The 57,671-nt window shown below is 44.8% G+C and carries 53 protein-coding genes and 2 pseudogenes (1 of these 55 running past the window's edge); 44 read left to right on the forward strand and 11 right to left on the reverse strand.

The window, feature by feature from the left end; all coding sequences use genetic code 11:
- Positions 1 to 571: 571 nt before the first annotated feature.
- From R7F67_RS19130 to R7F67_RS19140, 3 genes are all read left to right on the forward strand, one after another.
- The gene (locus R7F67_RS19130) at positions 572 to 904 is read left to right on the forward strand and encodes a DUF1904 domain-containing protein (RefSeq protein ID WP_005381768.1); all 333 of its coding nucleotides are present in this window, start codon (positions 572 to 574) and stop codon (positions 902 to 904) included.
- 12 nt (positions 905 to 916) lie between these two features.
- Positions 917 to 1,753 carry a penicillin-insensitive murein endopeptidase gene (gene mepA / locus R7F67_RS19135; RefSeq protein WP_017633932.1) on the forward strand — a complete coding sequence of 279 codons (837 nt, stop codon included), beginning with the start codon at positions 917 to 919 and terminating at the stop codon, positions 1,751 to 1,753.
- Between the two features lie 323 nt (positions 1,754 to 2,076).
- Complete coding sequence (locus R7F67_RS19140; RefSeq protein WP_005381765.1) at positions 2,077 to 2,385, forward strand: hypothetical protein; 309 nt, start codon at positions 2,077 to 2,079, stop codon at positions 2,383 to 2,385.
- Between the two features lie 42 nt (positions 2,386 to 2,427).
- Here the strand turns inward: R7F67_RS19140 and R7F67_RS19145 are convergent, their stop codons facing one another.
- The 3 genes from R7F67_RS19145 to rdgC all read right to left on the reverse strand — a co-directional run bounded on the left by R7F67_RS19145 (position 2,428) and on the right by rdgC (position 5,165).
- The gene (locus R7F67_RS19145; RefSeq protein ID WP_005381763.1) at positions 2,428 to 2,682 is read right to left on the reverse strand and encodes a YfhL family 4Fe-4S dicluster ferredoxin; all 255 of its coding nucleotides are present in this window, start codon (positions 2,680 to 2,682) and stop codon (positions 2,428 to 2,430) included.
- A 2-nt stretch (positions 2,683 to 2,684) separates the two neighbouring features.
- On the reverse strand, positions 2,685 to 4,085 hold the full coding sequence (gene yegQ / locus R7F67_RS19150; RefSeq protein WP_005381754.1) for a tRNA 5-hydroxyuridine modification protein YegQ: 1,401 nt from the start codon (positions 4,083 to 4,085) through the stop codon (positions 2,685 to 2,687).
- Positions 4,086 to 4,250: 165 nt separating this feature from the next.
- A complete protein-coding gene (rdgC, locus tag R7F67_RS19155; RefSeq protein ID WP_005381753.1) occupies positions 4,251 to 5,165 on the reverse strand; it encodes a recombination-associated protein RdgC in 915 nt (304 codons plus the stop codon).
- Between the two features lie 224 nt (positions 5,166 to 5,389).
- On the opposite strand from rdgC, the gene phoB reads away from it, so the two are divergent.
- From phoB to R7F67_RS19170, 3 genes are read left to right on the forward strand one after another with little or no spacing between them, the layout of a single operon-like run.
- Positions 5,390 to 6,079, forward strand: coding sequence for a phosphate regulon transcriptional regulator PhoB (gene phoB / locus R7F67_RS19160; RefSeq protein WP_005381752.1), 690 nt, complete (start codon positions 5,390 to 5,392; stop codon positions 6,077 to 6,079).
- Between the two features lie 40 nt (positions 6,080 to 6,119).
- Positions 6,120 to 7,418, forward strand: coding sequence for a phosphate regulon sensor histidine kinase PhoR (gene phoR / locus R7F67_RS19165; protein ID WP_005383667.1), 1,299 nt, complete (start codon positions 6,120 to 6,122; stop codon positions 7,416 to 7,418).
- Positions 7,418 to 8,377: a PstS family phosphate ABC transporter substrate-binding protein gene (locus R7F67_RS19170; RefSeq protein ID WP_017821959.1), complete on the forward strand. Its 960-nt coding sequence runs from the start codon at positions 7,418 to 7,420 to the stop codon at positions 8,375 to 8,377. Before phoR ends, R7F67_RS19170 begins: the two co-directional genes overlap by 1 nt.
- 34 nt (positions 8,378 to 8,411) lie before the next feature.
- Here the strand turns inward: R7F67_RS19170 and ppx are convergent, their stop codons facing one another.
- Both ppx and ppk1 read right to left on the reverse strand, forming a co-directional pair.
- Complete coding sequence (ppx, locus tag R7F67_RS19175) at positions 8,412 to 9,917, reverse strand: exopolyphosphatase (RefSeq protein ID WP_033905789.1); 1,506 nt, start codon at positions 9,915 to 9,917, stop codon at positions 8,412 to 8,414.
- Entirely contained in the window at positions 9,901 to 11,991 is a 2,091-nt protein-coding gene (ppk1, locus tag R7F67_RS19180; protein ID WP_005381748.1) for a polyphosphate kinase 1, read from the reverse strand. The genes ppx and ppk1 overlap by 17 nt, the downstream gene beginning before the upstream one ends.
- 207 nt (positions 11,992 to 12,198) lie before the next feature.
- Here ppk1 and R7F67_RS19185 point away from each other — a divergent pair, with 207 nt between their 5' ends.
- From R7F67_RS19185 to phoU, 5 genes and pseudogenes are all read left to right on the forward strand, one after another.
- Positions 12,199 to 14,403 (forward strand): ABC transporter permease subunit, encoded by a 2,205-nt coding sequence (locus R7F67_RS19185; protein ID WP_258476060.1) that lies wholly within the window; start codon positions 12,199 to 12,201, stop codon positions 14,401 to 14,403.
- A 30-nt stretch (positions 14,404 to 14,433) separates the two neighbouring features.
- A pseudogene (locus R7F67_RS25175) lies at positions 14,434 to 14,665 on the forward strand (phosphate ABC transporter, permease protein PstA); the annotation flags it as partial.
- Between the two features lie 65 nt (positions 14,666 to 14,730).
- Positions 14,731 to 16,107, forward strand: a pseudogene (gene pstA, locus R7F67_RS19190) (phosphate ABC transporter permease PstA); the annotation flags it as partial.
- Positions 16,108 to 16,109: 2 nt separating this feature from the next.
- Positions 16,110 to 16,928 carry a phosphate ABC transporter ATP-binding protein PstB gene (pstB, locus tag R7F67_RS19195; RefSeq protein WP_005381745.1) on the forward strand — a complete coding sequence of 273 codons (819 nt, stop codon included), beginning with the start codon at positions 16,110 to 16,112 and terminating at the stop codon, positions 16,926 to 16,928.
- A gap of 30 nt (positions 16,929 to 16,958) precedes the next feature.
- Positions 16,959 to 17,657 carry a phosphate signaling complex protein PhoU gene (phoU, locus tag R7F67_RS19200; protein ID WP_005381744.1) on the forward strand — a complete coding sequence of 233 codons (699 nt, stop codon included), beginning with the start codon at positions 16,959 to 16,961 and terminating at the stop codon, positions 17,655 to 17,657.
- A gap of 62 nt (positions 17,658 to 17,719) precedes the next feature.
- On the opposite strand, the gene ppk2 is transcribed toward phoU, so the two are convergent.
- The 3 genes from ppk2 to R7F67_RS19215 form a co-directional block, all read right to left on the reverse strand.
- A complete protein-coding gene (ppk2, locus tag R7F67_RS19205; protein WP_005381743.1) occupies positions 17,720 to 18,496 on the reverse strand; it encodes a polyphosphate kinase 2 in 777 nt (258 codons plus the stop codon).
- Positions 18,497 to 18,566: 70 nt separating this feature from the next.
- Positions 18,567 to 19,310: a copper homeostasis protein CutC gene (locus R7F67_RS19210; RefSeq protein WP_086026665.1), complete on the reverse strand. Its 744-nt coding sequence runs from the start codon at positions 19,308 to 19,310 to the stop codon at positions 18,567 to 18,569.
- Between the two features lie 283 nt (positions 19,311 to 19,593).
- A complete protein-coding gene (locus R7F67_RS19215) occupies positions 19,594 to 20,205 on the reverse strand; it encodes a peroxiredoxin C (protein WP_005381738.1) in 612 nt (203 codons plus the stop codon).
- 198 nt (positions 20,206 to 20,403) lie between these two features.
- On the opposite strand from R7F67_RS19215, the gene R7F67_RS19220 reads away from it, so the two are divergent.
- From R7F67_RS19220 to aceA, 3 genes are all read left to right on the forward strand, one after another.
- On the forward strand, positions 20,404 to 21,309 hold the full coding sequence (locus R7F67_RS19220; RefSeq protein WP_005383681.1) for a hydrogen peroxide-inducible genes activator: 906 nt from the start codon (positions 20,404 to 20,406) through the stop codon (positions 21,307 to 21,309).
- A 606-nt stretch (positions 21,310 to 21,915) separates the two neighbouring features.
- Positions 21,916 to 23,544, forward strand: coding sequence for a malate synthase A (aceB, locus tag R7F67_RS19225; protein WP_017820561.1), 1,629 nt, complete (start codon positions 21,916 to 21,918; stop codon positions 23,542 to 23,544).
- Between the two features lie 120 nt (positions 23,545 to 23,664).
- Positions 23,665 to 24,978: an isocitrate lyase gene (gene aceA, locus R7F67_RS19230; RefSeq protein ID WP_005381733.1), complete on the forward strand. Its 1,314-nt coding sequence runs from the start codon at positions 23,665 to 23,667 to the stop codon at positions 24,976 to 24,978.
- A 123-nt stretch (positions 24,979 to 25,101) separates the two neighbouring features.
- Here the strand turns inward: aceA and R7F67_RS19235 are convergent, their stop codons facing one another.
- On the reverse strand, positions 25,102 to 25,551 hold the full coding sequence (locus R7F67_RS19235; protein WP_017820562.1) for a CBS domain-containing protein: 450 nt from the start codon (positions 25,549 to 25,551) through the stop codon (positions 25,102 to 25,104).
- A 312-nt stretch (positions 25,552 to 25,863) separates the two neighbouring features.
- On the opposite strand from R7F67_RS19235, the gene R7F67_RS19240 reads away from it, so the two are divergent.
- The 8 genes from R7F67_RS19240 to R7F67_RS19275 all read left to right on the forward strand — a co-directional run bounded on the left by R7F67_RS19240 (position 25,864) and on the right by R7F67_RS19275 (position 34,016).
- Positions 25,864 to 27,030 (forward strand): trypsin-like serine protease, encoded by a 1,167-nt coding sequence (locus tag R7F67_RS19240; RefSeq protein WP_318057306.1) that lies wholly within the window; start codon positions 25,864 to 25,866, stop codon positions 27,028 to 27,030.
- A gap of 268 nt (positions 27,031 to 27,298) precedes the next feature.
- Complete coding sequence (gene queA, locus R7F67_RS19245) at positions 27,299 to 28,351, forward strand: tRNA preQ1(34) S-adenosylmethionine ribosyltransferase-isomerase QueA (RefSeq protein ID WP_025768859.1); 1,053 nt, start codon at positions 27,299 to 27,301, stop codon at positions 28,349 to 28,351.
- A 147-nt stretch (positions 28,352 to 28,498) separates the two neighbouring features.
- The gene (gene tgt, locus R7F67_RS19250; protein ID WP_005381727.1) at positions 28,499 to 29,635 is read left to right on the forward strand and encodes a tRNA guanosine(34) transglycosylase Tgt; all 1,137 of its coding nucleotides are present in this window, start codon (positions 28,499 to 28,501) and stop codon (positions 29,633 to 29,635) included.
- A 177-nt stretch (positions 29,636 to 29,812) separates the two neighbouring features.
- On the forward strand, positions 29,813 to 30,142 hold the full coding sequence (gene yajC / locus R7F67_RS19255; protein WP_005381725.1) for a preprotein translocase subunit YajC: 330 nt from the start codon (positions 29,813 to 29,815) through the stop codon (positions 30,140 to 30,142).
- A 21-nt stretch (positions 30,143 to 30,163) separates the two neighbouring features.
- Complete coding sequence (gene secD, locus R7F67_RS19260; RefSeq protein ID WP_005381724.1) at positions 30,164 to 32,020, forward strand: protein translocase subunit SecD; 1,857 nt, start codon at positions 30,164 to 30,166, stop codon at positions 32,018 to 32,020.
- A 14-nt stretch (positions 32,021 to 32,034) separates the two neighbouring features.
- Positions 32,035 to 32,982 (forward strand): protein translocase subunit SecF, encoded by a 948-nt coding sequence (gene secF / locus R7F67_RS19265; protein WP_005383689.1) that lies wholly within the window; start codon positions 32,035 to 32,037, stop codon positions 32,980 to 32,982.
- A gap of 164 nt (positions 32,983 to 33,146) precedes the next feature.
- A complete protein-coding gene (locus R7F67_RS19270; protein WP_017633921.1) occupies positions 33,147 to 33,563 on the forward strand; it encodes a hypothetical protein in 417 nt (138 codons plus the stop codon).
- A gap of 141 nt (positions 33,564 to 33,704) precedes the next feature.
- Positions 33,705 to 34,016: a hypothetical protein gene (locus R7F67_RS19275; RefSeq protein ID WP_017633920.1), complete on the forward strand. Its 312-nt coding sequence runs from the start codon at positions 33,705 to 33,707 to the stop codon at positions 34,014 to 34,016.
- A gap of 70 nt (positions 34,017 to 34,086) precedes the next feature.
- Here the strand turns inward: R7F67_RS19275 and suhB are convergent, their stop codons facing one another.
- The gene (gene suhB, locus R7F67_RS19280) at positions 34,087 to 34,890 is read right to left on the reverse strand and encodes an inositol-1-monophosphatase (RefSeq protein WP_005381722.1); all 804 of its coding nucleotides are present in this window, start codon (positions 34,888 to 34,890) and stop codon (positions 34,087 to 34,089) included.
- Positions 34,891 to 35,121: 231 nt separating this feature from the next.
- On the opposite strand from suhB, the gene trmJ reads away from it, so the two are divergent.
- The 20 genes from trmJ to R7F67_RS19380 all read left to right on the forward strand — a co-directional run bounded on the left by trmJ (position 35,122) and on the right by R7F67_RS19380 (position 53,904).
- Complete coding sequence (trmJ, locus tag R7F67_RS19285) at positions 35,122 to 35,841, forward strand: tRNA (cytosine(32)/uridine(32)-2'-O)-methyltransferase TrmJ (protein ID WP_017633919.1); 720 nt, start codon at positions 35,122 to 35,124, stop codon at positions 35,839 to 35,841.
- A gap of 125 nt (positions 35,842 to 35,966) precedes the next feature.
- A complete protein-coding gene (gene iscR, locus R7F67_RS19290; RefSeq protein WP_005381720.1) occupies positions 35,967 to 36,473 on the forward strand; it encodes a Fe-S cluster assembly transcriptional regulator IscR in 507 nt (168 codons plus the stop codon).
- A 28-nt stretch (positions 36,474 to 36,501) separates the two neighbouring features.
- Positions 36,502 to 37,716: an IscS subfamily cysteine desulfurase gene (locus R7F67_RS19295; protein ID WP_005381719.1), complete on the forward strand. Its 1,215-nt coding sequence runs from the start codon at positions 36,502 to 36,504 to the stop codon at positions 37,714 to 37,716.
- Positions 37,717 to 37,754: 38 nt separating this feature from the next.
- Positions 37,755 to 38,138: a Fe-S cluster assembly scaffold IscU gene (iscU, locus tag R7F67_RS19300; RefSeq protein WP_005381718.1), complete on the forward strand. Its 384-nt coding sequence runs from the start codon at positions 37,755 to 37,757 to the stop codon at positions 38,136 to 38,138.
- A 70-nt stretch (positions 38,139 to 38,208) separates the two neighbouring features.
- Complete coding sequence (gene iscA / locus R7F67_RS19305) at positions 38,209 to 38,532, forward strand: iron-sulfur cluster assembly protein IscA (RefSeq protein WP_005381717.1); 324 nt, start codon at positions 38,209 to 38,211, stop codon at positions 38,530 to 38,532.
- A gap of 55 nt (positions 38,533 to 38,587) precedes the next feature.
- On the forward strand, positions 38,588 to 39,103 hold the full coding sequence (hscB, locus tag R7F67_RS19310; protein WP_033905803.1) for a co-chaperone HscB: 516 nt from the start codon (positions 38,588 to 38,590) through the stop codon (positions 39,101 to 39,103).
- A 21-nt stretch (positions 39,104 to 39,124) separates the two neighbouring features.
- Positions 39,125 to 40,978 (forward strand): Fe-S protein assembly chaperone HscA, encoded by a 1,854-nt coding sequence (gene hscA, locus R7F67_RS19315; RefSeq protein WP_318057307.1) that lies wholly within the window; start codon positions 39,125 to 39,127, stop codon positions 40,976 to 40,978.
- Positions 40,979 to 40,991: 13 nt separating this feature from the next.
- Positions 40,992 to 41,330 (forward strand): ISC system 2Fe-2S type ferredoxin, encoded by a 339-nt coding sequence (fdx, locus tag R7F67_RS19320; protein WP_005381713.1) that lies wholly within the window; start codon positions 40,992 to 40,994, stop codon positions 41,328 to 41,330.
- A gap of 44 nt (positions 41,331 to 41,374) precedes the next feature.
- A complete protein-coding gene (gene iscX / locus R7F67_RS19325; RefSeq protein WP_005381711.1) occupies positions 41,375 to 41,569 on the forward strand; it encodes a Fe-S cluster assembly protein IscX in 195 nt (64 codons plus the stop codon).
- 161 nt (positions 41,570 to 41,730) lie between these two features.
- Complete coding sequence (pepB, locus tag R7F67_RS19330) at positions 41,731 to 43,029, forward strand: aminopeptidase PepB (RefSeq protein ID WP_054575091.1); 1,299 nt, start codon at positions 41,731 to 41,733, stop codon at positions 43,027 to 43,029.
- Between the two features lie 95 nt (positions 43,030 to 43,124).
- Complete coding sequence (gene ndk, locus R7F67_RS19335) at positions 43,125 to 43,550, forward strand: nucleoside-diphosphate kinase (RefSeq protein WP_017633914.1); 426 nt, start codon at positions 43,125 to 43,127, stop codon at positions 43,548 to 43,550.
- 373 nt (positions 43,551 to 43,923) lie between these two features.
- Complete coding sequence (locus R7F67_RS19340; protein WP_017633913.1) at positions 43,924 to 45,051, forward strand: bifunctional tRNA (adenosine(37)-C2)-methyltransferase TrmG/ribosomal RNA large subunit methyltransferase RlmN; 1,128 nt, start codon at positions 43,924 to 43,926, stop codon at positions 45,049 to 45,051.
- Positions 45,052 to 45,486: 435 nt separating this feature from the next.
- Entirely contained in the window at positions 45,487 to 46,437 is a 951-nt protein-coding gene (gene rodZ / locus R7F67_RS19345) for a cytoskeleton protein RodZ (protein WP_005383707.1), read from the forward strand.
- Positions 46,438 to 46,443: 6 nt separating this feature from the next.
- Entirely contained in the window at positions 46,444 to 47,562 is a 1,119-nt protein-coding gene (gene ispG / locus R7F67_RS19350) for a flavodoxin-dependent (E)-4-hydroxy-3-methylbut-2-enyl-diphosphate synthase (RefSeq protein ID WP_005381699.1), read from the forward strand.
- Positions 47,563 to 47,588: 26 nt separating this feature from the next.
- Entirely contained in the window at positions 47,589 to 48,857 is a 1,269-nt protein-coding gene (hisS, locus tag R7F67_RS19355; protein WP_005381698.1) for a histidine--tRNA ligase, read from the forward strand.
- A 126-nt stretch (positions 48,858 to 48,983) separates the two neighbouring features.
- Positions 48,984 to 49,598: a YfgM family protein gene (locus R7F67_RS19360; RefSeq protein ID WP_005381697.1), complete on the forward strand. Its 615-nt coding sequence runs from the start codon at positions 48,984 to 48,986 to the stop codon at positions 49,596 to 49,598.
- Between the two features lie 12 nt (positions 49,599 to 49,610).
- Positions 49,611 to 50,771 carry an outer membrane protein assembly factor BamB gene (bamB, locus tag R7F67_RS19365; RefSeq protein ID WP_005381696.1) on the forward strand — a complete coding sequence of 387 codons (1,161 nt, stop codon included), beginning with the start codon at positions 49,611 to 49,613 and terminating at the stop codon, positions 50,769 to 50,771.
- Between the two features lie 167 nt (positions 50,772 to 50,938).
- The gene (gene der, locus R7F67_RS19370) at positions 50,939 to 52,435 is read left to right on the forward strand and encodes a ribosome biogenesis GTPase Der (RefSeq protein ID WP_258476059.1); all 1,497 of its coding nucleotides are present in this window, start codon (positions 50,939 to 50,941) and stop codon (positions 52,433 to 52,435) included.
- Between the two features lie 59 nt (positions 52,436 to 52,494).
- Positions 52,495 to 53,370, forward strand: coding sequence for an alanyl-tRNA editing protein (locus R7F67_RS19375; RefSeq protein WP_258476058.1), 876 nt, complete (start codon positions 52,495 to 52,497; stop codon positions 53,368 to 53,370).
- A gap of 309 nt (positions 53,371 to 53,679) precedes the next feature.
- On the forward strand, positions 53,680 to 53,904 hold the full coding sequence (locus R7F67_RS19380; protein ID WP_005381691.1) for a zinc ribbon domain-containing protein: 225 nt from the start codon (positions 53,680 to 53,682) through the stop codon (positions 53,902 to 53,904).
- A gap of 13 nt (positions 53,905 to 53,917) precedes the next feature.
- On the opposite strand, the gene xseA is transcribed toward R7F67_RS19380, so the two are convergent.
- Complete coding sequence (xseA, locus tag R7F67_RS19385; RefSeq protein WP_318057308.1) at positions 53,918 to 55,249, reverse strand: exodeoxyribonuclease VII large subunit; 1,332 nt, start codon at positions 55,247 to 55,249, stop codon at positions 53,918 to 53,920.
- Between the two features lie 231 nt (positions 55,250 to 55,480).
- Here xseA and guaB point away from each other — a divergent pair, with 231 nt between their 5' ends.
- Together guaB and guaA are read left to right on the forward strand one after the other, a co-directional pair.
- The gene (guaB, locus tag R7F67_RS19390) at positions 55,481 to 56,947 is read left to right on the forward strand and encodes an IMP dehydrogenase (RefSeq protein ID WP_017633908.1); all 1,467 of its coding nucleotides are present in this window, start codon (positions 55,481 to 55,483) and stop codon (positions 56,945 to 56,947) included.
- 99 nt (positions 56,948 to 57,046) lie between these two features.
- Positions 57,047 to 57,671, forward strand: the 5' end (the start) of a protein-coding gene (gene guaA / locus R7F67_RS19395; protein ID WP_005381685.1) for a glutamine-hydrolyzing GMP synthase. The gene runs 929 nt beyond the window's last position; the window shows 625 of its 1,554 coding nt (coding positions 1-625); its start codon is at positions 57,047 to 57,049; its stop codon lies off the right edge, out of view.

Below are 57,671 nucleotides of genomic sequence, written 5' to 3' on the forward strand. Positions count from 1 at the left end.
GGGTGTAGCTCCAATTGGCAGAGCAGCGGATTCCAAATCCGCGTGTTGGGAGTTCGAATCTCTCCACCCCTGCCATACTCTGAAGCCTCAGCAGTAATGCTGGGGCTTTTTTGCATCTGAAGAAAAGAGAAGCTGACTAGTTGGAAGAGTTGTCGACTCCTCTGATACCAAAGTATCGGGGGATTGAAAGCTCATATCTCCGGGATATTGGTCCACTTCACCTATCCCCCATGTTCATAAGCTCTGGCTTAGGTCAGGGGCTCTTTTATTTCTAACGAATATGTCTTTTATTCCTAACGTATAGTTCCGATGTCAGGTGTATGTTTATCCAACGAATATGGCATACCTTTGCTTCAGGTAGATTTATTTTCTAGTAATGTAATTACTAAATGTTGATGTATCGCTTTGTTCTTTCTGGTTTACCTTCGAATTTCATAACACTTTTTCTTCGTTATCGAGCACATCTGATTCACAATTTATTGAAAGGTTAGTGGTTACATTGACTTGGATGATTACTGACTTGGTTCCTGTTATCATCATGCATTAATGCTAATAATTAGGAAGTAAGTTTATGCCACATTTTCGATTCCGTGCTGTAGAGCCACAAGCTGTTCAGGCATTATCAAAACCCCTTACGGATGAACTTCAGCCTCTAATGGACTGTCCGCGTGAGGATTTTACTTTTGAGTATATCTACACTACGTTTTTCAATGAGGGTGAGGTGAGTGCTGCATATCCTTTTGTCGAAGTGCTTTGGTTCGACCGTGGCCAGGAAGTGCAAGATGAAGTTGCCAAGCTTATTACGCAACAAGTGCGCGGTATCGCTGGTGCCGATATTGATGTTGCAGTTATCTTTTCCGCCTTATCTCCTAAAGCTTATTACGATAATGGCGAACACTACTAAAGGTTAAAGGCTATGAGGCTGAGTTTCATTGTAACTTTGGGTTTATGTTTCTCAGCTTCAGTATGTTCTACTCCTTGGGAGTCTGCGGTTAATCCTACCCGAAACTCTTCCTCCTCTATTGGTAGTTATGCTAACGGTTGTTTAGATGGTGCATTACCCTTGCCTCTCGATGGCGTTGGTTATCAAGTCTTACGTAGTAAAACGAAGCGCTACTATGGGCACCCTAAAACGATAGAGTTTATTGAAAATCTGGCGCTTAAAGCTCATCAAAATCTCAACACCACTCTGCTAATTGGTGATTTATCTTTACCTAGAGGTGGAAGGTTCTCCTCTGGTCATTCTAGTCATCAAACCGGGTTAGATATCGATATCTGGTTAAGACTTGCTGACCAACCGCTTTCTTATAACGAATTACAACTTCCTAAGCCCATGAGTGTGGTGGATTTAAAAGGTTATTCCATACTTAATCATCGCTGGGAAGAACGGCACTTTAAGCTAATTCGGTACGCTTCAAAAAGTAAGGATGTTGCACGAATTTTTGTACATCCTGTTATTAAGGAGCAACTTTGCTTGCAAGAAAACGGCAAAGATCGTTCTTGGTTACGTAAAGTACGTCCATGGTGGGGGCATCATTACCACTTTCACGTCAGGTTGTCTTGTCCTGATTCGAGCGACTATTGTGTTGATCAAGCACCACCTCCAGTAGGCGATGGCTGCGGTGTTGAGCTCGCAAGTTGGGCCCCGAAAGCGAAACCTATTGATACCCCTCCACGAGTAAAAACAACCTCTAAGCCCAAACGAAAAAAAGTCGTTCCACCTCAATGCTTGCCGCTTATCAATCCTAATTAGTGTTACTCTCCAGGTTTATCTGTACTTGGTGATCTCTTTTATGAAACTGGAGAAACATCATACTTTTGTCTACATTGAATAATACCAATACAAAAACTAACCCAATTAGTTTTGGGGACATATTATAGAAATCTAAATTAAACAAAGAGTTGTAGTATGGGTAAGTTGTAACTTCTTTGTTTAGAAAAAGATCTTTCGTCACGATACTCTGGTTTCTTAGCAATATGTCTGTCAGTTGGCTAAAAAGCGATAACAACGCAGACAAGTGTGTAAGACAGGGATATGCCCTTTTCCTGTTAGAAGAGTAAATCAAGGACAAAACCATGACTATGATTTGTGCAAAAGAATTTGCAGAGTGGTTAAGACACAGATTTAGCAGTGATACTAAAGGAGTCTCTTTGACTCGAGAGGATGTGAATCACCTGACTGGGCGTCAACGCCTTGATCCGGGTTTTGTTAATGATGTGCATTATGAGCTGATGCAATATGGGATGGCTTTCGTTACTGATACGAGCCGAGAAAACTTTTATTTAATACCTGTTTCTCAAGCGGAGAATTGGCGTGAGAGACTAGAGTATCATTTTGAAAAAGAGCTATTCTGCAATATTATCCCTATTGAAAAATCAGGTTGAGAAAAGGTTCAACTTTGATGTCAAAGTTGAACCTAATTGCTCTTATGCTAACCCTTGAATAATCACGAATTTTTCAAGCAACTGCTCTTCAGTTTCGACATGGTTCGGATCAGTGATTATGCATTTTGTAATTGGACACACTGACTGACAGGTCGGCTTTTCGTAATGCCCCTTACACTCTGTACATAGCGCTGGATCAATTTCGAAAATGCTCTCTCCCATACTGATTGCCCCATTGGGGCATTCGGGATCACACATGTCGCAGTTAATGCATTTATCAGTAATGAGCAAGGCCATGGTTACTTACCAGTCGGGTTACGGGTGTCCTGCCCTGAGTTTAGATTACGCATTAATAGGCCATATTCTAAATCTAGCTCTGCTGGTACTGGAATGAATACAAAGTGACCGTTTCCTTTCGCGTCTTCAATAGACTCTGATTTGCGGTTTTCCATTGCCTCTAGCGTGAAAACAATATTGCCTTTTGGCGTCATTAGTTCAAGGCTATCACCGACAAGAAACTTATTTTTTACTTCTACTTCAGCCATGTCACCACGACGTTTGCCAGTGAATTCACCAACAAACTGTTGAGCATCAGAGACTGAGTAACCATAATCGTAGTTTTGGTAAGTATCGTGTGTATGACGGCGTAGGAAGCCTTCAGTGTAGCCACGGTGAGCTAGGCTTTCTAGTGTACCCATTAGGCTTTCATCGAATGGTCGACCTGCTACAGCATCATCAATTGCTTTACGATAAACTTGAGCGGTACGTGCGCAGTAGTAGAACGATTTAGTACGACCTTCAATTTTCAATGAGTGAACACCCATCTTAGTTAAGCGTTCAACGTGCTGAACCGCTCGTAGGTCTTTAGAGTTCATGATGTAAGTACCATGCTCATCTTCGTAAGCCGCCATTTTTTCTTCTGGACGGTGCGCTTCAGAAAGCAGAACGACTTCATCTGTTGGTTTGCCGCGACCAATTGTGGTTTCAGGGCGCTCGTCTTGTACTTCGACAGGCTGTGCTTCAGTCGGGTCGAATTTCTCTACGATATCACCAGCGTCGTTTTCTTTACCCTCTTCAACTTTGTATTCCCAGCGGCATGCGTTAGTGCAAGTGCCTTGGTTAGGGTCACGTTTGTTGATATAGCCAGAAAGTAGGCAACGACCAGAGTAAGCCATGCATAATGCACCGTGAACGAATACTTCAAGCTCAGTTTCAGGGCAATGCTCACGAATTTCTTCGATTTCTTCTAGAGATAGCTCGCGAGAAACGATCACACGCTCCACGCCATTCGCTGCCCAGAACTTAACGGTCGCCCAGTTTACAGCGTTCGCTTGTACAGAAAGGTGAATTGGCATTTCTGGGAAAGCTTCACGAACCATCATAATTAGGCCTGGATCTGACATGATCAATGCGTCAGGACCCATCTCTACGATTGGCTTAAGATCACGGATGAACGTTTTTAGCTTCGAGTTGTGTGGTTGAATGTTACATACCACATAAAGCTTTTTGCCTAGGGCGTGGGCTTCATCGATACCGATTTTTAGGTTCTCGTGGTTAAACTCGTTGTTACGTACGCGAAGGCTGTAGCGAGGTTGGCCAGCGTAAACTGCATCTGCCCCGTAGGCGAATGCGTAACGCATGTTTTTCAGGCTGCCCGCTGGAGATAGTAGCTCAGGCACGAATGCTTTCTCAGTTGTCATTGCTCAATTCTCTTTTATCTGATCACAAGTCAGGCCAATTCCACCTAATGGAAATGGGGCGCAAATTTTACGTCAAAATGTGAACTGTGACTAGGGTAATTGTGCTTCAGATAGAAAAACGCCCTCAAAAAAAGTGAGGGCGTTATGGTTAACCTTTATACAAAATTAAGCGTTAGGATTCGGTAAGCCGCCTAGCGCATCGTATAGGTTGGGAAGGAAAGCACTGAACTCTCCACACATTAGAGAGAAGTCTGCATCAAATCGAGCTGCTTGATCTTCACGTGGAATATCATCGTTTTGATCTTTCAATTCATCAGAGAATTTTAGACGTTTGATGCCTGCATCTTCCGTCATAATGAACTCAATACGATCTTGCCAATTAAGCGCAAGTTTCGTCACGACTTTATCCGCAGCGATGTGGTTGCGGATTTCATCAGTGGTTAGCTCTTGCTTCTTACAGCGAATCACACCACCTTCTTCAAGTACGGATTTTAGCTCAGCTTCGTCCATCATGCTGATACCTTGAGGTGTGTCACCGCTTTTCACCCACTCGGTTAGCGTAGTTTCAATCGCCACTTCTGGAATAGCAGGAACAACAGGTAAACTACCCATGGTTTTACGAAGCAATGCTAATACATCTTCTGCTTTTTTATAGCTGCTTGCATCAACAAGGATAAAACCTTCTTTTGGCATGATGAGCACGTGAGTGTGGCTGCTGCGGCTGAATGCGCGCGGCAGTAAATCCATTACGATGTCATCTTTCAGATTGTCTTTCTCTTTCTTCTTCAGAGGACGACCTTCTTGCGCTTCCATTGCTTCTACTTTTGCATTCAATGATTCTTTGATCACAGAGGCAGGTAGCATTTTCTCTTCTTTCTTGGCGCAAATCAGAATGCGGTTTTCTGACACGTGAGTCATCATATCGCCATGTCTACCCATTGCACTGACCCAGCCAAATTTCTGTTTGTCTTGACTGCCACACGGGGTGAATCGGAATTCAGACAGCTGAGTTTCTAGTTGTTCGGCGTTAAAAGTAACCTCGCGGTTAACGCGGTATACCAGACAGTTTTTAAACCACATAAATCTTCTCTAGGCTTGATGACAAGGGACTAATCATAGGGAATTTTTGTGCTGATGTCTTAATAGAAATGAAAAATATCCGAATGAACCTCAAAAGAAAGTTATATGAAAATTTGTTTTCAAAGGTCACAAAAGTGTCATAATTGGTAGTGATAATGCTTATGCATAGAGAGGCGCTTTGTCTCTTAAATTCATTAGCTCAACGAACATAAGGTTACTCAATTATGTCTAGAAGGATTCTGGTTGTTGAAGACGAAGCTCCTATTCGCGAAATGCTGTGCTTCGTACTTGAGCAGAAAGGTTACCAAGCGGTAGAAGCGGAAGATTATGATACTGCAGTAACCAAACTGGCTGAACCCTTCCCTGATTTAGTTTTACTGGATTGGATGTTACCAGGCGGTAGTGGCATTAACTTCATCAAACATATGAAGCGAGAGGAATTAACGCGCAACATTCCAGTTGTGATGCTTACCGCTCGTGGTGAAGAAGAAGATAAAGTGCGCGGTTTAGAAGTCGGTGCGGATGACTACATTACTAAGCCATTCTCTCCTAAAGAGTTGGTTGCACGCTTAAAAGCGGTGATTCGTCGCGTTACTCCGACTGCACTAGAAGATGTAATTGATGTACAGGGATTAAAGCTTGACCCTGTATCGCACCGTGTTACGGCTAATGATGCGCCATTAGACATGGGTCCAACAGAATTTAAGATGCTTCATTTTTTCATGACGCATCAAGAACGCGTATACAGCCGTGAGCAGCTATTAAACAATGTTTGGGGCACTAACGTGTATGTCGAAGACCGTACGGTCGATGTTCACATTCGCCGCCTGCGTAAAGCATTGGAAGCTGCAGGGCATGATAAGCTGATCCAAACTGTTCGTGGTGCTGGATACCGCTTCTCGACGAAGGCATAAATTAACACGCAGCTTATCGGTACCATTTCTGGAGTTATGAGTGGTTGAAAGATTAACGTGGAAAAAGCTGGCCTGGGAGCTGGCTTTTTTTTACACCCCATGGGTGATAGTAGGTTGGATATTCGGTTATATGCCGTGGTTGCTTTTGGCTGCTACGGCATTGCAGCTTGTGTGGCATTTGCATAACCAAGTACGTTTATCTTCTTGGTTATGGGATGAAAAACGCCTCACGCCACCATCTGGTAGCGGTAACTGGGAATCTTTGTTCAATGGGTTGTATCGCTTACAACAGCGCCAACGCCGCAAACGAAAAGAGCTTACTAATCTTATTCGTCGATTCCGAAATGGTGCAGAATCGCTACCCGATGCGGTAGTGGTATTCCGTGCTGAAGGTAATATTGTTTGGTGCAACAAGCTGGCTCAGCACTTACTGGGCTTTCATTGGCCAGAAGATTCAGGTCAACCTATCTCCAATCTCATTCGTACACCTGATTTTATCAAGTACCTCAACAAGAAAGACTTTTCAGAGCCATTAGAAATGCGTTCACCACTCAATGTCGAACGCATGCTAGAACTACGTATCGTACCGTATACCGAAGGTGAACATTTGATGGTGGTGCGTGATGTTAGCCAGTTAAAACAACTTGAGGGAATGCGTCGCAACTTCTTTGCCAACGTATCTCATGAACTGCGTACACCAATGACGGTGCTACAAGGTTATCTTGAGATGACAGAAGACCCTGATATGGTCGTGGGTCCAATGTGGAGCAAAGCTCATGGTGTCATGACGGAGCAGCTTAACCGCATGAACAGTTTGGTGAACCAACTACTGACACTATCTAAAATTGAAGCGGCACCTATGCATGAGCTTGAGGAAGTCGTGAATGTGCCCGCGATGCTTGAAGTGTTAGAAAAAGAGGCGGTTAGCCTTAGTGGGGACAACCAACATAAATTGAAATTTGATGTTGATGCAAGCCTACGCGTGTTGGGCGATGATGACCAGTTACGTAGTGCTATCTCTAACCTCGTTTATAACGCCGTCAAATACACACCACCTGGTGCGAACATTAATGTTCGTTGGTTCCAGACCTCTCAAGGCGCATGCTTAGAGGTGGAAGATAGCGGTGATGGTATTGAACCTCAGCACCTACACCGACTTACCGAGCGTTTTTATCGAGTAGATAAAGCAAGATCACGTGATACTGGAGGAAGTGGTTTAGGGCTAGCCATTGTAAAACACGCGCTGAGTCACCATGACTCTCATTTAGAAATTCACAGTGAAGTAGGCGTGGGCAGTAAGTTTTCTTTCGTATTGCCTGAGCGTTTGGTGGTGAAATAATGGCGTTACGATTGGCAAAAACATTCAGTTTATTCGCGCTTGTTTGTTCCTGTATGGCTGGCGCTCAAGATAAACCATTGCCGAGTTATCATAAAACGACGGGGATTGTCGGGAACTTGCTCTCTGTTGGCTCCGATACACTTGCGGGTATGACAACGCTTTGGGTTGAAGAGTTTAAATCCATTTACCCGAATATTAATGCGCAAGTCCAAGCATCTGGCTCTTCTACTGCCCCTCCAGCATTGACCGAACAAACAGCTCAGTTTGGTCCCATGAGCCGCCCTATGCGTTTAAGAGAGGTTGAAGCGTTTGAACGTGAACATGGCTACAAGCCAACGGCGCTTAGGGTAGCCATCGATGCAATCGGTATTTTTGTTCATCAAGATAATCCAATTCAAGGTCTTAACTTTAGTCAATTAGATGCTTTGTTTTCTGCCACGCTACGCTGTGGTGAAAGTCAATTTGTCACAAACTGGCAGCAACTCGGTCTTGAATCACAGTGGGCAAAGCGAAACGTACAGTTGTTTGGTCGTAACTCCGTTTCTGGAACTTATGGTTACTTCAAAAGTAATGCCTTGTGTGGCGGCGATTTCAAGACCCGAGTTAACGAGCAGCCAGGCTCCGCGTCAGTTGTGCAAGCTGTAGCGTCAACCATCAGTGGAATTGGTTATTCCGGTGTCGGTTATCGAGTGGCAGGTGTGCGCTTAGTCCCTGTGGCTAAAATGGGAAATGACTACGTGACTCCAACGCGAGAACATATTGTTAGTGGTAAGTACCCACTATCACGTTACTTATATGTTTACGTGAATAAGCACCCTGATTACCCATTAACACCAATTGAAGCTGAATTTATTCGCTTTATCTTTTCTGCTCAGGGACAAGCGTTGGTTGAGAAAGATGGTTATGTGCCCATTACGGCAGACTTTGCAGAAGAAGAGTTAAAAAAAGTCGGCCTGTAAGCCGACTTTTTATTTAGGTATGGGCAGTACGAGATCAGAAAGTGAGTGTCCACTTCGCGCTGTCCCAACGTTCTTGTTCTTCCTGTAAATCCGCGTGAAGTAATTTATTGTTTTCTAGCCATGCTTCATCTGTGCATGTGAGAATCCATTCGTCATTTTTGATAGATAAGGTGATATCAGGCAATGGATCTTCATTACGCTGCCCATTTAATACGATAGAAAGTCGTAATATTTTGATGAGGCTTATAACGTCACTCTGTTTATAGAGGTTGAAATCTGGTAGTTCTTGCAATTTGAGCGCTTTACGCTGGAAGCGAGCCAATGTTGCAAGCACTAATTGCTGCTCACGGTTGAAGCCTTGTAGGGTGGAGTGCAACAGAATATAAAAAGAGTGGCGATGGAAACTACGCAAGTTGATACTTAATCCGACTTCATGAAGCAACGCTGCCCACTCTAGTAAGTCAAATAATTCACTCTTTTTCTTAATGCCTAGTTCAGAGCGTACCTGACATAACATCTCACGTGCATGCCCCTTAACACGAGCGGCATGCTCTAAGTCGACTCGGTGCTTGTTGGCTAAATTTTCTGTGGTGCGCATGCGAATATCGGAGCGTGCAAAACGCTCTTCCATTTCGTACAACAGGCCTTCGCGTAGAGCACCATCGGAGAAAAACATTTGCTCAATGCGAAGCGCTTTGAAAATCGCGGACAAAATCGCTACGCCTGCTGCGAATACGGGTTTACGTTCTTCTGTTAGACCCGCCAGCTCAATATCTTCAATGGAATCAAATTTACACAGAGTTTCGATAAGTGTATCCAGTCGACTCGCTGTGATCAGGCCATCTTCAAAACCTAATCCTACTAGCACTTCTTGAATCGCTTTGATGGTTCCTGATGAGCCGAGAGCAATATCCCAGCCCTTTTTACGATATGTTGAAGCGATGGACTCGAGTTTTTGTTCGGCCGCTAACATCGCCTTGCTGAAGTTTTTTCCTGACAGTTTGCCGTTTTTAAAGTATTGCTCTGTAAAACTGACGCATCCCATCTGTTTACTGTTGAGAAGCTCAGGCTCAAATTCTTGTCCAATAATCATCTCGGTACTGCCGCCTCCGATATCGATGACTAGTTTGGAGTTGGATTCTACTTGAGTGTGCGCGACGCCTAAGTAAATCAGGCGGGCTTCTTCTTCTCCGGGGATAATTTCTATTGGGAAAGGCATCACTTCTTTCGCACGCTCGATGAAAAGGTGGGCATTTTTAGCGCGTCTTAGTGTGTGTGTGGCGGCGATACGTACATTTGACTCATCAAGCCCTTGCAACCTTTCAGCGAACATGGCTAAGCATTCTAGCGCACGCTCCATTGCGGCGTGACTTAAGTTCAATTCACTGTCGAGTCCTGATGCTAAGCGAACACGTTGTTTATGACGACTAACCAGTTGTAGGTCACTGCCGACAACTTTGGCCACCACCATATGGAAACTGTTTGAGCCGAGGTCTATCGCGGCAATGTAGCGAGTATCTTGTTCAAGTATTTGAGGCATCTGAATTTTGTTTTCTAGTTTGCTTTTCTATATTTTTAAGATAGTCATAGATAGCGATTTGAGAGCGAACTTTTTTGCGATTACCTCGTGGTACGTAAGCGTTACTCATTTCTTTATCTATTAAACGAGCCTTTACTGTATCGGTAAAATGGATATTCGTTATATCAATAATTCTCTGTTTCAAACGTGGATCACGGACTGGTACTGCTACCTCGATACGGTGATCAATATTTCTTGTCATCCAGTCTGCGGAGGAGATATAAACTTGCGGATCGCCATCATTGTGGGTGATCACCACGCGAGGGTGCTCAAGAAAGCGGTCAACAATACTTATGATGCGAATATTGTCGCTGATCCCCTCAATGCCCGGTACTAATGAGCACATGCCTCGAATTATCATGTTTATTTTTACACCGGAAGTACTTGCTCCATAAAGCTTATTGACGATGCCTTTATCGACTAGGTTATTGACCTTGATCGTAAGAGCGGCTTTTTTCCCTAGCTTGGCATTCGCAATTTCATTATCGATTAAGCGGTAGATTTGGGTTCGAGAATTACGAGGAGATACCATAAGGTGATTGAACTTCACTGGTCGGTATGGATTCTCAATGTAACCGAAGACATTACGGACTTCATTAGTGATTTCTTGATCTGCCGTAAGCAGGGAGAAGTCGGTATAAATTCGTGCCGTCTTCTCATGGAAGTTGCCTGTGCCGATGTGTGCGTAGCGAATAATTTCTTCACCTTCGCGGCGGCTAATCATCAGTAGCTTTGAGTGAATCTTAAGACCAGGCGCACCAAAGATGACGTGCACACCCGCTTCGGTTAATACTTTTGACCATTCGATATTGGCTTCTTCATCAAAGCGAGCTTGCAGTTCGACGACCACAGTGACATTTTTGCCGTTGTGCACCGCATCAATTAAAGAATTCATCAAGCGAGAATCTTTCGCGACGCGATAAATGTTAATCTTGATACTAAGTACTTTGGGATCGAAGGAGGCTTGGCGCACTAACTCACTAATGTGGTCAAAAGTGTGGTAGGGATAATAGAGCAGAATATCTTTCGCTTTAATCGCGTCAAAGCTGTTGGCATAACCTTCGAAATCGGCACATTTCATTGGCGGGAGAGGTTTATTTTCAAGATACTCTCGTCCAACATTTGGAAAGCCGATGAAGTCTTTAAAGTTGTGATAGCGTCCGCCGGGGATAAGGTTATCGTAGTTAGAGATATTAAGTTTGTTACACAGAAACTCTAACATTTGAGGCGGCATATCGCGTTCGTAGACGAAGCGAACGGGCTTTGCTGTCAGTCGCTGATTGACACCCTCTGACATTTGTTCAAGCAAGCTGTACTCGATTTCATTGCGTAAATCGTATTCAGCGTCACGCGTCATTTTCATCGCATAGCCGCTAAGCTCATCATAATCAAAAAAGCCTTTGAACAGCTCGTCCAAACAGTGGCGGATAATATTATCAAGTAAGATGATGGTTTTTCGACGCTTTCCTTTCTGTTCTGGTACCATCACAAAGCGGGGAAGGTGATCGGTCGGAATTTCGATCAGAGCATACTGGTAATGTTCTTCTTTACGCAGTTCCACGGCGATGTAAGCGTACTCGTCTTTGAGAAATTGCAGAACATCGATCTCGTCTTTCATTAGGAGGGGAGTGATATGCGGCATTACCTCTCTACGGAAGTATTTCGCGATCCACTTTTGTTGCGATTCATCCAGTTGTTGCTCGTTGACCAAGAAAATGCGACGTCGCGCCATTTCTCGAATCAACTCGCTGTAAAGCTCATCAAATTGTTCGTTAAGCTTTAGTGCTTTCGACTGCATTTTGGTTAACAGTCGTTTAGGGCTATCACTGCCACCGCGCTCTTGGCTGATTAGGATTCTGCGCTTCACGTCCGCAAAGCGTACTTTGTAAAATTCATCTAAATTGTTGGAAAAGATCCCAAGAAAGCGAATACGTTCGATCAAAGGGACGGTTTTATCGGCAGCTTCTTGTAATACTCGTTCGTTGAAAGACAACCAACTCAGCTCTTTTTCTATATATAGTTTTTCTGCGCTCATAACCTTACCTAGCCAAAAGTGAAGTATTACGTACTCATCTTGGAAAAATGGATGAGTGAGAACATTATGAGATTTTCATTACAGATTTATTTCATACCACGCATTGCATAAGAGTTGTATTCTTTTCAGGTGTTTAATGTGATCTGTAATATAATTGTCATCTTAACGACATATTCTAGTACTAAGTCAAAAAAGGTAGAGATATAAATGGCACAAGCCGAGTTTTCATTGCAGGAAAAAGATAAGAAACGACTGATAAAAGATCGTTTAGTTCGACTTGCAGTGACATCCGGTGGTGTCGGCGTACTCGCGGCGCTTATTTTGATCTTTGTCTACCTCGCCATGGTGATCATTCCGCTTTTTTCTGATGCGGAGATCAAAACCAACCAAGCCATTCGAGCCACTCATATTGAAACACCACTTGCGATTTCAGTGGATGATTACGCTCAGCTCGCGTTCGTTCTAACCCAAAGTGGTGAGATTCAATATTTGTCGATGGACGATCCTACGAAACCTGCGGTGTATACACAGCAAATCGTCCAGAAACCCGTCGCTTTCTCTCAATCTGCTCCTGGGCTAGGTTGGTATGGATTTGTTGATGGGCAGGGTAAAGCGAACCTTTTCAAGCCAGAATTTAATGCCACATTGAGAGAAAATACACGTTCTCCGGAAGTGATTGAGCTAGACACCAGCATGGATCTGACACTAAGTACGCCTCAAGATCCTGTGACTCAGTTTGTATTTGCAGCTTCGACGCCCTTACCAACGATTGTTTGGCAGAAGCAAAGCGGTGAAGTGAAAGCTCGCTGGCAAGTGGCTTCGTCTTTGGGTACGCCTCCTACAACGATCGATTTTACGTTCTCTTCAGGCTTTAATACGCCTCAGCAAATGTTGTTGACACCTGACGGTGAAACGCTTTATTTGCGCGATGGCTCTGAGTTGATCGTGTTAAAGAAAACCGCACGTAAATTTGCTGTGCGAGAGGTGGTCGATCTCACTCAAGGTGATAAGAAGCATTCCGTTCGTACGATAGACTTATTGGCTGGTGCTTACTCGCTTTTGGTGACGCACAACGATGGTCGGGTGTCGCAATGGTTTGATACGCTGCAAGAAGAAAAACGCACGTTAACGCATATTCGTGATTTTAAATTGGCATCAGAGCTTAAGTATTTGTTGCCGGATTCTCATCGAAAAGGATTTTATAGCTTTTACACCAACGGCACGTTGCAAAGCCATTATACAACCAGTGAAAAACTGGTGTTGTTTAAGCGTGCGTACAATCAAGCGCCCGCAATCGCAGCAATGTCTAACAATGAACGCTACTTAATCACTTGGCAAAATAATGCGTTAAATGTTGCGGAAGTGGACAATGCCTATCCGGAAATTTCATTGTCTTCATTATGGCAAGAAGTGTGGTACGAAGGGTATCCTGAGCCTGAATTTGTGTGGCAATCGACTTCGGCGAGCGATAACTTTGAGGCTAAGTTCAGCCTAGTACCTATTGCGTTTGGAACGATAAAAGCGGCGATGTTTGCGATGCTGTTTTCAGTACCGCTCGCAGTGCTAGGTGCTATTTATACGGCTTACTTTATGTCGCCACGCATGCGTCGTGTAGTAAAACCGTCGATTGAGCTAATGGAAGCACTGCCGACGGTGATCATAGGTTTCCTCGCGGGATTGTGGTTCGCGCCTATTGTCGAAGATCATTTGATTACGATCGTCGTTATGCTGTTTGTTTTGCCCTTGAGCACCATGATTATGGGCGGGCTATGGGCATTAATACCGCAACCTTTGCGGAATCGTCTGCCTAATGGTTGGCATGCTTTAGTGCTCATGCCTGTCATATTGGTACTGATTGGGCTTGGAGTGTGGATTTCGCCTACGATTGAGCAGACGTTCTTTGGTGGCGATATGCGCTTATTCTTAACCGAGCATGGTATTGGTTACGATCAACGCAATGCATTGGTGGTGGGGTTAGCGATGGGGTTTGCTGTTATCCCGACGATTTTTACCATTGCCGAAGATGCCATTTTCTCTGTACCGAAGCATTTATCGGATGGCTCTTTGGCATTAGGGGCCACGCCTTGGCAAACTTTAATCTATGTTGTCTTGCTTACTGCAAGCCCAGGTATTTTTTCTGCCATTATGATGGGCCTGGGACGCGCTGTTGGCGAAACCATGATTGTATTAATGGCAACGGGCAATACGCCATTAATGGATTGGAATATTTTGGAAGGATTGCGCAGCCTGTCGGCGACCATCGCCGTTGAGTTGCCAGAGTCGGAAGTTGGAAGTTCGCATTATCGCCTGCTGTTCCTAGCTGCATTGATTTTATTTGTGTTTACGTTTGCAGTAAACGCGCTTGCGGAGTGGGTTCGTCAGAGACTGAGAGATAAGTACCGTGCGTTGTAATAATGGTTTGAATAAAGAGCGAGTAATAACGTGTTAAATTGGATTCGTTCTGGCGCACCGTGGATATGGCTAACAGGCGGTGCAGTCAGCATCAGTTTGTTGTCGGTATTAGGGTTGTTACTCCTTATCGGCTGGAAAGGCCTGACTTACTTTTGGCCAGCGCCCTTGTATCAGTGGAATGTTGCAGCGCTGACTCCTGTACAAGGTGAAGTGCTACATGAAAATACTATTCTGATTGGTCAAGTGTATGAGCGCAGCTTTGTACCGAAGAGTTATTTGCCTGAAAGCGCAGCACAACAGTTAGAAGACGATGAAGATTTTGCCACGCGACTCAACATCAAAATCGCTAACCGAGAGTTGTATCCCGCCGATTTTATCTCCGTATTGCAAATGCAGTTGGATGAGCCCACGACGCCAAAAGAGTGGGCGGTGATAGAGCGCAGTAGCGGTGGTTATTTCTTTGGTAAGCTGGTGGCGTTTCAAGATGGCGATAATATATACACCAGTGATATTCAATCGATACTAAATAAAAAGCTTGATGATGCAGAAACTCTGCGCCATGAGATTGATTCTTTGGTGGTCGATCAGCTTAAAGAGCTTGGTTGGAAGCTAGAGCAGTTGCGATTAGAAAAGCGCAAGCATGAATTGAATGACACGCTGACAGAAAGCTTCTTAAAGGAAAATCAGACGAAAAAAGAGCAGATAGAAAAAGCGCTTGCGACGTTAGATTTGCAACTTGATGGTTTACGACTTCAGCTCTCTGACTATGCCTTGATTGTCGAGGATATGACGGGGTCACAAGTATCGATTCCGCTCGAAGATATTTTGGACTACTGGTATCCAAACCAAATGTCACTGCCTGATAAAGTCATGCATTGGGGAAAACAGGTTTGGAAGTTTTTATCTGAAGATCCAAGAGAGTCTAACTCCGAAGGAGGCGTGTTCCCTGCGATATTTGGTACGGTTTTCTTAGTACTCATTATGTCGATCATTGTGATGCCACTTGGGGTGATCGCCGCTATCTATCTACATGAATACGCTAAGAATAACGCTCTAACCAGAGTGATTCGTATTGCAGTTATAAACCTAGCGGGTGTTCCATCGATTGTTTATGGCGTGTTTGGTTTAGGCTTCTTCGTTTATACGATAGGTGCCTCTATCGACAACGTATTCTATGCGGAGAAGCTACCGGCACCAACCTTTGGTACGCCGGGTTTGTTATGGTCTGCACTAACTCTTGCCGTGCTGACGCTTCCAGTTGTGATTGTGACTACTGAAGAAGGTTTAACTCGTATTCCGAGCTCAGTACGACATGGTTCTCTGGCGCTTGGTGCAACTCAGTTCGAAACACTATGGCGTGTGGTTTTACCTATGGCGACGCCAGCTATTATCACAGGTTTGATCCTTGCGATTGCACGTGCAGCTGGCGAAGTAGCGCCACTGATGCTGGTGGGGGTCGTGAAATTGGCATCCAGTTTACCGGTTGACGGACAATTCCCTTATGTGCATTTGGATAGAAAGTTCATGCATTTAGGTTTTCACATTTACGATGTTGGCTTTCAAACCTCCAACATCGAAGCGGCGCGACCATTAGTTTATGCTACCTCTTTCTTACTCGTGACAGTGATTGTCGGGCTAAACTTAACAGCAATCAGTATTCGCAATAATTTACGAGAAAAATACAGAACGTTAGGACAAGATTAAGTATGTTTAATTTTGATAGTACATTAGGTTATGAGCCACCATTGGATGTTCATAATTTAACGGATGAACAAACAGCCATCTCAATCGAGAACCTTAATCTGTTCTATGGTCAAACTCAGGCGCTGCATGATATTTCGATGCGAATTCCCAAAGGGCGAGTCACCGCTTTTATCGGTCCTTCAGGGTGTGGAAAGTCGACGTTATTACGTTGCATCAATCGCATGAACGACTTAGTGGAAGGGTGTCGAGTCACAGGTAAAGTGCGTCTCCACGGCAAGAATGTTTATCATCCTAATGTCGATGTTGCGACACTTCGACGCCGAGTGGGGATGGTGTTTCAAAGACCCAATCCATTTCCTAAGTCTATTTATGAAAACGTAGTTTATGGCTTACGCTTACAAGGTGTAAAAAACAGCCGCAGTTTAGATGACGCAGTGGAGCGATCCTTGCGCTCGGCGGCGTTGTGGGATGAGGTAAAAGACCGCTTGCATGAGAACGCATTTGGCTTATCTGGTGGTCAGCAACAGCGCTTGGTCATTGCACGTGCGGTGGCGATTGAGCCGGAAGTCCTGTTATTGGACGAGCCAACATCAGCGTTGGATCCAATCTCAACTTTAACTATTGAAGAGCTTATCAATGAGCTGAAGACTCAATATACTGTCGTTATCGTTACCCATAATATGCAACAAGCGGCGCGAGTGAGTGATCATACTGCATTCATTCATATGGGTAAGTTAATTGAATACTCTGACGCGGATTCGATCTTCACTTCGCCAATGAAGAAACAGACCGAAGATTACATTACGGGTCGCTACGGTTAAGTCGCGACTCTATACGGAATAAGGAACATCATGCACTTTGGACGTCATATTTCAGGACAATTTAACGTAGAGCTAGAATCGATTCGTACTCATGTATTAACCATGGGGGGCTTGGTAGAACAGCAGCTTTCGTATGCTATTCAAGCCTTGCATAAAGAAGACATCGAACTGGCGCGTAAGGTTGTGCGTGACGATCATAAAGTGAATGCGATGGAAGTCTCGATCGATGACGCCTGTACACGCATTATTGCTAAGCGTCAGCCAACGGCAAAAGACTTGCGCTTAATTATGGCTATCATCAAAACGATCACTGATTTAGAACGTATCGGTGACGTGGCGACACGTATTGCTTACGTTGCCATTGAAAGCCCATCATCAAAAGAACGACAATTCCAAGTGTCGTTAGAGCCTCTCTGCCGTCAGGCAATTAATATGCTGCATCAGGTTTTAGACGCGTTTGCCCGTATGGATGTAGAAGCGGCAGCAGAGGTGCACAAACAAGATGACAAACTAGACGCCGAGTATGAAGCGGTGATTCGTCAGTTGATGACTTACATGATGGAAGATCCAAAAAATATCCCTAATATTCTGCAAGTGATGTGGTCTGCACGCGCGATTGAACGCGTGGGGGACCGCTGCCAGAACATCTGTGAATACATTATTTACTTTGTGAAAGGGAAAGATGTACGCCACCTAGGTGATCAAAGTATTGATGACGTACTGAAGTAACTGACTTCAACAAATAGACCAGCTTTTAGGCTGGCCTATTTATTAGAGAGAAGGAAAGCACGTTAATATTTATCAGGAACGAAGGTCTGATCATCAATGGGCGCTCTTACGTAACCTTCTTTATTGAGTTCAGGTAATTCGATGGGTGAGTACTCAAGTGCTTTGTAATCAATCTGGCTTAGTAAATGACTGATACAGTTCAAGCGCGCTTTCTTTTTGTCATCTGAAGGGACGACCCACCAAGGGCAGTTTTTCGTGTCTGTATAGGCAAACATCTTATCTTTTGCTTCCGAATACTCCGCCCAGCGATGACGTGACTCTAAATCCATTGGGCTGAATTTCCAACGTTTGATCGGCGTATTAATTCGACCTAGAAAACGTTTTTCCTGCTCTTCGTCTGAAACCGAAAACCAATACTTAATCAGAATAATCCCAGAGCGTTGCAACATTCTCTCGAATTCAGGGCAAGAGCGTAAAAACTCCTCGTATTCGTCTGGAGTACAGAACCCCATGACTTTTTCGACACCTGCTCGGTTATACCAACTTCGGTCAAATAAAACGATTTCACCAGCAGATGGTAAATGAGCGACGTAACGTTGGAAGTACCATTGCGTTTTTTCTTTTTCGGTCGGTGCAGGCAGAGCCACTACGCGACAAACACGCGGGTTTAGCTTTTCTGTAATTCGCTTTATCACTCCGCCTTTGCCCGCAGCATCACGGCCTTCAAACAGAACAACCACTTTTAACCCTTTGTGTTTGACCCACTCTTGAAGTTTTACGAGCTCAACTTGAAGGTTTTTGAGCTCCTTTTCGTATTCCTTTTTCTTCAATTTAGACATACACCTTTCCTCACTCCTTGATAAACAATATGTTAGCACTCAAAAGCTATGCGCGTGAGGTTACGGTGGTCTATTTGAGAGTTGCTACGACATCGGTTATGGCTTGTGTACTTGTGATGGGGATTAAAAAATCATCGACATCGGATGCGCCCATTTTGCTTTGTTCAGCAACAAAGGTCATTTGGCTAGGGCGTGTGGTTTTGCCTGACAGATGGATTTCAGGAACTTGAGTGTCTTCTACTAACGCACGTACGTTACTCGCATTAACGCCAGCCCCCGCCATGATTGCTATGCGTCCTTGGGCTTGCTTAACCAAAGCTCTAAGCACATCGATCCCTTGTGGTGCTGAAGGCGCAAGACCGGAGGTTAAAATACGTTCACAACCTAAGCTGATCACTTCTTCCAAAGTTTTTTCAGCGTCACGACACTGGTCAAAGGCACGATGGAAGGTCACGCCTAAGCCAAGCGCTTGAGCAAATTCACACAGCGCAGCCGCGTAAGGCATATGAATATCACCGTCTTGAGTGAGCACGCCGAACACGACACCGCTCAAGCCTGATTGGTGAGCCGCTTCAATATCCCAACGCATCATTTCGATCTCTTCTTCATTGTAGAAGAAGTCACCTTGGCGTGGGCGGATCATGGCATAAACTGGAACACTCGAAAGCTTAGCCGCTTGCTGCATAAAACCATAACTGGGTGTTAGTCCGCCTAAAGCCAAAGAGGAGCAAAGTTCAATCCGAGTGGCGCCGCCAGCAATGGCGTAGTGCAGAGATTCAATATTATCAATACAGACTTCTAGGTGAGTAACCACGTTCATTCATCCTGCTAACGTTACAAATAAGTGTTGTGGCTAAGATATTAACAGGGCCAGTAAGCAGAATCTGTATGGAGGAGATGATAAATAGAGGTAAAGTTTACGCTAAAGCGTTACCTCATTTTGGCGGTTTATCTGAAGGAAAAAGAAAGCCCAGAGCAGAGGCTCTGGGCTTTGATAGGACTTTACTTAGACTGATTGGCGTTTGCGGTTTTCCGCATTAGCTTATTGCTTTATATACATCCAACCATCACACCCGTTGAGCTAGGGTGAAGGTCTATTATTTTTTGCCTAGGTCAGCTGCGTGCTCAGATAGGAACGCTGCAACACCTTTTGGAGATGCGTCCATACCTGCTTTACCTTCTTCCCATTGTGCAGGACATACTTCGCCGTGCTTCTGGTGGAAGTTAAGAGCGTCAACCATGCGTAGCATTTCGTCGATGTTACGGCCTAGTGGTAGGTCGTTAACTACTTGGTGACGTACAACGCCTTCTTCGTCGATTAGGAAAGAACCACGGAAAGCAACGCCTGCTTCTGGGTGCTCAACGTCGTAAGCTTTACAGATTTCGTGCTTAACGTCAGCAACTAGTGGGTACTTAACTTGACCGATACCGCCATCTTCGATAGCAGTGTTACGCCATGCGTTGTGAGAGAACTGAGAATCGATAGAAACACCGATTACTTCAACACCTTTAGCTTGGAAGTCAGCTAGACGGTTGTCGAATGCGATTAGCTCAGATGGGCAAACGAAAGTGAAATCTAGTGGGTAGAAGAATACTACTGCTTTCTTACCTTTAGTGAACTCTGCAAAGTTGAAGTTTTCAACGATTTCACCGTTACCTAGAACAGCTGCTGCAGTAAAATCAGGGGCTTGACGACCTACTAGTACCATTTTTTTGCTCCTAAAAAGTATGGTTAGCTCCAAACCGATTCAGTTGTGTCGGTTTGGTTCGTGTTTGTACGAGACAAACTATAGTACAGATTGTAGTATTGAAAAAAGCGAAATAAATAGATTGAGTTAATCGAAAAAAACGATAATAACAAAACTCTTAACTCGATCACTGGAACGGCGGTAGATACAAATACAATTATGAATAAATGGCCCAGTTTGAAGCAGTTACACTATTTAGTCACACTGCATGAAACAAGACATTTTAGTGACGCTGCAGAGCGTTGTTTTGTCAGTCAGTCGACTTTAAGTAAGGGTATTCAAAACTTAGAGGAATTGATAGGTTGTCCCTTATATGAAAAGAAAGATAAGAAAAGTCCACTGGTTTTTACCCAAACAGGAGAAATGGTAGTAAAGCAGGGGCGAGAGCTGTTAGCAAAAGGGCAAGATTTGGTCGAGCTTGGACGTATGTGCCAAGGCGACGATATGCAAGGCCAGCTAAAAGTAGGATGTATACCAACAATTGCTCCGTTTTTACTGTGTGATTTGGTACAAGAGGTGAACTACCGTTTTCCACAACTGAATCTTTTATTAAGAGAAGACACGACGACAAACTTACTTCAAGCGCTCAGACATGGTGAGCTGGATGTGCTTATTTTAGCGTTACCAGTCGAAATTGATGGGATGGAAAGCCGAGTAGTGGGTAAGGATCCGTTTCGAATGGTTATAAGCGCTAATCAAGCCCAATCGGTCCCTGTGCCGATTCGTTACGCGGATTTACCTGACGAATCCGTCTTTCTACTAGAGAAAGAACATTGCTTAACGGAACATGCGGTATCAGCGTGTAAATTAACAGACAAAGAAAAAATCAATCCGTTTACGGCAACCAGCCTCCATACACTGGTGCAAATGGTTGCGAATGGTTTGGGAACAACGTTCATTCCTCAAATGGCTATCGACCATGGCTTGCTGCATAACCAGAATTTAGTCGTGATCGATCCTCCTGGTAAACAAGCTTATCGCGAAATCGGCTTAGTTTGGCGTCCGAGCTCGTCAAGAACGAAAACATTTAATCAACTTGCAGAAGTCGTTTCAGAGCTGCTTTAGCTATTAGTATTAGCCCTTACTTCTCCATTATTTATCTAAAAGCGCACTGGAAACAGTGCGCTTTCTAGTATTTTATTCTGTTGGTAAATTTTGACTTGTAAAATTTTACAGCTCTTCTTTGATGAAGCTTTCATAAAATAGTGAAATTTCACAATGTTAATTTTACACAAAGCCCTGCATACCTTGTTTGACCCCTGTTTAAATACATCTCTTCAGCCCTTGTGAATACAAGGTGTTTGTTTACCAGTCTATATTCATACGCTTGTTTGAAATGATAAAACGACTTTAAATTTAATGTAATTTTATTACGTAATAACTTACAAAATAAGGCGCTTGATAGATGGTTTTTACCTTGCGGAATAAAACTTTGAATTTTCTGTTTTGTTTATATTGGGGGTTTCACTAAACCCCTTGTTGATATAGCTTATTTAAAGGCCGATACGACTTATGTCTAGATTGAAAATACACGTAGCATTACGCAATCTATCGGCATGGCTAGACGAGTTGAACACAAAGTTAAAGGATGTAATTTGTTGTTCATAACTTACAAATGTAGCTTTACGCTGACTGCCCAAGATTGATAAAGCACGTTAAGGATGAATGATTATGCTTGCTCAGACAGAACAAAAAACACAACAACTAAAGCAAACCCAAGGCATGCTTGAGGTGAATGGAGTCGTTGCTCCAGAACATCAAGCAATTTTCCCTGTTGAAGCCCAAACCTTTTTATCTCTACTGTGTGAAAAATTTGCCGGACGTGTTGAACAGTTGCTGGAAGCAAGAGAAGAGAAGCAAGCACGTATTGATGCTGGTGAGCTACCAGATTTTCTACCAGAGACACAAGACATCCGTGAAGGAAGTTGGAAGATCCTAGGAATCCCACAAGATCTGCAAGATCGCCGTGTGGAGATTACCGGACCAACTGACCGCAAGATGGTGATTAACGCACTGAATGCGAATGTAAAAGTGTTCATGGCAGACTTCGAAGATTCAATGTCTCCTGCATGGAGTAAAGTGCTAGATGGTCAAATTAACTTGCGCGATGCTGTTAATGGCACCATCAGTTACACCAATCCTGGCAATGGCAAACATTATCAGCTGGAAGATGACCCAGCGGTGTTGATCTGCCGTGTTCGCGGCCTTCATTTAAAAGAAAAACACGTTACGTGGCACGGTCAGATCATTCCAGGTGCGCTATTCGATTTCGCTCTGTATTTCTATAACAACTACAAAGCGTTACTTCAAAAAGGCAGCGGCCCTTATTTCTACCTTCCAAAACTGCAATCGCATCACGAAGCGAAGTGGTGGAGCGAAGTGTTCCATTTCACGGAAGACTATTTCGGTTTGGATACAGGCACGATCAAAGCGACTGTGCTGATTGAAACCTTACCAGCGGTATTTGAAATGGACGAGATTCTGTTCTCGCTTAAAGAACACATCGTTGGTTTGAACTGTGGTCGCTGGGATTACATCTTTAGCTACATCAAAACATTGAAAAAACACTCAGACCGAGTACTGCCAGATCGCCAAGTGGTAACGATGGACAAGCCATTCTTAAACGCTTACTCGCGATTATTGGTACGTACTTGCCATAAACGAGGTGCTTTCGCGATGGGAGGAATGGCCGCATTTATCCCAGCTAAAGACCCGAAAGAGAATCAAAAAGTATTAGACAAGATCCAGACTGACAAATCGTTAGAAGCTAACAACGGCCACGACGGTACTTGGGTGGCTCATCCAGGTTTGGCTGACACTGCTATGGAAGTCTTTAGTGCTGTGCTGGGTGAACGCACCAACCAGTTGGATGTGAGCCGTGCAGAGGATGCGCCTATTACAGCAGCTGAACTGCTTGAGCCTTGTGAAGGCGAGCGCACTGAAGGCGGAATGCGCCACAATATTCGCGTTGCGCTGCAATACATCGAAGCTTGGATTTCTGGCAATGGTTGTGTGCCGATTTACGGACTGATGGAAGACGCAGCAACGGCAGAAATCTCACGCGCCTCTATCTGGCAATGGATTCAACACGGCAAGTCGCTAGACAACGGATTAAAGGTCACTAAAGAGCTGTTCGAGCTCTATCTCAAAGAGGAGATTGAAGTCGTGAAGCAAGAAATTGGCGAGCAGCGCTACCATGCGGGTCGATTTGAAGAAGCAGCAGACTTAATGGCAAGGCTCACGACGAGCGATGAACTGACCAACTTTTTGACAGTTCCTGGTTATGACTACCTGGATTAATAAAGAATAACTGTAACACCAATAACGTGAAGGATTTTCAAGGCAGATAGGGAAGTACTGCCTGAGAACGGAAACTCAACGCACACGCATAAAGTGCAAATTATAAAGAGGGATAGACCAATGACTAACTTAACTCGCCGCCAACAAATTGAAGCTCTGGAAAAAGACTGGGCAACTAACCCACGCTGGAAAAATGTGAAGCGTACTTACACTGCCGAGGAAGTGGTGGAACTGCGTGGCTCTATGGTGCCTGCAAACACAATTGCACAACGTGGTGCAGACAAACTTTGGTCACTGGTCAACGGTAGTGCGAAAAAAGGTTACGTAAACTGTCTTGGTGCGCTAACGGGTGGTCAAGCCGTTCAACAAGCTAAGGCAGGTATTGAAGCGATCTATCTGTCAGGCTGGCAGGTAGCGGCGGATAACAACACCGCTTCGACGATGTATCCAGACCAATCTCTTTACCCAGTAGATTCTGTACCGTCAGTAGTAAAGCGTATCAACAACTCATTCCGTCGTGCAGACCAAATTCAGTGGGCTGCTGGTAAGACGCCTGAAGATGAAGGTGGTATTGATTACTTCCTACCTATCGTAGCGGATGCTGAAGCGGGCTTTGGTGGTGTGCTTAACGCTTACGAACTAATGAAATCGATGATCGAAGCCGGTGCCGCGGGCGTTCACTTTGAAGACCAGTTAGCATCGGTGAAAAAGTGTGGTCATATGGGGGGTAAGGTATTAGTTCCTACGCAAGAAGCGGTACAAAAGCTCGTTGCAGCTCGTTTGGCTGCTGACGTAGCGGGAACAACAACATTAGTTATTGCTCGTACTGATGCGAATGCGGCGGATCTCATTACTTCAGATTGCGACCCATATGATAAAGACTTTATTGAAGGTGAGCGTACTCAAGAAGGTTTCTACCGCGTTCGCGCGGGTATCGACCAAGCTATCTCTCGCGGTCTGGCTTACGCACCATATGCAGACTTGATTTGGTGTGAAACGGCTACGCCATGTTTGGAAGAAGCACGTAAGTTTGCAGAAGCAATTCACGCTGAATACCCAGATCAATTGTTGGCGTACAACTGCTCGCCTTCATTCAACTGGGAGAAAAACCTAGATGCAGAAACCATTGCTAAGTTCCAACAAGAGCTTGCAGACATGGGCTACAAGTACCAATTCATCACGCTAGCAGGCATTCACAACATGTGGTTCAACATGTTTGAACTGGCACACGCTTACGCTCAAGGTGAAGGTATGCGTCATTATGTTGAGAAAGTTCAGCGTCCTGAATTCCAAGCAGCTGAAAAAGGCTATACGTTTGTTGCGCACCAACAAGAAGTAGGTACAGGTTACTTCGATAGAATGACCAATACTATCCAAGGTGGTAACTCTTCAGTGACAGCATTGACAGGTTCGACCGAAGAAGACCAATTCTAATTGGCAGAGAAACACTTCCTTAATCAGCGTCAGTAATGGCATTTTGAGCGGCAACCCTGCCGCTCTTTTTTCGTTTAACCGGTGTAAAAACGAAACTTACAACAAAGAGAATACGCTTGCGTACTACTCTTCCTGCTCGATTTCTTCAGGTTCCACTTCTTCTTGTAGTTCCAATAAGTTAATCGCAATCGTCACGAAGTCACTATCAGTAATAATGCCGACCAATCGACCTTTGGTGACAACAGGTAGACAGCCAACTTTATGCTTTTGCATATAGATAGCGCTCTCTTTGAGCCCCGCGATAGGCTCTGCCGTCATGATGTTGGTGTGCATCATTTCGTAGAGCGGTGTGTCTAAAGTAAAAGATTGTTCAGCCTCATCTGGGTGCAAGCTCGATTCTTGAGCAGCAAGAATGTCGCGTTGAGTCACCAAGCCTTGTAAGTGGTTATTGGCATCAACAACCGGAATGTGTCGAATATCAAGCGCATCCATCATGCTTTTTGCATCACGCAAGGTGTGCGTGCGCAGTAAGGTATGAGGATTACGAGTCATCATGTCTTCAACCTTGATCATAGAGACCTCCAGCGGCATTGTCCTTCTCTTAAATATAGAGAATATTTTTCTGTATATCTGGGAGCTAACTCGTTTTTCATCAATTAAATAGCACAATGCTGATGGGCTGCGTAATCTGTGTTTTATTGGTGTTTTTATTAATTTGAATAAGTCGGTTTGTGTGCGAGTCAGTTGGCATTTTTAGTTGATATTGAATGTGTTCCCAAGGTAATCCAATGAATTGAATCGCACATTTTTATTCGCTGGATTTTCCAAGATTCTTCTCTCGAAGAAGATACGTCCAGGCTTACCAAATTGAAGACAGCAACCTAGATGAAACGAACAACGTGTAACAAACTTATTGCGCTGGCAGTGGCGGCATTCAGTGTGCCATCAACACAGGCGATTGTGTTAGGAGATGAACAAACCGATCCTGTTGACCGCGTTACTTTGCGAGCAAGTAATATGGCAGAGTTTCCGCTGTGTGGTGGAACGATGCTGACAGAGCAATGGGTACTGACTGCGGCGCACTGTGTGGTGATGGGACAAGGAACCAATGAAGCAACCTACTATGTGACCCCGCCGGGTGAGCTGTCGGTGAATGCGAATGTGTATGAACTTAATTCTGCAGGGCTTGATAACTTCTATCCGGTGTCTCACGTTGTGGTTCATCCGGATTACACTCGGATTTCAAAAGCTGAGACCGACAGTAATGGCAACGTGAAACCTATCCAAACCGGTTTAGATTCAGACATCGCGTTGCTGTATCTCACGCGCCCAGTGGCAAACGCGAGCTTTGCTGACCTAGCGAGTAAAGTTGCCATGGAGAGTATCGAAGCACGTTTGGTGGCGGATTGGAATGATAATTACCTGACCAATCAACGTGTCGAAAATGTGCAAGTGTTTGGATGGGGGACTACTCAGCCGGATGCTTCTGAACCTTCTAATACGCTCAAAACCACCATTAGCACATTTTTACCCATCGACAAATGTTATGAGCGTTTAGAAATTGGCAGCAGTTTTCCGGGGATCATTGATTCAAGAGACAACCAAACCAAAATTTGTACGCTACCAACACAAAACCATGTATTGGAGCCAGATAGCCATACTCAATATGGCAACTCTGCATGTAAAGGTGACAGTGGTGGCCCGTTGGTCGATGTGGCGACCGGCAAACAAATTGGTATTGTTAGTGGCGGCCCCCTTATTCTACCAACGTGTGGCTCTTTGACGATCCCAAGTTTCTACACCAAGGTGAGCCACTATTACGACTGGGTACAGTCTTACATCACTGCCGATGCGCCACCAAGTCGTTACATCATTGCGCCGAATTTTATCAAAAGTGCTAACAATGAAAGTGGTGACAATAAAGAGTGTCACGATGGCATTGCGACCAATAACTGTGATTTCAAAGGCTCAGATGATGAAGGTGGCAGTCTAGGGTTTTGGTTATTGGGTTTATTCGTGCCGTTATTCTTGTGGCGAAAGCGTGAGGTTTGATAGGGCGATTGGAATGCCAAACTAATAAGCAGCGGTATACGCTGCTTTGCTTTTTTCATGTTCTCTCTTTTGGGCTCAAATTAAAAATAGTGCCAAGTAATCGAGGCTTTTCACGTTTTATTACACTCTTCACCATGGCTTTTACTGCTATATTCTGGTGATTTGCTTGCTATTGCAGCATGTAAACATATACTAGTCTGCTGCGAAAAACTCGTCGCAATTTTATCGTCGCCTAGACGTGATTTGACCAATAGATAAGACAAGTAACATGCAAGTATCAGATTTCCATTTCGACCTTCCAGATGAACTCATCGCTCGCTACCCTCAACCAGAGCGTACCGCTAGCCGACTGCTGCAAATGGACGGCAATACCGGAGAGCTCATTGATGGCACATTTACTGATGTATTGGGCCAAGTTCAACCCGGTGACTTAGTGGTGTTTAATAATACACGTGTTATTCCTGCTCGTCTTTTTGGCCGCAAGGAATCGGGCGGTAAATTAGAAGTGCTAGTGGAGCGCATGTTGGATGAGAAAAGCATCCTCGCGCACGTTCGTTGCTCTAAATCACCAAAACCAGGTACAACCATTATTGTTGGCGAGAATGATGAATATTCAGCAGAAATGGTTGCACGCCATGATGCTTTATTTGAACTGAAATTTAGTTCTGATAAGACGGTACTAGAAATTCTGGAAGAAATCGGCCATATGCCGCTTCCTCCTTACATCGACCGTCCAGACGAAGATGCAGATAAAGAGCGTTACCAAACGGTATATAATCAAAAGCCAGGTGCGGTTGCGGCACCGACGGCGGGCCTTCACTTTGATGATGTTCTCTTGGAGAAAATCAAAGCGAAAGGTGCAGAGTTTGCTTACGTTACTTTGCACGTTGGGGCGGGTACATTCCAGCCAGTAAAAGTGGAAAATATCAACGATCACCACATGCATGCCGAGTACGTAGAAGTACCACAAGAAGTCGTCGACGCAATTAAAGCGACGAAAGCGCGTGGCGGACGAATTATTGCTGTTGGTACCACATCTGTGCGTTCACTTGAAAGTGCAGCGCAAGACGCATTGCAAAAAGGGACTGAGCTGGCCCCATTCTTTGGCGATACTGAAATCTTTATTTTCCCTGGTTACGAATATCAGCTAGTGGATTGCTTGATCACAAACTTCCACTTGCCTGAATCAACACTGATCATGTTGGTGAGTGCATTTGCTGGATACGAGAACACCATGAATGCTTACAAACATGCGGTGGAAAACAAATACCGTTTCTTCTCGTATGGCGATTCAATGTTCATCAAGAAGAAAACGGCGTAGTTAAAAATAGATTTACGAGTGCTAGCAGTAAGCTAGGAAATAAAGCATCCATTGCTTTGTCTCTCGCAAGGAAAAGCGACCGCTCCTTAAAGTAGGGTAGAGCCCTAAACACTCAGTCAGACTGTTTCTCTGACACCCGGAGGCATCGTGAAATTAAAATTCGATCTTAAGAAGAAAAACGGCAATGCACGTCGTGGTCAACTGACTTTCGAACGCGGCACTGTTCAAACTCCTGCGTTCATGCCAGTAGGTACTTACGGTACCGTTAAAGGTATGACACCAGAAGAAGTAAAAGGTACTGGTGCAGAAATTCTGCTAGGTAATACGTTCCACCTGTGGCTACGTCCTGGTCAAGAAGTGATGAAAATGCACGGTGACCTGCACGATTTTATGAACTGGCACGGTCCTATTCTTACTGATTCAGGCGGCTTCCAAGTATTCAGCCTTGGTAAGATGCGTACGATCACTGAAGAGGGTGTTCACTTTCGTAACCCAGTAAACGGTGACAAGATTTTCATGGACGCAGAAAAGTCGATGGAAATTCAAAAAGACCTGGGCTCTGACATCGTTATGATTTTTGACGAGTGTACGCCTTACCCAGCGACACACGATGAAGCGAAGAAATCGATGGAAATGTCATTACGCTGGGCACAGCGTTCACGTGACCACTTCGAGAAGCTAGAAAACCCGAACAACCTATTTGGTATTGTCCAAGGTGGTGTTTACGAAGATTTACGTGATGTGTCGGTAAAAGGTCTAACGGAAATCGGTTTTGACGGTTACGCGGTTGGTGGTTTGGCAGTAGGTGAGCCTAAAGAAGACATGCACCGTATTCTTGAGCATACTTGTCCTCAACTTCCTGAAGACAAACCTCGCTACTTGATGGGCGTAGGTAAGCCAGAAGACTTGGTTGAAGGTGTTCGTCGTGGTATCGACATGTTTGACTGTGTAATGCCAACGCGTAACGCACGTAATGGTCACTTATTTGTGACTGGTGGTGTGATCAAGATCCGTAATGCGAAACATAAAACGGATACAACACCATTGGATCCGCATTGTGACTGTTACACTTGTCAAAACTACAGCAAGTCGTACCTTCACCATTTAGAGCGTTGTAATGAAATCTTAGGCGCTCGCTTGAATACAATCCATAACCTGCGTTACTACCAGCGTCTGATGGAAAGCATTCGTAAAGCAATTGATGAAGATCGCTTCGATGAATTTGTTACTGAGTTCTATGAGCGTCGTGGCCGTGAAGTGCCACCACTAGCAAAAGAGCAGTAATTGAAAAACTAAAAGAATTAAAGCCTTTGGCATGTCGCCAGAGGCTTTTGCTAATAAAGTAGGCTAACGCACGTTATTTTTGAGAGAGCGATCTCTATTAGTTACTCTCAGACTTGAATCTAAAATGCGAAAGCCCAATTTGTTTGATTATCAATAAAATATAATGAGGATGTTTTAATGTTTATTTCTCAGGCTCACGCAGCAGCAGAAGGCGCGCCAGCAGGCGGTGGTTTTGAAATGCTAATCATGCTTGGCATGTTCGCAGTGATCTTTTACTTCATGATTTACCGCCCACAAGCGAAACGCGTAAAAGAACACAAAAACCTAATGGCTTCTATGGGCAAAGGCGACGAAGTTTTAACTAGCGGTGGCCTAGTGGGTAAAATCACTAAGATTGCTGAAGACAATGACTACATTTCAATTGAGCTTAACGCGAACAATGAAGTAGTAATCAAGAAAGACTTCATCACTGCAGTGCTACCAAAAGGTACGCTTAAGTCTCTATAAAACAGCTAAAGGATCCTCGCTGTGCTAAACCGTTATCCATTATGGAAGTACTTGATGGTGCTTTTTGCCATCATCACCGCTGCGTTATACGCACTTCCAAATATCTACGGTGAAGATCCGGCTATTCAAGTTACAGGGGCGCGTGGCGCCTCTGTAGATATGTCAACGCTGGATGCTGTCACTACTGCTCTTAACAAAGAGCAACTTTCTCATAAATCCATTGCTCTCGAAGATGGATCAATTCTTGTTCGTTTTAACGACACTGACACACAAATCAGTGCTCGTGATGTCATCAGCGAAGCGCTAGGCAAAGACACAATTGTTGCACTTAACCTTGCACCTTCTACACCCGATTGGCTAGAAGCGATTGGCGCGTCACCATTGAAGCTAGGTCTTGACCTTCGCGGTGGTGTTCACTTCTTAATGGAAGTGGATATGGATGCAGCGATGGAAAAGCTTGTTGGTCAACAAGAAGAAGCTTTCCGTAGCGAACTTCGTGACGCCAAGATTCGTTACCGTGCAATCCGCCCTTCTGGAAAAGAAGCGGTAGAAGTGTTGTTGCGTAACGAAGAGCAATTAGCAGAAGCGAAAGCAACGCTAGAAAAGAATCACCCGGACATGATTTTTGTCGATTCTGATTCAAATGGCCGTTACGCTCTTACTGCAACCTTTACTGAGCAACGTTTACAAGAGATCCGTAACTATGCTGTTGAGCAAAACATTACGATTTTACGTAATCGTGTCAACGAACTAGGTGTTGCGGAACCATTGGTTCAACGTCAAGGTGCTAGTCGCATTGTAGTTGAACTGCCTGGTGTTCAAGACACTGCTCGTGCAAAAGAAATTCTCGGAGCTACGGCAACGCTTGAATTCCGTGAAGTTGATGATAAAGCTGACCTATCGGCAGCGGCAAATGGTCGTGCGCCAGCAGGTAGTGAAATCAAGATGGACCGTGATGGTCGCCCAGTTGTGCTTAAGAAGCGCGTTATTCTTGGCGGTCAAAGCATCACAGATGCAAGCTCAAGTGTTGATGAATATGGTCGTCCACAAGTTAACATCTCGCTAGACAGCGAAGGTGGTAATAAGATGTCTGCGTTCTCTAAGAAGAACATTGGTAAGCTAATGGCTACCGTGTTTGCAGAATACAAAGACAGTGGCCGTCGTACGCCTGAAGGCAAAGTTATTCTGGATAAGCATGAAGAAGTCATCAACCAAGCAACGATTCAATCGGCTCTTGGTCGTAACTTCCGTATCACAGGTATCGACTCTGCTGCAGAAGCACACAACCTAGCACTTTTACTACGTGCTGGTGCACTGATTGCACCTATCTCTATCGTTGAAGAACGTACCATTGGTCCATCAATGGGCCAGCAAAACATCGATATGGGTATCCAAGCATGTATCTGGGGTATGGTTGCCGTAATGCTATTTACGCTGCTTTACTACCGCGGCTTTGGTTTGATTGCAAACATTGCTCTAATGGCAAACTTAGTGCTTATCATTGGTGTTATGTCGATGATTCCAGGCGCTACCATGACGCTTCCGGGGATAGCCGGTATCGTGTTAACAGTCGGTATGGCAGTTGATGCGAACGTACTGATCTTCGAGCGTATCCGTGAAGAAATTCGTGATGGACGTAGTCCACAACAAGCGATTCACCAAGGTTACGCGAATGCATTCAGCACGATTGCTGATGCGAACATCACAACACTAATTACTGCAATCATTCTATTTGCGGTCGGTACAGGTGCGGTGAAAGGTTTCGCAGTTACTCTATCTATCGGTATCTTAACTTCAATGTTCACCGCCATTATTGGTACACGTTGTATCGTGAACCTGATCTACGGTGGCAAACGCGTTGATAAATTGTCGATCTAAGGCTGGGAATTAATATGTTTCAAATTCTAAAAGCAGAGAAGACGATCGGCTTTATGCGTTGGTCGAAAGTAGCATTCGTTTTTTCAATTATAATGATTGCTGCTTCTATCTTCACTTTGTCAACCAAGTGGCTTAATTGGGGTCTAGATTTCACTGGCGGTACTCTTATCGAGGTCGGTTTTGAACAGCCAGCAAACCTTGAAGAGATTCGTGCAGCACTAGATTCAAAAGGCTTTGGCGATGCGACAGTACAAAACTTCGGTAGTGCTCGTGAAGTCATGGTTCGTCTTCGTCCACGTGATGACGTTTCTGGTGAAACGCTAGGTAACCAAATCATTGGTGCTATCAAAGATGGTACTGGCGAAAGCGTAGAAATGCGTCGTATTGAGTTCGTAGGTCCCAACGTTGGTGATGAGCTAACAGAAGCTGGTGGTCTAGCGATCTTGGTATCGCTGATCTGTATTCTGCTTTATGTATCGATGCGATTTGAATGGCGTCTAGCGGCTGGTGCGGTAATGGCATTGGCTCACGATATAATTATCACGCTAGGTGTCTTCTCGTTTCTACAAATTGAAGTTGACCTGACTATCGTAGCTGCGCTACTGACGGTTGTGGGCTACTCACTCAACGATACCATCGTTGTATTTGACCGGATTCGTGAAAACTTCCGTAAGATGCGTAAGGGTGAACCTTCAGACATTATGGACGCCTCAATCACTCAAACGTTGAGCCGTACATTGATTACATCTGGTACGACGTTGTTCGTGGTAATTGCACTGTTCATGCAGGGTGGTGCTATGATTCACGGCTTTGCAACCGCACTTTTACTCGGTATCACTGTAGGTACTTACTCTTCTATCTACGTAGCATCAGCACTGGCTCTAAAACTGGGTATCCAGAAAGAGCACTTGATGCCACCTCAAGTAGAAAAAGAGGGTGCAGAGTTCGACGAAATGCCATAAGGCAGATTGAGAACCGAAAACAAAAACCGCTGAACAATCAGCGGTTTTTTTATGCCTGATAGATTTGAAAGTTTCATTTTTTTTTGAGGTACTTCCAGCTTGAATTGTAGTTTTTTGATTGAGTTGAATATCGGAAGTATGTTCAACAATTTCGGGAGGAAATAATGTCAAGGCAAGCTGAAATAAAAGTACAGTTACTGAAGTTTGTAGAGATTTCTTACAAGCACAATAAAGGTGTTACCACCAAGCTAGTTACTGGAGGGAAAAGGTTCAAGTTAGCAGTTGATGAGTCAGGTAAAGTAACTTTATCTGGTGAGCTTGGATTTACTAAGTTTGAAGTTTCAAAAGAAATGGTTGAAGAGCTGGGCATAAAATTAAAAGCCGTTTCTGTTACTTTTAAAACTACTCGTGATGGTGTTTTGACATACAGTGGGAGTGTTTCTCTTTTTGGTGTTGTTTCCTTTGGAGTTACTGGGCAGGTAAATGTCCGTGAGCTTTTAGAGCAGTGCGAGTGGGGGCTTTGTAAGTACAGATTTAAGCCGAGTAAAATTGATCAAGCGCTCCGTGAAGCTGGGGTTTAGTTGGTTATGCTAAATAGAATTCTACCTATTCCGGTTTTACTAAGTGTTTCAACGCCCTGCATCGCAAGTCCACTCCACGATACTTACCTTGATATACGTAATAATTTATACAAGATGCAGTATATAGAGGTGGTAGAAGCTATGGCAGGACCAAATCTATCGATTGAAGAGCTGAACAGTATTAAGTCTCACCCAATAAAATTTGGTCATCAATTTCCATTTTTATCATCTATCCCATCAAGTTTGGTTACAGAGCTGTCTTACTTTGAAGAGTACAGTGAGGATGGAGGAGTTGGATGTCTTTCTGTAAACGGCTTTGGTGATGTATACCAGCCAGTCACGGTTTCGCTGCAGTTTTTAATGAAGGAACAAATATGGAAGGTTAAGCACGTAAAAATAGACCACTTATCTGACTACGACCGTTTCTACAAACAGGCTGATTGTTCGAAATAAAAAAGCCCCGCTCAATGAGCGGGGCTTTCTAAAGTCATCAGCGTGACGGGCTATATATGACTTTCAAATCTTACTTAAGGATCGCGCTGTTACCGTTTTCGCGGATGTGCTTAAGGATAGATTTTACGCCACGAGCGCTTGAAGCAACGATGTTACCAGACTTCATGTAGTCAGTGCCGCCAGCAAAGTCTGTTAGGATTGCGCCAGCTTCACGAGCAATAAGCTCACCTGCTGCCATATCCCAAGGTTTTAGGCCTAGCTCGAAGTAACCATCAACACGGCCAGCAGCCACGTAACAAAGGTCAAGAGCAGCAGAGCCGCTACGACGGAAATCAGCACATTCAGTGAATAGCGCACCAACGATCTTGATGTAAGACTCAGCGTGTTGTTTCTGCTTGAATGGGAAGCCTGTTGCTAGAACAGTACCTTGAAGGTCTTTTAGTTGAGCAACACGAATACGTGCACTGTTTAGTTGAGCGCCGGCACCGCGTTGTGCAGTGAATAGCTCGTTTTGCATTGGATCGTAAACACAAGCAACTTCAGTTTTGCCCTTAATACGAACAGCGATAGAAACCGCGAAAGTTGGGTAACCTTTTACAAAGTTAGTGGTGCCATCCAGTGGGTCGATGATCCATTGTACGTCTTTATCTTTACCTTCGATAAGACCTTGTTCTTCAGCAACGATACAGTGCTCAGGGTAAGACTGCTTGATAGTATCGATGATGATGTATTCTGCTTCTTTGTCTACGTTAGTGACAAAGTCATTAGTGCCTTTAAGAGTAGATTCTACTTTATCAGTGTTTTCTAATGATTTAGCAATATGATTGCCTGCCTTTCGCGCAGCGCGAATAGCAATGTTTAGCATTGGATGCATACGAATTTCCCAACGGATGTTAAAGAACAAATGAAAGCGGCGGCGAGTATACCAGAGATAATCAAAAAGGGAAGTGGTTATTTTTTACTCTAATTGCGGCCGACTGAGTGTACAGATCATACTGCGGACGAGAACAATAACCAAGAATGAGAAGAGAGGTCTGCTTGCCTCTAGGGTGTCTTAAAAAACTATGATAACATTCTGCGGTTTTAATTTAGGTAGCAAACACAGATGTTGGATCAAGTAAAAATTGTACTCGTAGGTACCTCTCATTCAGGCAATATTGGCTCAGCAGCTCGAGCAATGAAAGTGATGGGTTTAAACCAACTAGTATTAGTCGATCCACAATGTGAAGTGGATGAACAAACTCTTGCTTTAGCTGCGGGTGCTGGTGATATTGCTCAAAATGCAAAGATTGTCGGCACATTAGAAGAAGCGGTTGAAGATTGTGGCCTTGTTGTGGGTTCTAGCGCCCGCTCTCGTACATTAGAATGGCCAATGCTCGAGCCACGTGAATGCGGTGAGAAATTTGCAGTTGAAGGCCGAAAGCATCCGGTTGCGCTCGTGTTTGGCCGAGAAAGAACTGGTTTGACAAACGAAGAGCTACAAAAGTGCCACTACCATGTTTGTATTCCCGCTAATCCTGAGTACAGCTCGCTTAACCTAGCGATGGCTGTACAAACTCTCAGTTACGAAGTGCGAGTTGCACACTTGAACTTAGAGCAAAGCCAGTTTTCCCCAAATGAATCGGAAGAATACCCGCGTCATCGAGAACTCGAATTGTTCTTCGAGCATCTTGAAAAGGTGATGGTTGAGACCCAGTTTATTAACAAAGAGCAACCTGGACAGGTGATGAATAAGTTGCGCCGTTTGTTCTCTCGTGCTCGACCAGAAACCCAAGAACTTAATATTCTACGAGGCGTTTTGACTTCGATAGAAAAGAAGTTCTGAGTGAATAATAACCACTTTAGATGTGAGGATGAATACCTGAGTAAAATGGTCAAATAAATACTTGACCAAATTACTCAGGTATGGAAAAATCTTAACCATTACAAACCATGTGGATACGGTGTGGTATGAAACTTACATCTAAAGGAAGATATGCGGTGACAGCCATGCTGGATGTGGCACTGCATTCGCAACAAAACCCTGTACCTCTGGCTGATATTTCAGAGCGTCAAGGGATCTCGCTCTCTTACTTAGAGCAGCTATTTTCAAAATTGCGTAAAGCAGGTCTCGTTGCCAGCGTTCGTGGTCCTGGTGGTGGTTACCGACTTGGTGCCGACGCTCACAGTATCGCTATTGGTACCGTGATTGCTGCCGTTGATGAGTCAGTAGATGCAACCAAATGCCAAGGTAAAGGAGATTGCCAAGGTGGAACACGTTGCCTTACTCACACGCTGTGGCGTGACCTAAGCTCTCGCATTAGTGACTTTTTGAATAACATCACTCTTGGTGAGTTGATGACAGACAATGAAGTACTCGAAATTTCTGATCGTCAGGACATTGATCTGGCGGTAACCCATGGGCTATCAAACAAAAATACAACCGCCGCGCCCATCGGTGTAAACGTCCGCTCTTAGCGGTCAGCTTTTTACATTGGAGTAGAGAATGAAACTGCCGATTTATCTTGATTATTCCGCTACATGTCCAGTTGATCCACGTGTTGCTGAAAAAATGGTTCAGTACATGACAATGGATGGCACATTTGGCAACCCAGCGTCACGTTCGCACCGTTACGGCTGGCAGGCAGAAGAAGCGGTCGATACTGCTCGTGAGCAAATTGCTGACCTTCTAAATGCAGATCCTCGCGAAATCGTATTTACATCTGGTGCGACAGAATCAGACAACCTTGCGATTAAAGGTGCAGCGCACTTTTACTCGAAGAAAGGCAAGCACGTAATCACTTGTAAAACAGAGCACAAAGCCGTTCTTGACCCATGTCGTCAACTTGAGCGTGAAGGCTTTGAAGTGACTTACCTTGAGCCAGAATCAAATGGCTTGATCGATCTAGAGAAGCTTAGAGCAGCCATGCGTGATGACACCGTGCTTGTGTCTATTATGCATGTAAACAACGAGATTGGTGTGGTTCAAGACATTACAGCGATCGGCGAACTGTGCCGTGAGCGTAAAATTGTTTTCCACGTGGACGCTGCGCAATCTGCAGGTAAATTACCAATCGACGTTCAAGAGATGAAAGTTGATCTAATTTCACTTTCTGCTCACAAAGTATACGGCCCTAAAGGTATCGGTGCACTTTACGTACGTCGTAAGCCTCGTATTCGTCTTGAAGCGCAGATGCACGGTGGCGGTCATGAGCGTGGTTTCCGCTCTGGTACACTACCTACTCACCAAATCGTAGGTATGGGTGAAGCATTCCGCATTGCAAAAGAAGACATGCAAAAAGATTACGATCATGCTTTAGCGCTTCGTAACCGTCTTTTTGATGGCGTGAAAGACTTAGAAGCAGTGACGGTAAACGGTGACTTTGAGCAGCGTGTACCACACAACCTAAACATCAGTTTCGCATTCGTAGAAGGTGAATCACTACTAATGTCGCTTAAAGATCTAGCGGTATCTTCTGGTAGTGCTTGTACGTCTGCAAGCCTTGAGCCTTCTTACGTTCTTCGTGCCCTAGGCATGGATGACGAATTGGCTCACAGCTCGGTTCGTTTCTCGTTTGGTCGTTTCACGACTGAAGAAGAAATTGATTACGCAATTGAACAAATCCGCGTTGCAGTGACTAAGCTACGCGACATGTCTCCTCTATGGGATATGTACAAAGAAGGGATTGATTTGAGCACTGTTGAATGGGCTCACCATTAATCTCAGGGATTGAAATAGAGGATTCGAGGTAATTTATCATGGCATACAGCGAAAAAGTAATTGATCACTACGAGAACCCACGTAACGTTGGTTCATTCGATAAAGAAGATCCATCAGTAGGTAGCGGCATGGTTGGCGCTCCTGCGTGTGGTGACGTAATGAAGCTTCAAATCAAAGTGACACCTGAAGGTATCATCGAAGATGCGAAGTTCAAAACATACGGTTGTGGTAGTGCAATCGCATCAAGCTCACTAGTAACTGAGTGGGTAAAAGGTAAGTCAGTTGATGAAGCGGCAGCAATTAAAAACTCTGAGATTGCTGAAGAGCTAGAGCTTCCACCAGTGAAAGTTCACTGTTCTATTCTTGCTGAAGATGCAATCAAAGCAGCGGTTGCTGACTACAAGAAAAAACACCAAGAATAATTATTCCGTAATATAATGGGAGCTTTGACGCTCCCATTCCAATCGAAATTTAGACAGACTAAGGTGCAGTATGGCCATCACAATGACAGAATCAGCGGCAAGTCGCGTAAGAGCATTCCTAGATAACCGAGGCAAAGGTATCGGTTTACGTCTTGGAGTGAAGACGACTGGTTGTTCCGGCATGGCATACGTACTTGAGTTTGTTGATGAGCTCAATGAAGAAGACGAAGTATTTGAACTCTCTGGAGTGAAAATTATCATCGATCAAAAGAGCTTAGTGTACCTAGATGGTACTGAATTGGATTACGTGAAAGAAGGGTTGAATGAAGGTTTTGAATTCAACAACCCTAACGCGAAAAGTGAATGTGGTTGTGGTGAAAGCTTCAACGTCTAATTGATTGTCCTTCTGGGCAAACGAGTCCGGAAGGCTTTACTAGGACCCGAACTTAATGAATCACTTTGAATTATTTGGGCTACCAAGTCAGTTTAAGCTGGATGGTAGCCTTCTTTCTTCTCAGTTCCGAGAACTACAAAAACGCTTCCACCCGGATAACTTTGCAACGGGCTCAGAACGTGACCGTTTGATGGCGGTGCAAAAGGCGGCGCAAATCAACGATGCCTATCAAGTTCTGAAAAATCCTATTTCTCGCGCCGAGTATATCCTCGCAGAGCAAGGTGTTGAGATCCGAGGTGAACAGCAAACAATGCAAGATCCGATGTTCTTAATGGAGCAAATGGAACTGCGCGAAGAACTGGAAGAGATTGCTGACAAGTCCGATCCTGAATCGGCGCTTTTTGACTTCGACTCTAAGGTCAGCAAAATGTACAAACAGCATCTGGCAAGCGTCGAGCAAGAGCTTGATGATGGTCTATGGGCTGAAGCCGCAGACCGAGTTCGTAAGCTAAAATTCATTGCCAAACTAAAGAACGAAATTGAGCTAGTCGAAGACAAACTCCTCGGCTAGTAAGCGTGACAAGGACCTATCATGGCACTACTTCAAATCGCAGAACCGGGCCAAAGCTCGGCACCTCATGAGCATAAGTTAGCAGCGGGTATCGACTTAGGTACTACCAACTCTTTGGTTGCTTCTGTACGTAGCGGCGATGCAACTCCACTTGCGGACGAGCTGGGCCGTACTATTTTACCTTCAGTCGTTAATTACGCTGAGGAAACGTTAACGGTCGGCCACGAAGCCAAAGCCAAAGCAGAGTTTGAACCAGAGAACACGATTATCTCTGTAAAACGTTTGGTCGGTCGTTCATTAAAGGACATTCAGTCCCGTTACTCTTCACTTCCTTATCGTTTTAAAGAGAGTGAAAACGGCCTGCCAATTCTGCAAACACCTCAAGGTGACAAAAACCCGATTGAAGTATCTGCGGACATCCTAAAAGTATTGGGTAAGCGAGCTGAAGATACGTTAGGTGGTGAGTTAGCAGGTGTCGTTATTACCGTTCCTGCTTACTTTGATGACGCGCAACGTGCAGGTACAAAAGATGCGGCGAAATTAGCTGGTCTTCATGTTCTCCGTCTACTTAATGAACCAACCGCTGCGGCAATTGCTTATGGCCTAGACTCTGGTCAAGAAGGTGTGATTGCGGTTTACGATCTAGGTGGCGGTACTTTTGATATCTCTATCCTACGTTTATCGAAAGGCGTATTTGAAGTATTAGCAACAGGTGGCGACTCTGCATTAGGCGGTGACGACTTCGACCATCTATTTGCCGATTATTTAATGGAGCAAGCGGGTCTAGAAGCGCCGCTCTCTGCAGAAAAGAACCGTACACTGTTGAACATTGCTACTGAAGCTAAGATTGCTTTCTCTGAGCAAGACAGTGTTGACGTTGACGTTTTTGGTTGGAAAGGCACCGTGACTCGCGAGCAGTTCGAAGATCTGATTCGTCCGCTAGTGAAGAAAACCCTGATGTCTTGCCGCCGTGCGCTGAAAGATGCGGATGTCGACGCAGATGAAGTACTCGAGGTCGTCATGGTTGGTGGCTCAACCCGTACATTGCTGGTTCGTGAAATGGTAGGCGAGTTTTTTGGTCGCACACCCCTGACAAGCATTAACCCTGATGAAGTTGTTGCAATCGGCGCGGGTATCCAAGCAGACATTCTCGCGGGTAACAAGCCTGACTCTGAAATGTTGCTTCTTGATGTGATTCCACTGTCGCTCGGTATTGAAACCATGGGTGGTTTGGTCGAGAAGATCATCCCCCGCAACACTACGATTCCCGTTGCGCGTGCGCAAGAATTTACCACATTCAAAGATGGCCAAACGGCGATGAGTGTTCATGTGGTACAAGGTGAACGTGAAATGGTTGATGACTGTCGTTCACTTGCTCGCTTCTCGTTAAAAGGTATTCCTCCGATGGCAGCGGGTGCGGCACATATTCGCGTGACTTACCAAGTTGACGCTGATGGCCTTCTTTCTGTTACGGCAATGGAGAAGAGCACTGGTGTTCAATCAGAGATTCAAGTAAAACCTTCTTACGGCTTAAGTGACAATGAAGTGGCGGATATGTTGCGTGATTCAATGACGCACGCAAAAGAAGACATGCAAGCTCGTGCCTTAGCTGAGCAGCGTGTTGAAGCCGACCGAGTGATAGAAGGTTTGATTGCAGCGATGCAAGCTGATGGTGATGACTTACTATCAGAACAAGAGAAACAAAACTTGATTAAAGCCATCGAAGCCTTGATTGAGCTGCGTAATGGTGATGATGCAGATGCGATAGAGCAAGGCATTAAAGATACCGATAAAGCGAGCCAAGATTTCGCATCACGCCGTATGGATAAATCGATTCGAGCTGCGTTGTCAGGTCAATCAGTAGACGATATATAAGAGATAAGTAGTTATGCCTAAGATTATTGTATTACCACACGACGATTTGTGCCCAGAAGGTGCAGTGTTGGAAGCAAACTCTGGTGACACCGTTCTAGACGTAGCGCTAAAAAACGGTATCGGTATTGAACATGCGTGTGAGAAGTCATGTGCGTGTACTACCTGCCACGTAATCATCCGTGAAGGTTTTGATTCACTAGAAGAAAGTGAAGAACTAGAAGACGACATGCTAGATAAAGCGTGGGGTCTAGAGCCTGAGTCACGCCTAGGGTGTCAGGCGAGAATTGCTGATGAAGACTTGGTGGTAGAAATTCCTAAATACACACTAAACCACGCTTCAGAAGATCACTAAAACTATCTTCCCAATATAGGGAAGAAGCAAAAGGAAGATGAGCAATGAAATGGACAGATTCTCGCGATATCGCGATTGAACTTTGTGACAAGTTTCCAGATGTCGATCCAAAAACAGTGCGTTTTACCGATCTTCATCAATGGATCATGGAGTTAGATGAGTTTGACGATGAGCCAAACCGTTCTAATGAAAAGATTCTAGAAGCCGTTATCATGTGCTGGATGGACGAAGCAGACTAAGTCTGTAAAACACAGCCTAGTTAACAATTCTTACTAAAAAAAGCGGACCTTTAGGTCCGTTTTTTTATCCAATTGACATTTTTGCCCTACATAATGCTAACATCCGTGAGTTATTAAAAAGAAGCAGCGTAGGCAACGCTGCTATAAGACAAGGAGAAACCATGTCTACACAGATGTCTGTATTTTTAAGTCAAGAGTCGGCAGCACCACATTGGGGTGAAAAAGCACTGCTTTCATTCGCTGAAAACGGCGCAACTATTCACTTAGGTCAAGGTCATGATCTCGGCGCAATTCAACGTGCAGCTCGTCAGCTAGATGGCCAAGGAATTCGTTCTATTTTTCTTTCTGGTGATAACTGGGATCTAGAGAGCGTATGGGCTTTCCACCAAGGGTTCCGTAACCCTAAAAAACATGGCTCAGTTGAGTGGGCAGCATTGTCTGATGAAGATCAAGCAGAGCTTCAAGCTCGTATTACTTCGACTGATTTTACCCGCGATATTATCAACAAAACGGCAGAAGAAGTTGCTCCTCGTCAGCTAGCGACAATGGCTGCTGAATTCATCAAATCTGTTGCGCCGAAAGGCACGGTGACAGCACGTATCGTCAAAGACAAAGACTTGTTGGCAGAAGGTTGGGAAGGTATTTACGCAGTAGGCCGTGGTTCTGAGCGTACTTCTGCGATGCTTCAGTTAGACTACAACCCAACTGGTGACGAAAACGCACCTGTATTCGCATGTCTTGTGGGTAAAGGCATCACCTTTGATTCCGGTGGTTACAGCTTGAAGCCTTCTAACTTCATGAGTGCAATGAAAGCAGATATGGGTGGCTCGGGTACTATCACTGGCGGCCTAGGGTTAGCTATCTTACGCGGTTTGAACAAGCGCGTAAAACTGATCTTGTGTTGTGCTGAGAACATGGTTTCTGGCCGTGCCCTTAAGCTTGGCGACATCATCACTTACAAAAACGGCAAAACCGTTGAGATTATGAATACCGACGCGGAAGGTCGCTTGGTGCTTGCAGACGGTCTTATCTACGCTAGTGAGCAAAAGCCTGAGTTAATTATTGACTGCGCGACGCTAACAGGCGCAGCGAAGAATGCGTTAGGTAACGATTACCATGCGCTAATGAGCTTTGATGATGAGCTATCGCATCAAGCGCTTACGGCGGCAAACCAGGAAAAAGAAGGCTTGTGGCCGCTACCACTTGCTGATTTCCATCGAGAAATGCTGCCATCTAATTTTGCCGATTTATCGAATATCAGCTCTGGTGATTATTCTCCGGGTGCAAGTACTGCAGCTGCATTCTTGTCTTACTTCGTTGAGGACTACAAAAAAGGCTGGTTACATTTCGACTGTGCGGGTACGTATCGTAAAGCCGCTTCTGATAAATGGGCTGCGGGAGCAACGGGTATGGGTGTTCGTACACTTGCTCGTTTCCTCAATGAGCAAGCTGGAAAATAAGATTGATTGCAGCACTCTCTTGTTTGAGTGCTGCTCTTACCCAGTAAGTCACTTTAAAAGCACAACTATTATTACAAGTACAGAAAGGAAATTTTATGGCTCTAGAAAGAACATTTTCAATCATTAAGCCTGATGCTGTAGAGCGAAACCTAATTGGTGAAATCTACAATCGTATTGAAAAGGCTGGCCTACGTATCATCGCTGCCAAAATGGTTCACCTGACAGAAGATCAGGCAAGCGGCTTTTATGCAGAGCATGAAGGTAAAGAGTTTTTCCCTCCTCTAAAAGAGTTCATGACATCTGGTCCTATTATGGTTCAGGTATTGGAAGGCGAAAATGCGATTGCACGTTACCGCGAGCTAATGGGTAAAACCAACCCAGAGGACGCGGCATGTGGCACTTTGCGTGCTGATTACGCACTCAGCATGCGTCACAATTCAGTTCATGGTTCAGATAGCCCTGAGTCTGCCGCTCGTGAAATTGAGTTTTTCTTCCCTGAATCAGAAGTTTTCACTCGCTAACTCGTTCATGCATCACTTTTGCGTGATGATCTAGTTCGTAATAACCTCGGAATTGTCCGAGGTTTTTTATTCCGCGTTCTCCATTTCACCTGCGAGTTCATTCGTAATTATTCGCGAAGATGTTGGCTAATCTGAGCATCTTACAGGGGTGAAAGCTTAGTTACGTGTGTTTGTTCTCACTGTTTTCTCTGTACCACTTCTACGCTTTTGTTGTCGGTTGTCTAATCATTATTCTCACCGTAAAGTCTGATTAAAATTTAATCGTTTTTATTTTAATGCCTTAGCAAACTCAGGGTCTTACACCCCTTGTTGTAGCTGCATAAAGGCTGTACAATTCGCGCCCTTATTCTTGTTTCAGTCATTGAGAGGCAACATGACCACTGAAAAAATCAATCTACTCGACTTTGATCGCAAAGGCATGCGTCAGTTTTTCGCGGAAGAACTTGGCGAGAAAGCGTTTCGTGCCGATCAGGTTATGAAGTGGATCTACCATTTCGGTGTAGATGACTTCGAAAAAATGACAAACATCAACAAGAAGCTGCGCGAAAAGCTTTTACACAAGTGTGAAATTAAAGCACCAACTGTAGCAGAAGCTCAGCATTCTTCAGACGGCACGATCAAGTGGGCAATGAAGGTTGGTGATCAGGATGTAGAAACGGTTTACATTCCAGAAGATGATCGCGCAACGCTTTGTGTATCTTCTCAAGTAGGTTGTGCATTGGAATGTAAGTTCTGCTCAACAGCACAGCAGGGCTTTAACCGTAACTTGAAAGTTTCAGAGATCATCGGTCAGGTGTGGCGTGCTGCACGTGAAATTGGTCTTGAGAAAGAAACAGGCCGTCGCCCAATTACGAACGTCGTGATGATGGGCATGGGTGAGCCGCTTCTTAATATGAAGAACTTGATTCCTGCATTGGAGTTAATGCTGGATGACCTTGGCTTTGGTTTGTCGAAGCGTCGCGTAACCGTATCAACATCAGGTGTCGTTTCTGGTCTTGATCAGATGACGGGCAAAATCGACGTTGCGTTAGCGATCTCTCTTCATGCGCCAAACGATAAGCTGCGTAGTGAAATCATGCCAATTAACGATCGTTGGGATATTCAAGATTTCCTAGCATCCGTTCGTCGTTACATTGCTTCATCGAATGCAAACCGTGGCAAGGTAACAGTCGAGTACGTGTTGCTTGATCATGTGAACGATGACATGGACCATGCTCGTGAACTGGCTGAATTGATGAAAGACACACCATGTAAGATTAACTTGATTCCGTTTAACCCGTACCCAGGTTCACCTTACAAGAAACCAAGTAACTCACGTATTGATCGCTTCCAAAAAACATTGATGCAATACGAGCACACAGTTACGGTTCGTAAAACACGTGGTGATGACATTGATGCCGCATGTGGTCAGTTGGTCGGTGATGTAATTGACCGAACTAAACGTACGGCAATGCTGAAAGCGTCACGCGGTGCCGATACCATTGAAGTGAAAGCTGTATAAACGACCGGAATTCAAAAATAGCCAGAGCCATTCGCTCTGGCTATTTTGTTTATTGTTTAGGACATTTTCGCCAAGATTTGGGACTATCACTCTTCAACCTAAGGTTATTTGGGTATAATTTCGAATTCCTTTGTCAAAGTTTGGACAAAAGCTTGAGCTATCTGTTAGTTTGAGTGTAAAGAGTTTTTGTCTTCGTTGCGCATTCGCTTATCATGATATGTAACACTAACGATGACACCGATAATTCTCAGCACTTTCTCACATACGTTTTGCTGATTTTTGCAAAACGGGTATTCGCACTCAGATCGCTGAGAGTTTCTTAAAATTATTATTTTTGGTTAACGCGTTTTGGCTAGCTATCTTTAAAGAGGCTTAAGAACAATAACGAAAATACATGACCACGTTAGCCACTAAAACAGATTAAATACCGCCATTATGACAGAACACGAAAATACGAATGAAGTGCCACTCTCTATTGAAGCTGGCACATTACTGAAAAACAAACGTGAATCCTTGGGAATGAGCCAAAAGCAAGTTGCCGACCGCCTGAGGCTTCGCATTTCTGTGATTGAAGATATTGAAAATAACCGATTTGAATCTCAACAAGTCGCGACATTTACGCGTGGTTACTTACGCTCTTACGCTAAATTCGTAGGTCTTGATGAGAAGGTGGTTTTGACGGCGTTAGAGCAGACTGCCGATGCTCAGCCTCAAGAGCAAGAAATTGAAATGCAAAGCTTCTCTCGTAAAACAAAAGACGAGAAGCACAATAGCCGTATTATGCTCCTTACTTGGGTTATCGGGCTAGTCATTATTGGCATTTCAGCTGCATGGTGGTGGCAAAACCAACAAGAGAATAGCCTAACTAAGGAAGTAACGGATTCAAGTGTTGAAGCGCCGCAGCCCACTGCTCAAGAATTAGCTGATATCGATTTGATGACGGCTGAAGAGTTAATCGCAAGCACTCCTGAAGAAGTTGCTTCAACTAATGAAGGTGTTGCTGAATTGACTGAAGCACCCGTTGAGCAAGGGGCGGATCCTTTGCTGACTGAAACTGAAAATACAACAAGCGTAGATTCTGAAGAACCTGTTGCCGTGATTGAAGCGGCGGAAGAGGAACAGCCTGCGCCAGTAGTACCTGAAGGCATGACACTTCTTACTATGAAGTTTAAAGCGGACTGTTGGATTCAAGTAAAAGACACCAATGGTAAAACGCTGGTAAGTGGTACTCATAAGCCAGGACAAGATGTAGAACTTACCGGAAAAGCGCCATTTAAAGTGATATTGGGCGCACCGGAAGGGGTTACAATGACATTTGCAAGTGAACCTGTCGACCTTTCTGGGTATACTTCAGGCAAAGTAGCTAGATTCACTCTACCGTTATAAAAAATTATGCAACACGAATCTCCAATTATTCGTCGTAAATCGACGCGTATTTATGTGGGTGATGTGCCAATTGGTGATGGTGCGCCAATTGCAGTACAGTCAATGACTAACACTCGCACGACTGACGTAGAAGCGACAGTCGCTCAAATCCGAGCACTAGAAAAAGTCGGCGCAGATATCGTTCGAGTTTCTGTACCTACGATGGACGCAGCAGAAGCTTTCAAACTGATTAAACAGCAAGTTTCTGTACCATTAGTGGCTGATATTCATTTCGACTATCGTATCGCGCTGAAAGTGGCGGAGTACGGAGTTGACTGTTTACGTATCAACCCAGGTAACATCGGCAATGAAGAGCGCATTCGCGCTGTTGTTGATTGCGCTCGCGATAAAAATATCCCGATCCGTATTGGTGTCAATGGTGGATCTTTGGAAAAAGATCTACAGATGAAATACGGTGAGCCTACGCCAGAAGCCTTGGTTGAATCGGCGATGCGTCACGTAGATCATCTCGATCGTCTTAACTTTGACCAATTTAAAGTTAGCGTGAAAGCTTCAGACGTTTTTCTTGCGGTGGATTCATATCGTCTGCTGGCGAAGAAAATCGATCAGCCTCTTCATTTAGGTATCACAGAGGCGGGTGGTGCTCGAGCTGGCGCTGTTAAGTCATCTGTTGGCTTAGGTATGCTGTTATCTGAAGGGATAGGCGATACGCTGCGTATCTCTTTGGCTGCCGATCCAGTTGAAGAAATCAAAGTCGGTTTCGACATCCTTAAATCTCTGCGCATTCGCTCTCGAGGCATCAACTTTATTGCGTGCCCAAGCTGCTCACGCCAAGAATTCGATGTGATTGGTACGGTGAATGCACTGGAGCAACGTTTAGAAGACATCATCACGCCAATGGATGTGTCTATCATCGGTTGTGTGGTAAACGGCCCTGGTGAAGCAGAAGTTTCTCACTTAGGTCTAGCAGGTAGTAACAAGAAGAGCGCATTCTACGAAGATGGTAAACGCCAGAAAGAGCGCTTTGATAACGATGACCTTGTGAATAAGCTAGAAGCTAAGATCCGTGCGAAAGCAGCTATGATGAATGGCGAAAACCGCATCGAAGTTAAAGTACAAGATTAATCTCAACGAGAATTACGGTAAGTATTGTGGCAAAAACAATTCAAGCAATTCGAGGCATGAACGATTGCCTCCCAACTCAGTCGCCACTGTGGCAAAAACTAGAAAACACAGTGAAAAATGTAATTAGCGCATACGGTTATAACGAAGTGCGCATGCCAATCGTTGAAGAAACAAACCTATTCAGCCGCGCTGTTGGTGAAGAAACAGACGTCGTTTCAAAAGAAATGTACACCTTTGATGACCGTAACGGCGACAGCCTAACACTTCGCCCTGAAGGTACGGCGGGTTGTGTACGTTCATGTATTCAAAACAGCCTTATCAACCGTGATGAACAGCGTCTGTGGTACATGGGGCCTATGTTCCGCCATGAACGTCCGCAGAAAGGTCGTTACCGTCAATTCCACCAGTGTGGTGTTGAGGTGTTTGGTCTAAATGGTCCAGATGTTGATGCAGAGCTTATCATGATGACGGCGCGTTTATGGCGTGAGCTAGGTATCAATGAACATGTTCGTCTTGAGCTGAACTCTATCGGTTCTCAAGAAGACCGCGCAGACTACCGTACTGCACTGGTTGCATTCCTTGAGCAACATATTGATGTGCTAGATGAAGATTGTAAGCGTCGCATGCACACGAACCCACTGCGTGTTCTGGATACGAAGAACCCAGACGTTCAAGCTATTTTAGGTGATGCGCCTCGCCTTTCAGATTACTTGGGTGAAGAATCTAAAGCACACTTCGCAGGTCTATGTGAACTTTTAGACGCTGCAGGTATCAAATACACAGTTAACGAACGTCTAGTTCGTGGTCTGGATTACTACAATCGCACGGTATTTGAGTGGATCACTGAGAGCCTAGGTGCTCAAGGCACTGTATGTGGCGGTGGTCGTTACGATGGCCTTGTAGAGCAATTAGGTGGTAAACCAACACCAGCGGTTGGCTTTGCAATGGGCCTAGAGCGTCTAGTACTGATGCTAGAAACGTTGGAACTGACAGACGTTCGTCGCAGTGTTGACGTGTACGTAGTCACTGCGGGTGAAGGCACCATGATGGCAGGAATGAAGCTAGCAGAACAGCTTCGCGAGTCTGTTCCAGGCGTTCGTGTGATGAATCACTTCGGTGGCGGTAACTTCAAGAAACAGTTTAAACGCGCAGACAAAGTTGGTGCTGTTGTAGCATTGGTTCTGGGCGAAAACGAAGTTGCGGATAATACCGTAGTATTGAAAGACTTAGCTGGTGGTGAGCAAGAGACTTACAACCAAGCAGAAGTTGCAGAAAAGATCGCAGCACTGATTTAAGTCTTTTAGTAATCTAACAAAATTACATCCTAGTTCGTAAGCTAAGGCTCCCAAATGTGGAGCCTTTAAACGAAATAGGAACAATGGCAGCTAAGCTGCCATTTACATGTTTTAAGAGGACAGGAAGTGGAACTTTACGATACTGAAGAACAACAAGTTGAAGCCATTAAAGACTGGTGGAAGGAAAACGGCAAAGCCGTCATCATCGGTGCGGTTGTTGGTTTAGGTGGTCTATTCGGCTGGCGTTACTACCAGGATTCTGTGATTCAGGCGAGTGAAGCAGCTTCTCAAAGCTACACGACAGCAATGAATGCTTTGCAAGACAAAGGCACTGATGCTCAAGCTGACGTGAAAGCTTTCATTGAGTCAAATGAAGTAAAAGAATATTCAGTATTGGCTGCACTACAACTTGCTAAAGCACAAGTTGAAGCTCAAGACCTTTCTGCTGCATTGGAGCAACTGAAGTGGGCGCAAAGCAACACTCAAGATGCTGCGTTGTTACCATTGATTAGTTACCGCATTGCGCGTATTGAGACGGAAATGGGTAACTTCGACGCTGCAACGGCAGAGCTAAGTAACGTCACTGATACAGCATGGACAGGTCGTATTGCTGAACTTCGTGGCGATATTGCGATTCGCCAAGGTGACAAAGATGCTGCGTACGCTGCGTATACTGAAGCTCAGCAAGCGGCAGATGCAAGCCCGACACTACAAATGAAATTGGACGATCTGGCGAAATAAGGACCGCATTGGATGAAAAGAGTCTTTAAGAAAGCCTTGCTAGGGGCGTTAACAATGGGAGTACTTGCCGGTTGTGCAGGTGAGAAAGACACCATTGTAATGGCGCCACTACCTCAGGTAGACAGTCAGTTTACAACCAGTAGTGAGTGGAGCACATCGGTTGGCGATGGTGTTGGTCATTACTTTTCAAAACTATCCCCTGTATTTGCGAATGATACATTGTTCGTGGCAAGTCGTGATGGCTTAGTAAAAGCGCTGGATCCTGAGAATGGTAAACAACGTTGGCAAACGGACCTAGAAGAAGATGTCATTGCTCGTCTCTCTGGTGGTATCACAGCGGCATACGGAAACCTTTACATTGGCTCTGAGAATGGTGAAGTCATCTCTCTTGACCAAGAAACAGGTGAAATTGTTTGGCGTGTAAAAGTTGGTGGTGAGGTACTGGCGAAGCCAGTTGCAGATTCAGGCCTTATTATCATCAATACTAGCCGAGGCATGCTGATTGCCCTTAATGAGAGTACAGGTGAGCAACGCTGGGCATTAAGCACAGAAGTGCCGAACTTAACTTTACGTGGCGACAGTACTCCGACTGCAATTGGCGGCGGTGTATTTTGGGGAACGGCAAATGGCCGACTCGCAGCTGCTATCGTTGAGCGTGGTCAGTTGATTTGGCAACAGCCTGTTGGTACGCCAAAAGGCGCGACAGAAATTGATCGTTTGGTTGACGTTGATTCATCGCCAATTGTGCTAGGCGGTACTCTTTTCACCATTGGATACAATGGTCAACTTATCGCCATTGACTTGCGTTCAGCGAACCCGATTTGGAAGCGTAATTACTCATCTGCGACAGACATTTCTACAGATGGTAGTCGCATCTTTGTGATAACGGAAAAAGATCATGTTGTTGCCGTTGATTCACGAAGCGGGACTGAGTTGTGGGAAAACAGCTTGCTTGAGCACCGACAACTTACAGCGCCAGTTATTGTTGGCAATTATCTCGTTGTCGGTGACACGCTTGGTTACCTTCACTGGATGGATCGTTCAACGGGCGAATTTGTTGCGCAGCAGTTTGTCGATGATAGTGGCTTGGCAGTTGGCCCGACGTTATTGTCGGATGGTTATGTGATTACAACTCGCAACGGCGATGTAAAGAAACTAACCATTAACGAATAATATCGTGATATAATTCACATTCGGCTCCTGGCTGGTGACAGCTAGGAGCCGTTTTGTTGTTTGAATTTATTAACCCTGACGTGGTTATAGGTAAAAAGCTGGTTTGATTTGGCATCGAGCAAGTCGTTACCTATAACTACAGAAGAAAGATTATTGTAGAGGTTGTTATGGTACCTGTTGTAGCTCTAGTAGGGCGTCCGAACGTAGGTAAATCTACACTATTTAACCGATTGACTCGCACTCGTGACGCGTTGGTTGCGGACTTTCCAGGCCTAACGCGAGACCGTAAATATGGCCAGGCGAGACTTGGTGAAGAGCACGAATTCATTGTGATTGATACTGGTGGTATCGATGGCACAGAAGAAGGCGTGGAAACAAAGATGGCAGAACAGTCATTAGCCGCGATTGATGAGGCTGATGTTGTATTGTTCCTTGTTGACGGTCGTGCTGGTCTGACACCTTCAGATGAAGCAATTGCTGCGCATCTGCGTAAAATTGAAAAGCCAGCGATGCTGGTAGTAAACAAAATCGATGGTATTGATGCCGATGCGGCGTGTGCTGACTTTTGGCAGCTCGGCGTGGATGATATGTACCAGATTGCGGCCGCTCATGGCCGTGGTGTGACCGCTTTGCTTGAGCGTGCTTTATCTCCATTCTTTGATGATCTACTAACAAGTGAGTCTGAAGACGGTGAGATTGAAGACCTGACTGGATTCGAAGACGAAGAGCCTCTTGTTGAAGATTACACTGAAGAAGACGCAGAAGCAGAGTTCAAACGCCTTCAAGAGCTGCCGATTAAGTTGGCGATCATCGGTCGTCCTAACGTAGGTAAATCGACACTGACTAACCGTATTCTGGGTGAAGAACGTGTGGTTGTATACGATATGCCTGGTACAACGCGCGATTCTATCTACATCCCGATGGAGCGTGATGGACGCGAGTACGTACTAATTGATACCGCAGGTGTTCGTCGTCGTGGTCGTATCAATGAAACGGTTGAAAAGTTCTCTGTTGTTAAGACGCTGAAAGCGGTAGAAGATGCAAACGTCGTTCTACTGGTGATTGATGCTCGTGAAAATATTTCAGACCAAGACCTAAGCTTGCTTGGTTTTGCACTGAATGCTGGCCGCTCAATTGTCATCGCCGTTAACAAGTGGGATGGTCTAGACAGTGACGTGAAAGAAAGCGTGAAGAAAGAACTGGACCGCCGTCTAGGATTCGTCGACTTCGCGCGTATCCACTTTATCTCTGCGCTGCACGGTACTGGCGTTGGTCACTTGTTTGAATCTATCCAAGAAGCATATAACTCGGCGACAACGCGTGTGGGTACGTCAGTACTGACGCGTATCATGAAGATGGCTGTGGATGATCACCAACCGCCAATGGTTCGTGGTCGTCGTATCAAACTCAAATACGCACACGCAGGTGGTTACAACCCACCGATCGTTGTTATCCACGGTAACATGGTTCGTGAATTGCCAGATTCGTATAAACGTTATCTGATGAACTACTTCCGTAAGTCTCTGGAAATTATGGGAACACCGATTCGCATTAACTTCCACAACAGTGATAACCCATACGAGAACCGTACGAATAAGCTTACGCTATCACAAGAGCGTAAACGTAAGCGTATGATGTCGATGGTGAAAAACCGCAATAAATAATGAAATTCGAATACCCAAGTTTCTACTTGGGTATTTTTTTATCAAAAGTAATCGTAAAAATGACTATCACAGCAACAAAGACTCGTTTTTGTCATCAAACATGGCAATTAGAAGCACAAATACAGCTCGTTCAATATACGGAAGAAGTGACTTACGTTATTACAGATGTCACGCCGTTCCATCCCGTTAGTCACATATGGCCGGATCACCCTGCAGACAAAGGAACGTTGAAGGTGAATGGGGCTGAGCATGACGTAGTAGATTGCCAAGTTGGGGCAGTGGAGCAGGAAAGTGGTGCTCTGTATGTGGGTAGTGACATCCCTGTAAAGCGTGATGCTGAAGGTTGGGTGTTTGTCGTCGTGCATGTTTTATCACGTACGGAATCATTTGCAATTAATGACTTGGTAACATTAGCGGTAGATAAAGACTATCAAAATGCTGTGAGTCGAGGCCACACTGCAGGACATTTAGCGTATTTGGCGTTGAATAAAGTACTATCGGAAGACTATTGGCGAAAAGACGCAGACCGCAAAGACCCACATGGTTATTATGACTTTAATAGCTATGCGCAAGTTACTAGTTATGTCACTCCAGACAAGTGCCTCGATACGTACCGTTTAGGCAAAACACTCCGTAAAAGAGGATTAAACAGTGCAGATATGCTGAATGACCTCCAGGCGATTGCAGAAAAAGTGAATGGCCAACTGGTTGAATGGCTTCAAAGAGATGCGATGATCACCATGGAATGCCACGGCGATAGATTAACGGATTCTCGCTATTGGAAGTGCGATTTAGGGGAAGGTCAATTAGCGGTAATCCCTTGTGGTGGAACGCATGCGAGCCATTTAAATGAGTTTGCTTTTATCCAAGTTAAACTCGTTAAGCTCGACGCTCAAACTATCGAAATGCACACCAATGTAAACACTGCTTTTTGAATAAGATCTTTTTATTAAATTCTGTTTTTTCGTTTAATTAAATATCTCTAGGGTTTTTTATTCTGTCTTAAATTGGAATGCAGAATATGTAACTTATGCTTTCGGTGTGTGGTTATATAAATATTCTTTTAAGGGGTGATCGCTGAACAAGGAGTAAATATCAGACGATCAGTATAAGATCCTACGTATCAAGTATGGTTAACGCCTCGTGAAACTTGTTGGGGCGGTGATGAAGATCAACACACTTGTTCGTTATTTTGAGTAGCATGCGTTACTCGAAATTGCTTAGTTTAGAGAGAGGAACGGGATATGCAGCAGAACATTTGCCCGACTTGCAATGTCGAACTGGAATGGACAGGACAATACCATTGTGCACAGTGTGAATCGGATTTTAAAAAGGTAGGTTTTTGCCCTGATTGTGAGGCGGAGCTGGAGAAGCTGCAAGCATGCGGTGCTGCGAGTTACTTTTGTAATGTGTGTAATGAACTCAAATCAAAATCACGTGTCCGATTTGAGTTCCAGAAAGTCAGTTAACCAGAGTTTGTATTCAGTTAACGGTAGAACGAACGTCACCTTCGGCTAACCGGGTAATCAATACATCTCCCGACTTTACATCTGAAGATTGCGTAATTACTTTACCTTGCTCAGTTTGAGTAATTGAGTAACCTCGTTTCAATGTCGCTAGTGGGCTGACGGTGTCCAACTTTTCTGCGGCAATCGCGAGTTGATGGCGCATAGTCAGTAATTTGCGATCCATTGCATCCATGAGCTTTTGCTCAACACGTTCTAGCTTCGACTTCTGCTCGGCAAGGCGTGTTACAGGAGAATTTAATTGCAGCCGATAATGTTGACGCTCGATTCGCTGTTGACGCAAGGCAATAAAACGACTCATCGCTCGCTGTAAGCGCATGTCCAACTCATCTAACTGTTGCGTCTGACGTTGCAAGCGATAGCTTGGGTGCTGTCTCTCTAGACGGTGCACTAATTGAGCAGATTGCTGCTTTTGTTGTGCTAGGTAGTAACGCATCGCGCTCGCTAACTTATGCTGGCGGGTAACTAAAGCTTGATCTTTGTGGCTGTTATCACGGCTTACTAGCTCAGCGGCTGCTGATGGAGTAGGCGCGCGTACGTCGGCGACAAAATCAGCTATTGTCACGTCAACTTCATGTCCAACGGCGCTAATAATAGGAATTTGGCTTGCTGCAATCGTGCGAGCTAATATCTCGTAGTTAAAGCACCATAAGTCTTCTAATGAACCACCACCTCGGCCCACAATTAGTACATCACATTCATCACGGCTGTTAGCGCGACCAATGGCTTGTGCAATTTGAATGGCTGCGTCCTCACCTTGTACCACTGTCGGATAAATCACAACAGGTAGGGAAGGATCACGACGTTTCAATACGTCTAAGATATCGTAAAGCGCGGCACCAGTTTTCGATGTGATGACGCCAACACGTTTAGGGTGCTCAGGCAAAGATTGCTTATTGATTTGCGCGAACAACCCTTCTGCTGCAAGCTTCATTTTCAGCTCTTCAAACTCTTGTTGAAGACGGCCATCACCTTCCGGTTGCATGCTTTCGATGATCAATTGGTAGTCACCGCGAGGCTCATAAAGAGACAGACGAGCTTTTACTAGGACTTGATTACCGTTAGCGGGTTTGAAAGTAACGCGGCGATTGTTACCACGAAACATGGCACATTTAACTTGAGCGCGAGAGTCTTTAAGAGTGAGGTACCAGTGACCAGAGACAGGAGCTGAAAAGTTGGATATCTCTCCGACGAGCCAAACGATCCCCATTTCGTTTTCAAGGAGTAAACGAACTTCTGCGTTGAGACGAGAAACAGTAAAGATGTTTTGATTGGTCTTGGAGAGCACAGCTAATCTCTTAGACGTGAGTATGGAAATTAGCGGCAATATAATACATAGCAAGGGGGTAATTGCAAGAAAAAAATTAAAAAATTTGTGGTCAAGCGATTGCGTTAACCGTATAATCCCTCCGCAATATCTAATCCAAATGTAGCTAGTTGCTAACGCAGGTTACCCTCATTATGCGAAACGATGAGATTGGATTGTTCTTTTTACTCCTCTAATTGTGAGATATTGCAAATGCTAAGAATTGCCAAAGAAGCGCTGACATTCGATGACGTACTACTTGTGCCAGCACACTCCACCGTTCTCCCAAACACAGCTGATCTTCGCACTCAGCTAACTAAGAACATCACCCTAAACATCCCAATGATTTCAGCGTCTATGGACACTGTTACTGAAGCTCGTCTAGCAATTGCGCTAGCGCAAGAGGGTGGCATTGGCTTTATCCACAAGAACATGTCTATTGAGCAGCAGGCAGCCGAAGTTCGTAAAGTTAAGAAGTTCGAAGCTGGTATGGTAACTGACGCGGTTACTGTAAACCCTGACGCGACCATCGCTGATGTTGTTGCACTCACTGAAAAGCATGGTTTTGCAGGTTTCCCTGTTGTCACTGAGAGCAATGAGCTTGTTGGTATTATCACTGGTCGTGACGTTCGTTTTGTGACGGACCTTTCTAAGAAAGTATCTTCAGTAATGACGCCAAAAGAGAAGTTGGCAGCAGTTAAAGAAGGTGCAACACGAGAAGAAGTGCAAGAGAAAATGCACGAAGCTCGTGTAGAGAAAGTATTGGTTGTGAATGATGAGTTCCAACTAACCGGTATGATTACTGCGAAAGACTTCCACAAAGCAGAACGTAAACCAAACGCATGTAAAGATGAGCGTGGTCGCCTACGTGTTGGCGCAGCCGTTGGTGCTGGCGCTGGTAACGAAGAGCGTGTTGCTGCTCTAGTTGAAGCAGGCGTTGACATTCTACTTATCGACTCTTCACACGGACATTCTGAAGGTGTACTAAACCGCATCCGCGAAACTCGCGCTGCTTACCCAGATCTAGACATCATCGGTGGTAACGTAGCAACAGGTGCTGGTGCTAAAGCACTAATCGAAGCTGGCGTAAGCGCAGTGAAAGTGGGTATCGGCCCTGGTTCTATCTGTACAACTCGTATTGTAACGGGTGTGGGAGTTCCACAAATCACTGCAATCGCAGATGCGGCAGAAGTGGCTAATGATTATGGTATTCCGGTTATTGCTGACGGTGGTATCCGTTTCTCAGGTGATATCTGTAAAGCAATCGTAGCTGGCGCATCATGTGTGATGGTTGGTTCTATGTTTGCAGGTACTGAAGAAGCGCCGGGTGAAGTGATTCTATACAACGGCCGTTCTTACAAGTCTTACCGTGGCATGGGTTCTCTTGGTGCTATGTCTCAAGGTTCTTCTGACCGTTACTTCCAGTCTGACAACGCAGCGGACAAGCTAGTACCAGAAGGCATTGAAGGTCGTATCGCATACAAAGGCCGTCTAAAAGAGATCGTACACCAACAAATGGGTGGTCTACGTTCAAGTATGGGTCTAACTGGTTCTGCAACTATCGAAGATATGCGTACGAAAGCTGAATTTGTACGTATCTCTGGTGCTGGTATGCAAGAGTCTCATGTACACGATGTTCAAATTACTAAGGAAGCACCGAACTACCGTCTAGGGAACTAATTACCTAACGGAAACGTTTGCTTTTTCCTTGAAGCATTAAGAAGAGGCGAGTACACTCGCCTCGGTTTTAATCACTTAGCCTTAAAAAGACTGCTCAAAATGACTAAAAATATCCATGACCAACGTATTCTGATCTTGGACTTCGGTTCTCAGTACACTCAATTAGTAGCACGCCGCGTACGTGAAATCGGCGTTTACTGTGAACTATGGAGCTGGGATGTAGAAGAAGCGGATATTCGCGAATTCAACCCAGATGGCATTATCCTATCTGGCGGTCCAGAAAGCGTAACGGAAGAGAACTCTCCACGCGCGCCTCAATATGTGTTTGATTCTGGTGTTCCTTTGCTTGGCGTATGTTACGGCATGCAAACCATGGCGGAACAGCTAGGAGGCAAAGTGGCGGGCTCTAACGAACGTGAGTTTGGCTACGCTCAGGTTAAAGTTTCTGGTGAATGTGCTCTATTTAAAGACCTTGAAGCAACTCAAGACGTTTGGATGAGCCATGGCGACAAAGTAGTAGAGATCCCAGCCGATTTCGTAAAAGTTGGTGAGACAGACACTTGTCCTTACGCTGCGATGGCGAATGAAGAGAAGAAATACTACGGCGTTCAGTTCCACCCAGAAGTGACACACACAAAAGGTGGCCTACAAATGCTTGAGAACTTTGTTCTTGGCGTATGTGGCTGTGAACGTCTATGGACTTCTGAATCTATCATCGAAGACG

Origin of the sequence: Vibrio sp. YT-17, assembly GCF_033337375.1 — a bacterium.
Lineage (GTDB): Bacteria > Pseudomonadota > Gammaproteobacteria > Enterobacterales > Vibrionaceae > Vibrio > Vibrio alginolyticus.

Excerpts from the sequence above, each read along its gene's own strand:
- suhB (WP_005381722.1), bottom strand. The coding sequence starts at position 34,890 with ATGCATCCAATGCTAAACATTGCTATTCGCGCTGCGCGAAAGGCAGGC.
- hscB (WP_033905803.1), top strand. The coding sequence starts at position 38,588 with ATGAATCACTTTGAATTATTTGGGCTACCAAGTCAGTTTAAGCTGGAT.
- aceA (WP_005381733.1), top strand. The coding sequence starts at position 23,665 with ATGACTAACTTAACTCGCCGCCAACAAATTGAAGCTCTGGAAAAAGAC.
- fdx (WP_005381713.1), top strand. The coding sequence starts at position 40,992 with ATGCCTAAGATTATTGTATTACCACACGACGATTTGTGCCCAGAAGGT.
- secF (WP_005383689.1), top strand. The coding sequence starts at position 32,035 with ATGTTTCAAATTCTAAAAGCAGAGAAGACGATCGGCTTTATGCGTTGG.
- R7F67_RS19170 (WP_017821959.1), top strand. The coding sequence starts at position 7,418 with ATGGCGTTACGATTGGCAAAAACATTCAGTTTATTCGCGCTTGTTTGT.
- bamB (WP_005381696.1), top strand. The coding sequence starts at position 49,611 with ATGAAAAGAGTCTTTAAGAAAGCCTTGCTAGGGGCGTTAACAATGGGA.
- ndk (WP_017633914.1), top strand. The coding sequence starts at position 43,125 with ATGGCTCTAGAAAGAACATTTTCAATCATTAAGCCTGATGCTGTAGAG.
- ispG (WP_005381699.1), top strand. The coding sequence starts at position 46,444 with ATGCAACACGAATCTCCAATTATTCGTCGTAAATCGACGCGTATTTAT.
- phoU (WP_005381744.1), top strand. The coding sequence starts at position 16,959 with ATGCACTTTGGACGTCATATTTCAGGACAATTTAACGTAGAGCTAGAA.
- R7F67_RS19140 (WP_005381765.1), top strand. The coding sequence starts at position 2,077 with ATGACTATGATTTGTGCAAAAGAATTTGCAGAGTGGTTAAGACACAGA.
- iscR (WP_005381720.1), top strand. The coding sequence starts at position 35,967 with ATGAAACTTACATCTAAAGGAAGATATGCGGTGACAGCCATGCTGGAT.
- R7F67_RS19375 (WP_258476058.1), top strand. The coding sequence starts at position 52,495 with ATGACTATCACAGCAACAAAGACTCGTTTTTGTCATCAAACATGGCAA.
- iscA (WP_005381717.1), top strand. The coding sequence starts at position 38,209 with ATGGCCATCACAATGACAGAATCAGCGGCAAGTCGCGTAAGAGCATTC.
- ppk1 (WP_005381748.1), bottom strand. The coding sequence starts at position 11,991 with ATGAGCGCAGAAAAACTATATATAGAAAAAGAGCTGAGTTGGTTGTCT.
- rdgC (WP_005381753.1), bottom strand. The coding sequence starts at position 5,165 with ATGTGGTTTAAAAACTGTCTGGTATACCGCGTTAACCGCGAGGTTACT.
- R7F67_RS19340 (WP_017633913.1), top strand. The coding sequence starts at position 43,924 with ATGACCACTGAAAAAATCAATCTACTCGACTTTGATCGCAAAGGCATG.
- ppk2 (WP_005381743.1), bottom strand. The coding sequence starts at position 18,496 with ATGTCTAAATTGAAGAAAAAGGAATACGAAAAGGAGCTCAAAAACCTT.
- yegQ (WP_005381754.1), bottom strand. The coding sequence starts at position 4,085 with ATGACAACTGAGAAAGCATTCGTGCCTGAGCTACTATCTCCAGCGGGC.
- yajC (WP_005381725.1), top strand. The coding sequence starts at position 29,813 with ATGTTTATTTCTCAGGCTCACGCAGCAGCAGAAGGCGCGCCAGCAGGC.
- iscU (WP_005381718.1), top strand. The coding sequence starts at position 37,755 with ATGGCATACAGCGAAAAAGTAATTGATCACTACGAGAACCCACGTAAC.
- R7F67_RS19270 (WP_017633921.1), top strand. The coding sequence starts at position 33,147 with ATGTCAAGGCAAGCTGAAATAAAAGTACAGTTACTGAAGTTTGTAGAG.
- R7F67_RS19275 (WP_017633920.1), top strand. The coding sequence starts at position 33,705 with ATGGCAGGACCAAATCTATCGATTGAAGAGCTGAACAGTATTAAGTCT.
- pepB (WP_054575091.1), top strand. The coding sequence starts at position 41,731 with ATGTCTACACAGATGTCTGTATTTTTAAGTCAAGAGTCGGCAGCACCA.
- hscA (WP_318057307.1), top strand. The coding sequence starts at position 39,125 with ATGGCACTACTTCAAATCGCAGAACCGGGCCAAAGCTCGGCACCTCAT.
- iscX (WP_005381711.1), top strand. The coding sequence starts at position 41,375 with ATGAAATGGACAGATTCTCGCGATATCGCGATTGAACTTTGTGACAAG.
- aceB (WP_017820561.1), top strand. The coding sequence starts at position 21,916 with ATGCTTGCTCAGACAGAACAAAAAACACAACAACTAAAGCAAACCCAA.
- R7F67_RS19215 (WP_005381738.1), bottom strand. The coding sequence starts at position 20,205 with ATGGTACTAGTAGGTCGTCAAGCCCCTGATTTTACTGCAGCAGCTGTT.
- rodZ (WP_005383707.1), top strand. The coding sequence starts at position 45,487 with ATGACAGAACACGAAAATACGAATGAAGTGCCACTCTCTATTGAAGCT.
- guaB (WP_017633908.1), top strand. The coding sequence starts at position 55,481 with ATGCTAAGAATTGCCAAAGAAGCGCTGACATTCGATGACGTACTACTT.
- pstB (WP_005381745.1), top strand. The coding sequence starts at position 16,110 with ATGTTTAATTTTGATAGTACATTAGGTTATGAGCCACCATTGGATGTT.
- ppx (WP_033905789.1), bottom strand. The coding sequence starts at position 9,917 with ATGCCTCAAATACTTGAACAAGATACTCGCTACATTGCCGCGATAGAC.
- R7F67_RS19240 (WP_318057306.1), top strand. The coding sequence starts at position 25,864 with ATGAAACGAACAACGTGTAACAAACTTATTGCGCTGGCAGTGGCGGCA.
- trmJ (WP_017633919.1), top strand. The coding sequence starts at position 35,122 with ATGTTGGATCAAGTAAAAATTGTACTCGTAGGTACCTCTCATTCAGGC.
- R7F67_RS19185 (WP_258476060.1), top strand. The coding sequence starts at position 12,199 with ATGGCACAAGCCGAGTTTTCATTGCAGGAAAAAGATAAGAAACGACTG.
- R7F67_RS19130 (WP_005381768.1), top strand. The coding sequence starts at position 572 with ATGCCACATTTTCGATTCCGTGCTGTAGAGCCACAAGCTGTTCAGGCA.
- der (WP_258476059.1), top strand. The coding sequence starts at position 50,939 with ATGGTACCTGTTGTAGCTCTAGTAGGGCGTCCGAACGTAGGTAAATCT.
- R7F67_RS19145 (WP_005381763.1), bottom strand. The coding sequence starts at position 2,682 with ATGGCCTTGCTCATTACTGATAAATGCATTAACTGCGACATGTGTGAT.
- R7F67_RS19295 (WP_005381719.1), top strand. The coding sequence starts at position 36,502 with ATGAAACTGCCGATTTATCTTGATTATTCCGCTACATGTCCAGTTGAT.
- queA (WP_025768859.1), top strand. The coding sequence starts at position 27,299 with ATGCAAGTATCAGATTTCCATTTCGACCTTCCAGATGAACTCATCGCT.
- mepA (WP_017633932.1), top strand. The coding sequence starts at position 917 with ATGAGGCTGAGTTTCATTGTAACTTTGGGTTTATGTTTCTCAGCTTCA.
- R7F67_RS19220 (WP_005383681.1), top strand. The coding sequence starts at position 20,404 with ATGAATAAATGGCCCAGTTTGAAGCAGTTACACTATTTAGTCACACTG.
- R7F67_RS19235 (WP_017820562.1), bottom strand. The coding sequence starts at position 25,551 with ATGATCAAGGTTGAAGACATGATGACTCGTAATCCTCATACCTTACTG.
- phoB (WP_005381752.1), top strand. The coding sequence starts at position 5,390 with ATGTCTAGAAGGATTCTGGTTGTTGAAGACGAAGCTCCTATTCGCGAA.
- R7F67_RS19380 (WP_005381691.1), top strand. The coding sequence starts at position 53,680 with ATGCAGCAGAACATTTGCCCGACTTGCAATGTCGAACTGGAATGGACA.